Source organism: Candidatus Kuenenia sp. (assembly GCF_039794105.1).
Classification (GTDB): domain Bacteria; phylum Planctomycetota; class Brocadiia; order Brocadiales; family Brocadiaceae; genus Kuenenia.
On record NZ_JBDIWA010000017.1, the window covers coordinates 1 to 57,671 of the forward strand.

Consider the following 57,671-nt stretch of genomic DNA (forward strand, 5'->3'; position numbering starts at 1 on the left):
AAAGATCGCATATGCTCTATGATATTGCGTCAAATATAATAAAAGATGCCCACAAAAACATTGACATTAATGTCATTATTGAAAGAGCCCGGGATTGGACTACGACACTATTAGACTTTGTATTAGTAAATCAGGATAAGCATACACATTTAATAAAAGTGCTAAAATACAATGGAAAAGTATTTAACCATTCCGCAAATATGGCCATACTCGGCATACTATTTGGCCATTATTTAGGCTACTCAAAGAAAGAACTGGCAATATTGGGCACGGGCATATTGCTTCATGATATTGGCGCCACATGCCTAAACACTAACTCTCTCGAAGAAGAAACCCATGAAAAATTATCAAAACAAGAAAAGGAAACCTATAAGAAACATGCTGAATTCGGATTCTTTCTTTTGTCCAAAAATACTATTGTCCCTGAAGAAGCTTGTCTTATTGCAAAACAACATCATGAACAATTCAATGGTAAGGGTTATCCGGAAGGCTTAGTTGGAGAAAAAATCCACCCTTATAGCCGCATAACGCACCTCCTTGACGAATACGAATTACAAATGTCTACAGATTCACAATACGAACAACACCCGGCATATAAAGTATTGCAGCATATGGTAGGAAAGATGGACGGGGGTTTTGATAATGATATATTGAAAAAATTTATAAGTTTTCTTAATACAAGCTTAAATGGAATTTCTCTATAAACAATAAATAGTCAGTTTATTACATTTAACAAGGAGGTTGTAAAATGAGTAGGATTAATACAAATATCAGCGCTTTAAACGCATTGAAATCATTAAATGATGTTAACGCCCGCCTCTCTGTATCGCAATTAAGATTGGCTACCGGCAAGAGAATTAACTCTGCCGCAGATGACGCAGCAGGATTTTCGATTGCCAAAAAATTTAATGCCCGTTCACAGGGGCTTGGACAGGCCCTTTCAAACATAGGATCTGCCAAGAATCTGATGGCTGTTGCAGAAGGCCACCTAAATAACATCCTCGATATTTTAACCCAGATGAAGACAAAGGCAACACAGGCGGCAGATGATTCATTGGGGAGCGCAGAGCGTAATGCCATAAAATCGGAATTGAATCAGTTGGCAGTACAAATTGATCTTGAGGTTGCCCAGGCAACATGGAACTCAAATTCAATATTTGGCGGAGCGAATGCAACATCCGGGTCAGCAAGCAGCGTGCAGTTCAAATTCCAGATTGGCGCCGGTTCAAGCAGCACCAATGACGTGTTGTCGTTTGACTTGTTAGCGAAAACCAATGTAAGCTTTGACAGTGGGGCTACTAATAAAAACTATACCTCAAGTGGATTGAATGTAAGCATCGCTACAACATCGGTAGCATCAAACGCTTCTGCACGCGCGTTGATGAGCAATATAGACACCGCCATTGAAGATGTATCAGAGGCATTGAGCTACATTGGTTCGGTGGTAAACAGGCTGACTTACCAGGAAACCAGTTTGACGGTAGCGAGAACGAATACTGATGCAGCGAGAAGCAGGATTGAGGATGCGGATATGGCATATGAACAATTAGAAGCCACCAAGCTGCAGATATTGCAACAAACTGCCAGCGCTATGCTTGCGCAAGCAAATACCAGCCCTCAGATAATAATGCAGCTCTTTCAGGGTTAAAACATTTTATTCTGTCAGAAAAAAACAAAAAGGCCGTTTTATATTAATAAAACGGCTTTTTTTTATCTTGAAAATACACACATTCCGTTTTATTGTTTTACATGTTTCCGATGCCTGTTAGGAATTAATAACGTACAAACCATACCAAAATATATGGTTCAATCTGAAAGATTGATCCATCCGGGAGTTCGCCAAAAGCGATACGTTCACATTATGGTCAAACTTTCTGCCTGTCTGATAGTTAAAAACGAGTCCTGTATACTTCCCCGCTGCCTGGAAAGTATTCAATCTTTTACAGATGAAATAATCATTGTAGACACCGGTTCTACTGATAATACTGTAGAAATTGCCCTGCGCTATAAGGCAAAAGTGCATCATTTCCAGTGGAGAAACGATTTTTCCGCAGCCCGCAACGAATCATTGCAACATGCAAATGGCGACTGGATACTTTACATTGACGCAGATGAAATTATTGATGAAGCTAACGCGCTAAAAATCCGCTCACTAATTAACAGAGAGGATATTATGGCGCTTACGGTAAGGCAATGTATTCCTCAACAATGTAACAACATAGCAACCTCTTTCTACAGCGAATACTGCAGGGTTTTCCGGAGACATCCCAAAATCCGTTTTGAAGGGTCCATTCACGAACAAATATTGCCTTCAATTAAAAGATTAGATTGTAAGACACGCCAACGCTGTTCAAAAAAGAATGGATGTTTGAATCAAGGTAAGGAAAAACTGTGGGGGATGATGATGTGGACGGTAAATAGTACCAAAAAAGACTACAATCGTTTGTCTACTTTATTTAACGACTTCATCCACTTTATTGCCCAAATTTGCTTGAGCTATTTGATTGTAATACGATTTCAGCATTTTCATTCGTGAAATGGTCTCCTCGGGGGGTAATTGTCTGATGATTTTTTCGGTATCTAAATCTCTCACGGTGGTAACAACGAGATTCAACTCTTTCTCAATAGCAAACTCAACCCGCGTACCAATAGGAGAAACACCGGGGAAAACAGGAGATGAAGGAGAATCGTATAAGGCAGAAGAAGCTGATTGTTCCGAGGGTATTTCCTTTTTTGAAATAGCCGCATCATTAGAGTCGCTGTTACTGTTGCTTTGAGGAGATGTATTGCTGACACTCGCACTACTGCTCACATTTTGCGATACAATTTTCTTATCAATAATTGCTTGGTAAGAAACCTTCCCATCTTCTGTTATTTTATCAGAAGATACATCTTTCCCCTTTTCCTTGCTGACAATATCTTTTTTGTCAACTTCAGTAAACAACTTATTATTAGAACTATAACTATGAATCTTGCCCACATCCATAATTCTGCTCCAAAAATATTGTTTATACAGGTAAAATTAAAAATAATTATTTAATCCTTTGCGCAGGTGACATGGGTTGATTTACTGCCAGCGCAAGAATTTTAAAAACGTATGTGCATATTTACACATAAAATATAAATCAAGCGGCATCCTGTACCTGCAACCATGCGCCTCTTAACTCTTTAAAAATCTTCAGCGCAGCATCAAATCTTCCGTTTTTTATCTCCCGCATGCAAAATTCATATAGCCTGAAAAGTGAATTTGAAATCTCTGCCTGATCAAAGTTTAAAGAGTCAATTAATTCTGCCAGTACAATACTTGCCTTCTCTTCATCTTTACGATTACACGCGGTAATACCTGCATCATACGCTTTTATTAATAATTGGAGCGGATTTAACGTCATTATTCCCTGTTCAAGATATGCATGCCCAACTTTTTTTGTTCCTACCATAAATTTTCACCTCCATAAAAAAGTATTGTATTTATCCACACACATCAATAAATGAAGGATTATCATTAATGTTCTGGTCTAAACTACGTGCCAATTGCTTGCTTTCCTGTAGTTTTTCAAGGTTTAATGCAATTTCATTTATTCTGCTTTCTATGAGAGACTTGTTTTCTTTATCCAGAAGAGCAATCTCGTCTAAAAATTTTCTCATCTTCCCCATTCGCTCTTTTAATAAAGATTTTCTTTCCCCATCGTCAATGCATCCAACAAATTCTTTCATTGAATTACATTCTTCACTAAGGGCGGAAGCCCTCTTTATTATTATCCCTCTTTCCTGCATTTTTTTAATTAACGAGTCTTCTTCGTCACCGCCGTTCAACATTTCCTTCAATTCAATTGTATTACGAAGTATTTTATCACAATCATCCAGCCTGATTCCAAGAAGATTTATTATTTCATCGTATGAATTTATTTTATTATTAACCAAGTCCAAACTCCATTCATTATCTATTTATCAGAACATCGTCTATGTTCCCATCATGTTTAAAGCCGAGTTTGTAAGCATTGTTATCTGAGAACCCTGAAGTACCAGATTGTTTAATAATTCCTGCATTTTAGACAACTGCTGGCGATATTGGTTCTCTTTTAACGACAGACGTGTTTCCATACTTTTAATTCTATTGTTGATCCCTGTTATCTGGGTATTTATTGTGCTCTTTGTATTATCAATGAGGGAACCGGTCGTAGAAGACGTACTCTCAACAAACGGTTTTAGTAAAGATTCTATCTTTTTTGCAACGCCATTTGTAGCGTTAAATAAATTCTCAACCGCTTTGGAATTCGATTTAATAGCGCTCTCAAATGCGGAAGTATCGGATAAACTCACCTTTAAATTACTGTCTACGGTAATGCCTATCTTACGGAGGTAATCTGGTTCTCCCGCAGTAAGTCCTGTCACCTTCTCAACCACTATCTGTAATAATTGTCTCCTTATGTTGATAAATGTCGTATTGCCCGCAAGAGGCCCCCTGGTAAACTTTTCCGTATCAACACCAGACTTGTCTTTTATATGACTTGTCAGTGCGTTAAATTTTTCAAGAAAGTCATTAATTTTTGTTTTAATCGCACTGGTATCCTGATTCACGGTTATTGTTGTAAACGTATTATCCGTATAAGCAGAAACATTCGCTTGTTTTAAAGTATAGGTAATGCCATTTATAGTAAAATCGTTGGAGCTTTTTGAGATTTCATCACCGGAGCTTGTGCTATTAATAGTAAACTTGGCATCGGCGCCTCCGCTGGCGGTTTGTCCGCTGAATTTAAAAGTATTCATCAGGAATGTTCCCGATTCGTCTGCTAGGGTAATAGTATCAGAACTACCTGTGCTTTTGGAATTCATTACCACTCTATCCAGCGATGTATCATAATATGCCGTTACGTTGGCATCTGAATTATTAATCCTGTTTATAATGCCATTCAAGGTATCGGTACTTGCATCCCAGGAAATTTGTATTCCGTTAATCTTAAAACTCCCGGAACCCGATACTGCCGTATCAAAATTTGCCTCTGACAAAAGTACATCCGCCTGAATACCAGTTGCTGCGGTAGTGCTATTATAATCACCCGCTGCATTTCTCATTTTTACCTGAGTAAAAAACCCGCTCCCACCCGGAGCTTCCGATTCAGTAAAAGTCAAAGAACCGCTTGTCGTATCCTCTAAATAAAATGTATTTTCTGTACTATCATAATATATATTTGCCGCAGCATTCGTATTAACATCGTCCATAAACGCCTGCACCGAAGCATATGTTGCCAAATCAGATGAAGTCCACCCATTAATCGTTACCGTTCCTGTTGGAGCAGTTCCAAATCCCGCATCGCCAAAACTCTTTGTTACATCAATCGTTCCTGAGCCCGGCGCAACCTTTGAGCTGCTGACCACCGCTGCTTTAGTAATCAACCCACCGGAACTTTGTACGGACGATCCGGAGGCTAACTGTTTAACGCGTATTTGATACGTCCCTGTAGCGGCATTGCTACCTGTAGTAGCAGACACTTCTTTGCTTTCACTGGTGCTTACGCTTCTGGAATTATAGACAGAACTGTTATCAGCGCTGGCTAGATCTTTCGCTGGGTCGAGCAGACCTGAAATTTTTGAATTCAGGTCTGTATACAGGTCTATTTTACTATATAGTTTCGTCCTTTGGCTTTGCAAATCATACAGCGGTCTTTTCTCCAGCGACATATATTGCGCAATTAACGAATTGAGTCCAGAATTCGAGCTATACGCTGATGTAAGAGAGGATAGTGCCATTTTAAATTCCCCTGATTTAAGAAAAAAGAGACAGAACCCGGCAGGCTAATATATGATCCCTATATGCAAATAACAATACATTATGCCTAATCAAATTTAAAGACAATTTCACTATTAATAGAAAAGGGGACGGGCATTGCTGCCCATCCCCGATAATACACCATTTATTATCCGAAAAGCTGTAAGATTGACTGAGGCCCTGCATTCGCCTGCGCCAACATAGCACTTGCAGTCTGTTGTAATATCTGCAGCTTTGTCGACTGCAACTGTTCGTATGCCATGTCCGCATCCTCAATCCTGCTCCTAGCCGCCTCGGTATTCGTCCTCGCTACCGTTAAACTGGTTTCCTGATAGGTCAGCCTGTTCACTACGGCGCCAATGTAACTCAACCCTTCTGATACATCCGCAATGGCGGTATCGATATTACTCATCAATGCCTGCGCGGACGCCGAAGAAGTAACCGCCCTCCCCGCCGTCGCAACACTTACCTGCAATCCATCAGCCTTATAGTTAGTATTGCCGCCATCAAAGCTTACATTGTCTTTCGCTAACAAGTCAAACTTCAACACATCATTGGTGCTGCTTGCTCCTGCGCCAATCTGGAATTTAAACTGCACGCTACTTGCCGCTCCTGAACCTGTAGCAGAATTACCCGTACCAAATATGGAATTGCTATTCCATGTCGCCTGGGTAACTTCAAGATCGATTTGCGTTGCCAATGCTTTGAGTTCCGACTGAATAGCGCTACGTTCTGCACTTCCTAACGAATCGTCTGCCGCCTGTGTTGCCTTTGTCTTCATCTGTGTTAAAATATCTAGGATGTTATTCAGGTGACCTTCCGCAACCGACATAAGATTCTTGGCAGAACCTATGTTTGCAAGTGCCTGGCCAAGCCCTTGTGAACGGGCATTGAATTTCTTGGCAATCGTAAAACCCGCGGCGTCGTCGGCGGCATTATTAATTCTTTTGCCCGTTGCAAGCCTTAATTGCGAAACCGACAGTTGCGTGTTAATATCATTTAACGACCGCAACGCATTCAAAGCATTAATGTTTGTATTAATTCTTGACATATCCCAACCTCCTTGTTTTTAAATGTTTTCCCTATTTCTTTAACGGATATAACCCTATCACAATTACATTTGCTAAAACACCTTTTAGACTGACTAGTCGTGTCCTTGTACGCTTTTCTACTTTATTTCTGCTTTTTTTATCGACACAAATTCTAAACAGTTTAATATTTTTTCTAAATAATTTTCTTACTTTTTTCATATTTATCTTTTACTTTGCCATTCAACGGTGTTTGTTAAACCAACATTTTTACCAGTTTTGTAAACAATGGTTGTCGTAAGTCTTTGTAATTAATGGATCACAAATTTACGGATTTCCCAGAAAAAGTGTATATCAACGGAGTTATCTATAAGTATGAACAATTGTAATTATTCAACATAAACGTGGGGATTCCCTGTATTTTGCAGTTTATTTTTTGGCAGGCGATGCAACGCCTTACACATTGCTTTCGTTAGCAATTACCCTTCAGATTTTTTTAACTGGCCATGTATCATTAAAGCCTGATCAAAAATCTTCATATTGAATGCTTTATTTTGCTGATATGATTGCCTGTTTAAAATAAATGAGGAATAATCCTTTAAAAAACATTTCAGCCGTTGATGTTTATCCGTATGAAGAATGATATCGCGCGTATTCATATCTTGTCTGACAATACCGAACGGAGATATTTCCTCTATAAACACCTTTATCGTTCGCATCAAAATTGCTAAATCATCGTTCGAAGAAAGATGCTGGTCTATTGGCGTCCAGTTATCCGGCAGTTGATAAATGAAAAATTCGTCTTTTGACCATCCGGATGATATTCTCTTAAATATCCCCACCGGAACGGGTACGTTAATTCTTAGCGCAAACAAGGCATTCGCATACTTCCACAAATCTAGTGCGCTGCGAAATCGTTTTTGGCATGAAGGCATTTTTGTAAACCGTACTATCTGATATTGATTGGTCTGCGCTGTACCATTAACCATTTGGTCTGTCTTCGCTAATAGTATCCGTATCGTTTCCAGAGAATATGCTTTTCTATACCTGCCAAAAAATCCGGCATTTTTAAAAATGCCAAATTTTCGATTCTCATGAACACATTGCTGCACAAACTTTTTCGAATCCTTTTTTTGCAATGTGAATGTCAGTGATTCAATTCGTTTTGCCAGTTTTTTGCAGTATGCATAATCACCTCCGGCGTATGTCATGAGAAAACGAAGACGCTCCGTATTACAGAACATCCCTTTTGTTCTATTCAACTTTGCCAGATACAAAATACTTTGTTTTTCCAAAAGACTCCCGCGTTGTATTGATACCCTTTCAAAATCAATTAAAATAATCCTTGTGTCCTCATCACGCTTAAAAACTAAGAAATTATTTAACGAATAATCATCCTGTTTTACGCCGGAATCATGAATAATTCTTGATAGTTTGCCAAATTCTTTTAAAACTGCCCTTCGCTCTGCAAAACAATTATTGTCTCTGAAATAATCGTTTAAGGTATAAGAATTTTCGATCTTTTTTATGACAAGGTATGATTTTTTAATGAAAAAACATTTTTGTTCGCCAAACGCAACAGGTACTTCCACAGGAACACCCTTTGAAGCGGCAAGGTACGTCATATAAAACTCCCTAAATGCCTTGGTTCGTTTAAACAGTTGCTTCAATTGCTGAAATATTGAAGGATATTTATAAATCTTAAGAATAAAGTTATATGCTTCATCCGATTTAACAGCTTCAAACCCGGCAAGTATTTTAAACCTATCTTCTCTATTAATTTTGATCGGGGTATGATTGTTTAGCGTTTTAAGATGTTTGAGGTGTGATATAAGGAAAGTACACTGCTCATGTACCAGCCATCGGATGTTGCTTTCTGTATAGGATATATATTCTTTGAACATTGTCTTTCTTTCGTTATAATTATGATAATTTATTGTTTCCACCGCTGAAATTCAAGATTTTTTATCTTTATAAACACAAAGGATGAATATATTTTTATCGCATACCACCAACAACGCTCAAAAGATAATACAAAAAGCTTTGGAGCAAAACCGGCATGAACTGTTAGAGCCGGAAGCAAAACAACTCCTCGGAACATACGGAATCGTTACTACCAGATTTTTAGTTGCCTCATCTGCCCGTGAAGCAATCCAGGCTGCAAATTCCATAAAATACCCTGTCGTTCTTAAGATCATATCGCCAGACCTCAGCCACAAAACGGATGCAGGTGGAGTAATGTTAAACATACAAAATGATAAAGAAGTTGAGGTTGCATACGAAAAAATCTTTAAAAACGTTAGTAAAACTGTTCCGGATGCAAGGATACACGGAATTCTCGTGGAAGAAATGTCAACTCCCTCAACCGAAATTATTGTAGGCGGCCTGAGAGATCCGCAATTCGGACCGACAGTGATGTTCGGGATGGGAGGTATTTTTGTTGAACTTTTTAAGGACGTTTCCTTTCGTATCGCTCCCGTAGAAGATTACGAAGCGCTTGACATGATTCGCGAAGTAAAAGGCGCCAGACTTTTAAGCGGATTCAGAAATGCAGCTCCACTGGATATTTCAGAAATATGCCATATCATTATTCGGGTATCAGATATTTTGGTTTCTCTGGAGGAAATTAAAGAAATAGATATTAACCCCATTCTTATTTACCCGAAAGGGACAAAAACCGTTGACGCAAGAATTGTCTTATCTAAAAAGGAGTAAACTGATTACGTGAAATTAAAAGATACTAGTTTTTCTGTCAGGGCAGAACGTGCTATCCTGTTCAGAGCGCTTTCTTATCCCAATACTATTGACCTTGATGAAGAACCTTTGGAAGAGTTAAGCAGATTGGCAAAAACTGCAGGAGCAAACGTAATTTATACCGTAATCCAAAAAAGAGCGCACATAGATCCATTGTATTATATTGGAAAAGGAAAGGCGCAAGAGCTGCAAAAAATAGCGGTTGAAATGGATGCAGATGTCCTCATTTGTGACGATAACCTTACCCCCGCTCAGGTAAAAAATTTGGAAAAAATCATTGAAAAAAAGGTAATTGACCGCAGCGAATTGATATTAGACATATTCGCCACAAGGGCAAAGACCCACCAGGCAAAACTTCAGGTAGAATTAGCTCAGTTGGAATACACAAAACCAAGACTTAAACGGATGTGGACACATCTTTCACGAATTGAAGGAGGAATAGGCACAAGGGGACCAGGAGAAAAACAACTTGAAGTAGATAATCGTATTGTTTCAAGAAAAATCCATGACCTTAAAAAACGATTGGATGAAATAGAGAAACGGCAACAGAGAGTAGTTGCTTCAAGAAAAGAATTCTCTACCGTATCCATCGTCGGTTACACCAATGCCGGAAAATCTACCCTAATGAACGCCCTAACCGATGTCGACGCCCTGGTAGAAGACAAACTCTTTGCCACATTAGATACAAAAACAGGTATATGCAAACTTGAAAATTCCAAAAATATTCTTATCAGTGATACTGTTGGGTTTATACAAAAATTGCCGCACTATCTAGTTTCATCATTCAAGGCAACGCTCGAAGAAACCCGAAACGCAGATATTTTATTGCATGTAGCGGATATCAGCTCCCCACACATTCATAAACAAATAGAATCCGTAAATATTGTATTAAAAGAACTCGAATGTGAAAAAAAACCAACAATCATTGTATTGAATAAAATCGATGCACTGAAAGATGAATCTGTTATCCCTTTACTGAAAAATCGATATATGAATTGTATTGTCATTTCTGCTAGAAAAAACCAGGGAATACAGGAGTTAAAACAAAAGATTGCCGAAATACTGGAAAAGAAACTTCTCAATATAGAACTCTCATGCAGTCAGGAAAATGGCAAATTAATAGCAGCCCTTCATGAAAATGCCCACATTCTCAATCGCAAATCAGATGACCACCGATTCACATTCCATCTGCTGATCGAAGATAAGTTCCTCAGTAAATTACTGAAGATGCATGATGATATTCAAATAAAGGAATTAGTCCCTTAGCAAAATATCTTTACAAGGAAGAAATATGCGGAATGTTTTTACTTGTTTTTATTCTGAACAAAACAAAAATAGTCGTTGAGACAACAAATAGTATAATGCTTATAATCTGTGCAATGGTAAAACTGTTAAAATATAATTGATTATCCCCACGAAGTGCTTCCATACAAAATCTTATAATGGGATACACCATGCCAAAGAGGAGGAGAATCTCTCCGTTTCTTTTTCGAAATTTGAAAAAACTGTTGAGAATAAAAAACAATGCTATATTTGAAAAAAAAGCATACAATTGTGCGGGATGAACCGGTAATGAATGCAGATCGGAAAACAGAATCAACCCATGTTGATAGTGATAAATAAATACCGGGCTGCCATCAACCATACCTTGACTATCAACTGTTCTGGGAAAACAAACTGCCCACGGCAGACTGAGTGAAATCTTGCCAAAACAGCATCCATTCAAAAAACACCCAATACGTCCAAAGGCTAATCCCAGCGCGGTAGATGGCACAATAATGTCTATCACCTTTAATACTGGCAATTTTCGTTTTCTAACAAAAACTAATAGCATAATAATAGCGGCAAACAACCCGCCATAATACACCAAGCCTCCTTCATAAATTTTGAATATATTTAATAAATTATTTTTGTAATCTTCATAAAATTGTATTACAAAAAACAGCCTTGCCCCTGCTATTCCGGCAAAAATCAGATAAATCCCCAAATCTGTGATGGCATTGGGGTCGATATCCTCTTTCTTCGCCCTCCAGCGCGCAACGGCTATGGAAACAAGAAATGCCACCATTAACATGAACCCATAGGAGTATATAGGTATGCTTTGGGAGAAAAAAGGGATAGGGATTTCGAATAAAATCCGTCTCATGTTGGTAGGTTTTGGAGGAGTTTATTTTTTGCGTCAACCAAAATAATCTTTGGTTTCCATCCTATAGCGTCATTGTTATTGATAAGGCAATATGCAATAATAATAACACGATCTCCAGGTTGCGCCCATCTTGCAGCTGCCCCGTTTAAGCAAATTACCCCGGAGTCTTGTTCTCCCTCAATGACATATGTTTCTACTCTTGTTCCATTATTTATATTCAAAACCTGCACCCGCTCATAATGCAGAATATCTACCGCAGTGAGAAGAGACTTATCGATGGTAATGCTTCCGTTATATTCCAGATTGGTTTCAGTTACCGTAGCGCCATGTATTTTGGATTTACACATCTCTCGCAGCATAATTTGCCTCAAAAAATTAAAAAGCCGTCATCGACAGCAAAATAAAGAAATGAAATACTCTCAAATAAGCAAAAATGATATCATAAAATCGGTGAAAAATCACTATTGTTTCAACTAAAATTCATGCAGTATTATCTTTGCCCGACAGGTGGATAGAAACTCCGAACACATATTTTTACCAAGTCCACAATTTCTTCATCTTTTAGCTTGCCTTTATAGCCTGGCATCTTTCTTAATCCATTTCCTACATGAATAATCAATCTCGAATCTGAAGCATTATCCTGCCATTTAACATTGGTAAAATCAGGAATATTAAAGAATACTCTGCCAACAAGACTCCCTTTTCCATTCATCTTATGGCATTTTTGGCATTCTCTTTCGAATACTTCCCAAATAGCTTCTCTTTCCAGCAAGATTGTCTGTTTTTTATAACATCCCCAAAAACAGGAGGAAAAAAATGCGATGAATAAAAAACAATATTGATAATTTTTCATTTATTACTCCTGTAATTATTATCGTTTACATGCATAACCAAAAATCTGCTTAAGATGGAGTCCCGATTTTATCTCTGTATTGTCAAAACAACAATAAAAAAACAGAAGGCATAACCTTTTATTAAGCATTATACCTTCTGTTTATTACAATACTTTATCAAAAGTCTAAAACACTATTCAACTAAACAATCAGCGCCCTCGTGTTTACATGCGGCCTTGTCCACGTCTCCCGGCTTTCTCTTCCAACCCAAGAGCAAGTCGGTATATTCACCGTGCTTCCAGAAATCGTATGCCTTATGCTTTATCCCCACTTTCTCTTCCAAAGCCTTTATTCTTCTAAGTTTGCTTGCTTCCGCCTTTACCTGAATCAACCAGCGGTCCTGCAGAAAAGCGCCTTTACCATAAGTGGCGCCGTACATTGCTCCGTGTGCCATTGCCTTGTAAACAGCATTGGTAATATACACCAGCATCTCAAATGCCGTCCGCTCTATATCGGATACATTATACATCCTGCCTTCACCACCAAGGAGGCTAAAGGTATAATGACCTGCGTAGTCAGGCGCCAAATCTTGGGGCATCGGATCCAGCATCCCGTCATTATAAAGGTCAACCACTATTTTCATGGCTTCGCGCCATTTTGTAAAACTGACTTTTATCGCTTCGTCCATCGCCTCAAGTTGATCAGCCGCAAATCTTGGAGAATGGCACCCTTTGCATGTGTTTATCCAACTCTGTCTGGCCTCCTTATATTTTGGGGCGCCCCTGTCGACCAATGATGTGCCCATGTGACTATTTACTGTGGAGAATTTTTGTGCATTATGTTCGCCATCTCTCATATGACAATATGCACACGTGGGCGTTTTGTAATTTTCAGGTTTCATTGGTTTTGTCCAGTCCCACGTATGCTGCTCCGACTCATAAATCATACCATGATAGGATTCCCTGTACATTTCGTATTCATAATGATCCAAACCTGTGTGGCAAATACCGCAATTGTTTGGTTTTCTTGCTTCAGCTAAGGAAAAATCATGCCTGGTATGACATCCATCACACCTGTTCTCCGCTATCCCATGACATGTAGCACAGGCGGTCACCTCGGCTGCAGGTTTTGCAATCTGCCACGGGGCTTCGATTGTACTCACATGAAAGGCATAGGTGTGCGAAGCCATTGCCCCCCCACGATGCCCTTCTTTTTGCTCCGGATGGCACTCCCCGCAGTGTTGCCATGAAGGCATGTATAATTGTTGGTGATTGTTGCCATGGCATTTATCGCAGCCAACCACCTGTTCTACTGCAGCATGTTTACTCTTCTTCCATTGAGCTACAATACCAGGGGTCTGGATCGTATGGCACATAAGACATTCCCCGTGCGTGAATTCACCTCCAATTGCCTGGTTTGGTGTATAATAATGATCAGGATCGTACCATCTCATAAGAGGTAAAAAACTAAATAATTTCCCAAATTTACCTTCGCCCGGCAATAATTCCTTTGGCGGCGTATATGTCGCTGTTAAACCTAAATGATACACATCTCCGGAGTTGTCTGGCCCGATTTTCTCTCCGGTAAGTTCGGAAATAATTTGTTGTATGGTTCTGGCATCTTTAGGATGAGTGTCAGCCGCATCTTCTTTGACGACAGGGGCATGTTTTTCTTCCTGTTTTTCAGAAACAGGAGGTTCTGCTTTTTCTTCTGGTTTTTCCTGCTTCACAATTTCTTTTTTCTCTTCTTTTGGAGTCGCAGTTTTTTGTTCGGTTTTTGTATCTTTTATCTCTGCAGTAGCATCCCTTTTTTCTGATTTTTCAGATTTGGAAGAAATTTTTTCTTTTTTTTCTTTCTTTTCCTTTATGTTAATTTCCGCATCTGCATGTACCTGCCTGAAACCAAACTGTGCGCCAAGAAAAAGTATGAACAGGCACATAACCACTGCGACTTTTAAAAATTTATACATACTCTATGCCTCCTTTGTACATTAATTAACTTTCCTTGCTGAAAATCATTACTTTTTTACTATCTCAACCTTCCAGATATCCGGTCCTTGCTCGATATATTTCCATTCCATTTGACCGGGACGCTCCGCTTCTAATTGATATTTTAAAGGTTTTGGGTCATGATCATTTATCAATACCATCATCTCTCCCGTTCTTAATCCGTCAAACGTATTAAAAATTTTTGGATGTCGCTCTCTTGGTATAATATTTCTCACGTCCAGTATAATTCGGTCTTCAATATTCATCTATTCTCCTTCTTAAAAATATTTCTTACGGTGGCGGTATAACATACTGCAATATAGTCATTTGTTTACTTGCTTTTATTTCAAACTGTTCAACGCCTTCAAAAATTAATAACGAATCCACCTTAAGGCTACAGGTATCAGACCCCTGCGTTAAAGAACCATTGCCCGAAACCACTAAGAGAATTATCTGAGAATTTGTTATTTTCGATATAACTTCCTGGCCTTCTTCCATGCACAACAATTCCAGCAGGAGGTTGTTACTCTTAAATAATGTATCCGATAGATAACTCTGCTGTGAAAATTTTACTTTTTCTTCTAAAACTATTTTACCCATGTTAATACATCTACCCTCCTGCGCTTACTGCTAAAACGACCATTCTTTCAATACACTTCATTCCCCTCGAAGAACCCTCAGGTGCAACAATAACCATTCCTTTTTCCATTGTAATTTTCTCATCATCCAAGGTAAAAATCCCTTTGCCCTCCTTCACAAAAAATATACCTACAGAATTCCCGGAATGGGGCGGAATTACTTGCCCCTGCTCCATGCAAATGAGAGGCATTTTTACTTTCGGAGAGGCATAAAGAATATTGGGGATAAAATGATCTTTGTGGAATGTTATTTTTTCTTGCAGGTTAATATGTTTCAATGTTTATCTATCTTCCTCTTAAATCTTTTTAAAAATTAAATTATATGTTTATCAACTATTTTTTCCGTTTGCAGATGCACAGGCTATTTAATTATTATGTCTTATTTATTTTCCTTAGATGCGGCTTCATTTAGCTCCTGTACAAATTTATTAACATCCGTATTATGCATCATACATGCCAAATTTATATCCTCCGTACCAAAAGAGGGGCAATCAAAACAACCCTTTCCAAAATACTTTGTAAAAACTTCTTTAGTCGCAGGATATTTCTTTGTAACTTCCCCTGTACTCATTTTTTTTGTAATAAGAACTTCTTTCTCCATATTTCACCTCCCAAAAATAATCGGATGACAACTCTATCTGCTCTTTTTTGTTTTATTTAATTGGCCCTATTCTATGCCTGGCATGAGGGGGTTATAAAGGTTGTAGACATTCATGCCATTCACGCGGGCAATAACCTTAAGAGAATTCATCTTTTCGAAGAATTGACCAACATAAGGCTGCAGCATATGACCCAACATACCGTCTGCCCTACCAACAATCTTACCCTCAACTATTTCTGCATCGATATGTAGAAAATCAAAGGACTCCATATTTAATCCTCCATACATTTTGCGTGTGAGTGCGCAAGATTTCTTTCTATCTCCTGCAAAATATCATTTGCAACCTCTATTGCCTTTAAACCTTCTTCCCCGGAAACTTCCGGTTCCTTGTTTTCCAAAACACACGTAACAAAAGACTCTAGTTCTTTTTTTAGTGGCTCGTAATCATCCATTTTAATATGTTCTACCTTTAGCAAATCTCCAAACACATAGCTTTTTAGGTCTGCAATGGTCGAAACATCCATCTCTGAAATATTAAGCGCACTGAGGGTTAGTTTGGGGGATTTTTTATATATTAACCCTTCTTTCTTCTGATAATCAATGGAAATATATGAGTCTTCAGAAAATAATCTCACTTTCCTCATAGGCTGAATAGACACCCTGCTGGCAGTGATGTTTGCCACACAGCCATTCTGAAATTGAATTCGTGCATTTGCAATATCCTCTTTGTCGGCAATAACATTTACGCCAACAGCATCAATTTTTTTCACCTTTGAGCCTGTCATATTCAGTATTATATCTATGTCATGTATCATTAAATCCAGGACAACACCTATATCAGCAGATCGAAATGTGAAGGGACTTAAACGATGGCACTCTATAAATCTTGGATTGAAAGATAGTTTTTTTATTGCAACAATAACCGGATTAAACCTCTCAATATACCCCGCCTGAAGCACAAGTCCTTTCTTCTTGCTTAGACTTATTAACTCTTTCGCTTCAGACACAGTTCCTGTCATTGGTTTTTCAACGAGAACGTGAACACCATGAGTAAGGAAGTCTTTAGCAATTGCGTAATGCGATTTTGTGGGAACGGCAATACTTACGGCAGAAACCTTATCTATTACATCCTTATAATTTACATACCATTGCGTATCATAGCTCCGGGCTATTTTTTCTGCTTGCTTGTTCAGTACATCAACCACTGCAACCAATTCGACGCCTGGTAATTCGGCAAATACCCTGGCATGTTCTTTACCTAAATGGCCAACACCTATTACCGCCACCTTTAACTTATGCATACTTACCTTCTAAAATTGCCAAAAACATACCCTCTTCTTATTTTTAACCTGGTTGAGAAATACGCCAGACTACTGAACAATTATATATGGCGATATTTAGTTTTGTGAAAAAAAATTCAGCGTCCTGGTATAGTTTCAGGGCAGGGGCAAAACATTTGCGTGGGTACACGGGACACGAAAAAACATTACTTTTATTGGAGTTTTTCAGAAAACTAAATTGTTAACTGGGGTGGGACTCTCAGTATTTCTCTATAACGCCCATGCTTACCTTTTTCAATATTTCTTAGAAATGTAATCAGATATTCAACTTCAGGTGAAATGTATTCTTGTTTCTCTAATTGCCCCAAAATTTTATTTCTATTTAACTCATCAGAACGAAATAATACACGGAATGAATCTTTAATCTTATCAATTTGTTCTCCGGAAAACCCCTCTCTTTCCAGCCCAATTACATTAACCTGCCTTATTCTTGCCGGGTGCCCTTCAATTATTACGTATGGAGGCACATCCTGAACGATTCTTGTGTGTCCGCCTACATAAGCAAAACGACCTATCGTCACAAATGGTTGTATACCTACCAAACCCATAAGTTTAACCCCTTTTTCCAATACAACGTGTCCTCCCAATAATACACCATTCGCCAAAAGGACGTTATTTTCTATTAAGCAATCATGGGCTACATGCGAACAAGCCATAAAAAAGCAATTGTCGCCTATTATCGTTTTCCCACCACCGCCAGCGGTACCTCTGTTAATAGTAACCCCTTCTCTCACAGTGTTATTATCTCCCATAAGCAGCAAAGATTGTTCTCCGCAATACTTAAGATCTTGTGGTTCAGCGCCCAATACCGCATTTGGATAAATAACACTATTTTTCCCTATTGTAGTATGTCCAATTACCGTTGCATTATTCTTTATTACGGTCCCATCGCCGATAGTAACATTTTCACCGACAACAGAAAAAGGACCAATTTCGACATCGCGGCCTAATTTAGCACCGGGGTGAACAAGTGCCCATCGATGAATTTTCATTGCGTCTCCCCGTTTCTTTGTTTTCTTAAAATGCTCAGGCCATTTCATTCATACCTGAATCTTGCCTCATTGCTTACCACTAAATAGTGTACCTTATAAACGCAACCTTGAACGGTTGCTGCCATCGTTTTATACAAAAGGTGGATTTAATCCATTTGTTTAAAACCAGAAACATCGCATTCTCTCTAAGCCTTCATTTATTAGCGATTACAAAGGAAGATACTAAAAGTATTATGTAAGATTCAGACAATAATTCATGCCTTACATGCGATATTTGCTATTTTTCTTGCTAATTCTGCGTTTAGGAAATGTCCGGATCTTTTTGCCACGATGTGCCCCTTAAGAACAACATTGGCCAAATAAAGATCTCCTATAAGATCCAAAATTTTATGCCTTACATGTTCATTCGGAAACCGTAATTCTGCGGGACTCAGAGAAAGAGGTTTTGTTATCTTTCCATCTTTCTGTATTACGTAGCTATTATCATCCGTGACGCCTTTTCCCAGCCCAAGCTTTTTGAATTCTTCTACGTATGTACTCAGGCCAAACGTTCTGGCGGAAGCAACTTCTCTGGAAAAATTTTCTTCATTAAATTCAATTTCATATGTTTGCGGATCTATAAAAAAACCATCAAAGTCCAAAGTATAGGAAAGCAACAATCCCTCATTAATAGGCAACGCTATAATACTTGCATTTCCATTGCGCACCATAATCGGCTCTTGAATTATAAATATATGTTTTTCCCCTCCCAATGCAACAACGGTTGCCTCCTTCAGGATATCCATGAAATATTTGGCGCTTCCATCGCCTGCAGGCATTTCCCGTCCATGGATTTCAATTTCTATATTGTCAATGCCTAATCCGGCAAGTGCGGCCATTACATGCTCTATCCCTTCAATTTCGGCATCATCCTTCTTCAAAAAAATGCGTTTTGCAGTGTTTGATAAGAAGTGAACATTCGCGGGTATTATTGGACGAGATGGCAGGTCGACACGCACAAAATGTATTCCAGAATTCACCGGGGCTGGTTTAAACTTAATTCGGACACTTTCCCCCCGAAACATGCCCCAGCCAGAACACTCTACAGGTTGCCCTATTGTTTTTTGCAAGTTATCCAAAAACTATTTCCCTTTGTCTGCCTTGGAATATTTTTTGTTTAACAGATCTATTACATGATTTGTAATATCTACGCCATCAGAGTGATATAAAACAGTTTTTATCCCTACTTTAAATTGCATTTCAGAAATACCCCCACTTTGTAATTCAGCATCTTCCTTTTTAATAATCAAATCGTAACGATTTTGCTTTCCTATCGCCTCTATCTCCCTTAAAACTTCCGAATACAACCGTTCAAACGATTCTTTATACGTTCTCATCAGGCTCTTTTCTGCAACTTTCGCATAAGATTCCAATTCTATATTTTTCCTTTCAAATTCTTCTTCATACTTTTTTCTATCCTTGCTCCCAAGGTCCAACAGTTGTATTTTGTCTTTCAGACCCACCAGTTCCTTTTTTTTATCATTGATTTTGGTTTGATATGATTTTTCTTCTTCTCTTAAATCAGCATCATATTGTTTTCGTTTTTCATATTTTTCAAACACAATGTTTAAATCTACCACTCCGATTTTTAAACCACTTGCAGGAGCATTAACATTTTGAGCCTTCACCTGATTAGTCAAAACCACGCATAAACTCGCAATAATTACAACACAAACAGAAATACACTTTATACCATTCAAATAATTTTTATATTTCATACTTAAAAGCTGCTGCCCCCCCCAAAATTAAATGAAAATCCCTGGGTTTCATCCCCTTCTTCTTTCATTATTGGAACACCATAATCAATTGAAATGGTTGATTGGCCGAGGAAAGGAATACTCAACCTTAAACCAAGCCCTCCCGACATCCTGAAACGATCAAAATTGAAATCCGCCAAAGATTCATCTGCTTTTCCTGCATCAACAAATACTGCCATACGAACAATATCTTTATACAACGGCACCAAATATTCAGTATTAAGCAACATTAAAAGTTCCCCACCTACCTGTTCATCTGTTTTCTCATCAATGGGTGCAACACCTCTGTATTTAAAACCCCGAATAGACCCATAACCTCCCGCATAAAATCTTTCAAATATCGGAACATCTTCTCCCGATGTGGACTCGACCAACCCAATGGTTCCCCCATAAGCCACAACATGTTTTCCCCACTTAGGTATGTCAAAAAGTGTAGTATATTTTTTTGCCTTTACATCATATTTTACAATATCTACATCTAAGCCGGCAACCTCGAGCGATGTACTAATTGTATATCCTTTTGTTGGCATAAACATATTATCTGTTTTATTTGTCTCTGCAGAAAACGTAACACCCGTCTTCCAATTACCCCCCTCTACATCTAATACATCCTGCGGGGTGTCATCCTCGTCGTCCCTTCTTTCGATACCAATCAATTCAAATGACGGACTTACTCTTACATAAGTATCCCTCACCAGTTCTCTCCCCAACGAGATCTTCGATCCGGTGCTTTTTTGCTCATAAAGGCTATACCACCTGATATAGTTGAATAAGCTTGCTCCCGCACTGTAAGGGGAATCAAATATCGAGGGGTCAGTCAAAGACATAAGGATTTCAGTTCTCTCAAAGCCGGGACTGAAACGCAATGTTAATATTTGTCCTGCGCCGCGAAATGCATTCCCGCTCAGAAAATCATTCCACCCCTTTGGAAAATCAAGAATATCAAAATTTCTATCTGTATATGAAATATCGCCAAAAGCTCCAACATTTGCGCCATACCCTCCGCCAAACCTTAGCATGCCAGTCCTTCCTTCTCTTACTTCAACTATCAAATTTTTCTTGTTTGGCTCGGAGCCTTGTTCAAAACTAATTCCCGCAGGCATTCCAGACTCCATATCAAAATACCCCGTGTTTGCCAATCGTCTCTGGCTATCACGTATTTTTTCAACATTTAACCTTTCGCCCGGATTAAAAGTCAGCTGCCTGCGAATAACATTGTCCCTTGTCTTATCGTTTCCGATTATCTTTACTTTGTCTATATAGTACCTGTCACGTTCCTCAATATTAAAAAATACCTTTACTTTAGTTTCATCAGCAGCAAATATGTGTTTCTCATTAACACTCGTTGCAAGATATCCCTGCGCACCATATGCAAGCCGGATTTGATATGTATCCTTTTCCACCGCGTCTAAAGAAAAAGGGAAGCCTTCTCTCAATTTTAATGCGGCTTTCAATTCATCCTCGGTAAATATTGTCGTTCCGCTTATTTCTAATGTATCTACATAATACCTTTTCCCTTCTTTTACGTGTATGGTAATGTATATCTCACTGTCATCGTTTTCATATGTTATCTCCCATCCAACATCAACATCCAGCCATCCATTATTCATATAAAACTCTTTAATTTTTACCATATCAGATGCAAATACATCTTGTTCAAATCTTCCGGGAAACATTATTTTCGGGAATCTCTTCTTGCGGGTTTCCATTTGCTTAAGGAGTTTTCTGGGTTTATAACTGGTATTACCCTTAAAATCAATATCGGCAATGCGTATCCGGGGACCTTCTTCTATATTAAAGATAACCGTTGTTTCTCCATTTACCACCTTGGACTCCGCATGTACCTGCATTCTGGAAAAACATTTTTTCTTATATAAATCCCGTATTTTATCTTCATCCAACTTCAGCAGATGATGCTTTAATACGTCTCCCTCTCTTATCCCAATTTCTTTTGCCAATTTTTTGGATTTAATCTTTTTATTACCTGAAAACAGGATCTTGTCAATTACTGCACGTTCAGAGACAAGGAAAATCAGGTTTAATCCATCGGCTGTCTCTTCTATTTCAACCTCTATGTTTTCAAAGAACCCTAGTGACCAAATAGCATCCACATCCTGACTTACCAGGTTAGAATCATACACATCACCTTCCTTCGAGCGGATAACGCTTCTTATTGCAGCATTACTAATCCTTTTGTTTCCCCTGACCTCAATTTTTTTTAGAATATGCGTGTTTTTATCAAGATTTTCATCGCAAGAAACCTTAACATTTACAAAACACAAGACCAAGACAAGTGCCACAATTATCTTAGCGGTAGTTAATAAAACCTTGTCCGGTTTCATTCGATTCCTAAAGACGAGAAATTTTCAAAACGCATACAATGTGAAAGAAAAGTCAATTTTATCGTTCCTGTAGGCCCATTCCGCTGTTTTGCAATAATCAGTTCTGCGGTACCATCCTTTTTTTCGGGGTTAAAATAATCTTCTCTGTGTAACAAAGCAATAACATCAGCATCCTGTTCAATCGACCCTGATTCACGAAGATCTGACATCCTTGGTCTGTGCCCCTCCCTCGACTCCACAGACCTGTTCAACTGAGATACCGCAATAACCGGTATTGCCAGTTCTCTGGCAAGAGATTTTAAACCCCGGGAAATTATAGAAATCTCCTGCTGGCGATTTTCTCCGCGTGGCGCTTCCATCAATTGCAAATAATCTACCGCAATTAGTTGAATATCGTATTGAGCTTTTAATCTCCTTGCCTTTGCACGCACTTCCAATATTGTCAGTCCAGGTGTATCTTCAATAAAAATAGGTGCTTCGGAAAGAGACCCTAACCCATTTGAAAGTGCGCTCCATAATCTATCATCATCCTCCAGAAATCCTTTTCTTAGTTTATGCGCATCGATCTTTGAGTGAGAACAAAGCATATTTTGCGCCAATTGCTGGGCAGACATTTCCATTGAAAATATTGCCGCCGGTTTTTTTTCTACCACCCCGATATGTTCGATAATATTCATAACAAAACTTGTTTTCCCCATACTGGGTCTTGCGGCAATAATGATAAGTTCGGAAGGCTGCAATCCGCAGGTAAGGTCATCGAAATCGAAAAATCCGGTAGATAATCCCGTTAACCTGCTTTCCCTATCATGCAGATTCTCAATACGGCTAAAGGTTTCTTTCAGTATTTCATTTAATTTAATGGACGATGCGTTAAATTTTTTCTGCGTAATTTCAAAGATCGCCCTCTCAGAGGAATCAAGTAAAAAGCCGGTATCAACGGCGCCTTCAAATGCCTGTTTTTGAATATTTGCGGCAACCTCAATGAGATTTCTTTTTAGGGCATTTTCCCGTACTATATTAGCATAATACTCTACATTTCCGATAGTTGGAACCGCTTCCTCAAGTTCCACCAAATACTCTGCGCCGCCAACATTCTCAAGCAAGGAACGCTTCTTTAACTCTTCCCGCAACAAAACCAAATCAATGGCCTGCCCCTTATCATACAAGTCTATTATGGCCTGGTATATGCTCTGATGCGCCGTTTTATAAAAACTTTGCTTATTCAATATTGGCACAACTACATTTATAACCTCATTGTCAAGCAACATGGCGCCAATAACACTCATTTCGGCGTCCAGACTTTGAGGCAGCGTACGTTCAAGCACCGATTCTACTGCCATACATTTGTCCTTTTAAAAATCAGACAACATCCTCTTCTTCATTCACCACTTGCACTTTACATGTTGTCTTCATTTCAGCGCTTAACACAACCGCAACATCATATTCGCCGCATTCCTTTATAGGATTTTCCAGTTTAATCATATCCACATCAATTGGTATCCCCTGCTTCTTCAGCACATCGGCTATATGAACATACGTAACGGATCCAAACAACCTTCCTTCTTCATTCACCTTTGCAGGAATCCTGCAAACAGCGTTGGAAATAGTCTCCAAAATTTCCCGCAATCTTTCGCATTCTTCTTTCAGTTGTATTTCAATTTTCTTTTTTGCCTTCTCCAGTTGCTTCAAATTCCCTTCGGTAACGTAAGTGGCCATCCCCATGGGCAACAGATAATTCCTCGCATACCCTTTTTTTACTTTAACAACATCACCGATCCTGCCAAGCGTGTCAATATTTTTTGTCAATAATAATTCCATGGAAAAATACCCTCCTAAGTTACGTATGGAAGCAAAGCCATAAACCTTGCTCTTTTAATGGACATTTTAACAGAACGTTGATGCCGGGCACAATTCCCCGACCGTTTTCTTGAAAAAAGTTTCCCCCGGGTAGTTGCAAGTTTCTGTAAATTTTGGATGTCCTTATAATCAACCTCCTCAACCCCCATTCTGCAAAATCTGCATTTGCTTGTTTTATTAAATATTTTTCTTGTCATAGTATTTAACCTTCTTATAAAAAATGTCTACGTTTACTTCAAAACGGTATCTCTTCACCATTGATATCCGAAACCATATTTTCAGACGTCGTATCTAAATTTGCGCTATCCAGTGATTGCCCCAAATCGTCTTTTGGCCGTTTGCCTGCGCCGCCTCCAATAAACTGAAAATTATCCGCAACTACACGCAATGTACTACGCTTTTGTCCTTCTTTTGTTTCCCACTGATTAAATTGCAAGCGGCCTTCGATAAAGATAGGGCTTCCCTTGCTGAAGTATTCGCCAATAACTTCGGCTCTCCTGCCAAACATACTGACATCTACAAAACAAACTTCGTCCTTTTGTTCCCCAGTTTTGGACGTCCATTTGCTACTCACAGCTATCGCAAAACTTGCCACTGCCAACCCTCCTGCGGTATATCTCAGTTCAGGATCTCTCGTAAGGTTTCCCATAAGAAATACTTTATTAAGGCTTGCCATTCCTTACTCCTTTTATCTCTAACTAAAATTTTTCTTATTTAAACGACCGTCAGTATCTATAGTACGAGATGATTTCTTTTCTATAATAAGACTAGATTTAAAGTTAAACTTCCCCAACAGCTAAAACAGGTTCACGTTTTTCTGTTGATAATACTTCCTCCGTTTTATGCTCTTTTTCAGCTTCTTTCTCTGTAAAACCTTCCTCAATGCCGGCAGCGGATAATTCTTCTATGATAGTATCTCTTAGTATTAAAGACCGAATAAGAAAATCGGATAACTGAAAATCCCTTTTCATCTGCGTAATGGATGTGTTTTCAGCATTAAAATGTATCAATAAGTATGTGCCGCGTTTGTGGCTTTTAATCTTATACGCTAATTTTTTTTCTCCCCATTTTTCAGTCTTTAAAACTTCCGCACCATTCTTTGCCAAAATATCGTGAATACTTTTTACTACGCCGTCCCAGTCGGAATTGGCGGGGACATTGTCAATCAGAAACAAACCTTCATACAATCTCAAATTCTCTTCCTCCTAACATTATTCATAAAAACCTTACTTAAAACAAAAAATTTAGTTATATTCATTCATACAATCTTCTATCCCCTTGTAAACCCATGTTTTCAAGGCTTTACATGCTTCCTCAAGGAATTTCGCTATTTCAACATCTTCTTCTGAAGAAAACATTGAAAGGACAAAACGGCTCGTATCATTAAATTTGGGACGTCCTATACCTATTCTCAAACGGGGGAAATCGGCAGTCCCTAAAGATGACGCAACTGATTCCAAACCACGATGCCCGCCGCAGCCACCGGCGCGCCGAATACGTAATTTGCCGAATGGGAGATCTAAATCATCACATACGACCATAATATCCCTGGGTTGACATTTGTACATATTTGCCACTTCCTGAACTGCAATGCCGCTTAAATTCATAAAGGTTTGTGGTTTTAGCAATATAATTTCTTCATGTTCCACTTCTTTTTTACAAAACAGAGATTGAAATTTATGTTGAAACCCTCCCAATCCCAGTTGTTGGGAAAATTCATCAATTACCATAAAACCCAGGTTATGTCTCGTCCTTAAATACTTCTCGCCGGGATTTCCCAATCCAACTATCATCTTCATCAACAAATTCCATACTACGATTTTTCTTAAGCGCCGGATTCTTCTTTCGGCTTTTTAGTGATTACTTCAGGTCCGGCAAGCAATTCTTCTTCTGATACCGCCTTTTCCTCCGCAGCATGATGCACAGAAACAACAACCGCTTCTGCATCGGATAAATATTTAATACCTGCTATAGAAGGTAATTCTTTGACATGTATAGACTTACCCATTTCAAGTTCAGATACATTTATCTTAATATCCTCAGGAACAGCCGCAGGGAAACATTCTATCTCTATATTTTTCATAGTCTGGGTTAACACACCGCCTGCTTTCACTCCAACAGCACTCCCTGTCAGTATTATTGGCACTTTTAAAGTTACCCTTTCATCCATAGAAACACGCGCAAAATCTACGTGCAATACCTTGTCTGAAAGATTATCATATTGGACATCTTTTATAAGAACAGACTCCTTTGTCCTGTCATAAGCCAGATTGATCATACGAGCACCGGCATTTAAAACACGCCCGAATTCACCGCCATCAACGCTCAAAAGCACATTATCTTCTTTGTGGCCGTAAACTACTGCAGGTATATGTCCGGTCGCCCTCAGTTTTCTCACCGCCTTAGTTCTTTTTAATGTTCTTTTTTCCGCCTTCAATTCTAAAACTTCCATCGTTTTACAACTCCTAAAAATAACCTATTAAACAAATAAAGAGCTTACCGATTCATGATGATGTATTCTCATGATCGCATCTCCTAACAGACCTGAAATAGACAACACTTTAAACTTATCGCCAGTCGCTCTTGCTTTTTCAGAAAGCGGTATCGAATCAGTTATCACTATTTCTTTTATCGGGGCAGCTGACAATTTTCCTATCGCTGAACCGCAAAAAACCGGATGAGTCGCTCCGACATATATATCCCTCGCACCTTTTTCTTTCAGGACATGCGCCGCTTGTGCAATAGACCCGCCCGTTGCAATTAAATCGTCGATCATAATCACATTTTTATTTGCAACCTCTCCGATTATAAAACCTACCTCTGTCTCTTCAGGCCCTACCCGCCTTTTGTCAACGATTGCCATCTTCACACCCAAGCCCTTTGAATAATTCCTGGCGAGTTTTATACCTCCTACATCGGGAGTAACCACCACCAAATCTTCTGTCTTTAATTGTTCAAAGTATTTCATCATTACAGGAAATGCCAGAAGATGGTCTACAGGAATGTCAAAAAATCCCTGAATCTGAGCGGCATGTAAATCAAGGGTTAGAACCCTGTCCGCCCCCGCCGTCGTTATGAGATTTGCCACCAATTTTGCCGTTATTGGCACACGCCCTTCGTCTTTTCTATCCTTTCGCGCATAACCATAATACGGCAGCACCGCAGTAATACGCGCGGCAGATGCCCGCTTTAGACAGTCTATGAATATAAGAAGTTCCGTTAAGCTTTCATTGACAGGTGCGCATGTTGGTTGAACCAAAAATACGTCTGCACCCCGAACATCCTCATTGACCTTCAGGTCAATTTCGCCATCGGGAAAACGGCCAACGTAGGCATTCCCCAGATTGATCGAAAGGTGTTCGCAAATTTTTCTTGCCAAATCAGGATTTGCATTTCCGGAAAAAATTTTCAAATGATCTAACTCTTCTATCCTTCTCTTTTTGTCCATTTCTCTACCTTAAAAAACTTGTTTTCCATTCCTCTCACTGCTTTTTACCTCTGTACCATCGCTCACTTTCGTGCCAGATTCCAAATATGCAAATGGTCCTATACGACAATACCGGCCAATAACTACATTTTTGCTTATATAAGAAAAGGGGTAAATTTTCGTTCCCGCCCCAATTTCTACATTATTTTCAACAAATGTGCTTCCTGTGTCTACTATAGTTACCCCGCTCTCCATAAAACCCTGCAGAATATCATCACGCCTTATTTTGTTAACGATTGCCAATTCTTGCTGGGTATTTATTCCTAACACCTCAACAGCGTCATCCGCCACAATTCCCTCTATTTTTTTCCCCTTATTGTGCAATAGTGAAATGATGTCGGTTAGATAAAACTCCCCTTTTTTATTGTGTGGCTGAATCTCACTCAATCCTTCAAGGAGGGCTTTCGTTTTAAATGCATATATTCCCGCGTTGATTTCATTAATTGCTAATACATCACCGTCGGCTTCACTTTCTTCTATAATTTTCGCTATACTACCATTTTTATCCCTATATATCCGCCCATACCCTTTTGGTTTTTCCAGGCGTGCGGTTAATAATACAACATCAGCCGCAGTTTCATTATTTATGCTTATCAGCCTTTTCAGTGTCCGGGGTTTAATAAGAGGTGCATCGCCATTTAAAATTAAAACGATATCCGCAGAACTATTAATTCTCTCTTTTACCGCAACAACGGCATGTGCTGTTCCTAATTGTTCCCGTTGTTCTACTATTTCAACAGGTAATCCCTCTAAACTTTCTCCTACTTCTTCTTTTTTGTCACCCACTACTATGATTATCCGGGGAATTTCAGCCTTTTGCACAGAACAAATAACACATTCAAGAAGGGTGCTGCCGCATACTTCATGCAAAACCTTTGGCAATGGTGAACGCATTCGAGTACCCTTGCCCGCAGCCAAAATAACTGCCGCAATCTTTTTCATCTTTGTATTGCAATACACAAAATCATAAAACTACTGCAACTTACCCATTCCCTAAAAATAGAATGGCTACCCGGGGAGGACTCGAACCTCCAATGAGAGAACCAAAATCTCTAGTGTTACCATTACACCACCGGGTAGCATTCTGCTCTATTATTTTTTATACAATGATACTATGGGATCGCACATCGCGTTATACTGCACTATTCCGCCGTTAACACAGCGCCTTTATCCGCCGATGTAACACATTTTGCATACCGGGACAACACCCCATGTGTTATTTTTGGTTTTGGCGGTTTCCATGCTTCCTTTCTACGGGTAAGAATTTCTTTCGAAACATTCAAATTTAATGTGCGACCTGGAATATCTATCGTTATTTCATCGCCATCCTCCACCAAGGCAATGGGACCCCCAACCATCGCTTCAGGCGATACATGCCCAACACAAGGCCCCTGTGTCCCCCCGGAAAAACGCCCATCCGTAATTAAAGCGACGGACTCTCCTAACCCAAGTCCCACAATCGCCGCCGTAGGAGACAACATCTCTCTCATCCCAGGCCCTCCGCGCGGACCCTCATATCGTATCACCACCACCATGCCTTTGCTAATCATGGAATCCATAATTGCATTCATTGCAGCCTCTTCGCTATTGAAAACCTTTGCCTTCCCAGTAAACTGCATCATGTTTTCAGATACGGCACTCTGCTTTATCACAGCACCATCGGGAGATAAATTACCGTATAAAACCGCTATCCCACCTTCTTTATGATATGCGGTGTCCTTTGACCTTATCACCTCGCCATCGTTAATTATGGCGGATTTCGCTATCTCTTTTGTATTAAACCCGCTTACGGTAATACAATCGTGCAGGTCATCCTGTAATCGATTCATTACGGCAGGAATGCCGCCCGCATAATATAAATCTTCCAGCAAATATTCTCCGCCAGGCTGCAAACTTGTGATATGAGGCGTTCTTGCGCTGATTTCGTCAAATAACTTCAAATTAAGTTCCACGCCAGCCTCGTTTGCAATCGCGGGAATATGCAAACAGGAATTTGTTGACCCGCCAAGAGCCATATCTACCATGATCGCATTTTCAAACGATTTACGCGTCATAATCTTTCTAGAAGTAATATCTTTTCTTACAAGATCTACCACCCGTTGGCCACTTTTATAGGCAATACGTTCCTTCTCCGCCGAAATTGCAAGAGTAGCGGCGCATCTTGGCAGAGACATACCTAACGCCTCCGATACACATGCCATGGTGTTGGCCGTATATAGCCCCTGACATGACCCGGCTCCGGGACAAGCATCCATCTCTAAACACGACAATTCTTTATCGTCAATTTCACCTTTACGTCTTCTCCCTACCGCTTCAAAGGTATCTTTCACCAAGGACAACTTTTGCTTTCCATAACGTCCGGAAATCATAGGGCCAGCAGTAACAACAATCCCGGGGATATCCAATCTTGCGCAGGCCATTAACATTCCCGGCGTTATTTTGTCGCAATTTGTAAGCATCACCAACCCATCCAGACAGTGAGCGCTTACCACACACTCTATCATATCTGCAATCAGGTCCCTTGACGCAAGAGAATAATGCATGCCACTATGCCCCATTGCAATGCCGTCACAGATACCCGGTATACCAAAAACAAAGCTTACCCCTCCTCCCGCATGGACGCCTTTTTCAATAGCCCTCTCCAGCGGACGCATATGAACATGTCCGGGAATAAGGTCGGTAAAACTGCTCGCTATTCCAATGAACGGTTTATCTAAATCCTCTTTGCTTAAACCAGTTGCGTATAAAAGTGCCCGTGCAGGAACACGCTCAAGACCTTTCGTAATTTTATCGCTTCTCAATTCCATCGTCATTCCAATCTATGTAAACCTTAATCTGCCTATATTATTGTGAATTTTCATTATAGCGAAAAGCTTACTATTGTCAAATCAAAACTGCCTTATGCTTTGGCAGTATAATTAGCCACAAACCAAAAATAATATGGCGATTCCCCTTCTTTTAGATCAACTATTTTAATAATAATCACCCTAATATATTTCCACAACTGGATTTTCGCTTGACTTCCCTATAACACCACGTTTAAACTTTTGAGCGGCAATAATGTTTATTCCGTATATATTTTAAGATTAGGCGTTTAGCGCCGTATAGGTAGCCGAAGAAAATGTCTCACACAACTAGCCGGATAAACATTCATCTCATTACTAATTATTAATCCCTGGAAATTCGAGGAGCATTTTATGGACCATACTGAGCAATTGCAAATATCACAGATAAAAAGGGCAGGGTTGCATAGAAGACTGTATGACTGGACTCTACATTGGGCACATACCCCCTATGGTTCCATTGCCTTATTTACACTGGCGTTTTGTGAATCGTCTTTCTTTCCCATCCCCCCGGATGTACTCTTAATGGCACTTGCATTCTCAATCGCAAGAAAATCCTTTAAATATGCCGCCATTTGTTCCGCAGGGTCCATATTGGGCGGTGGTTTTGGATATTTTATCGGCTTCGGGTTGTTTGATTTTGTTGGAGTACCAATCCTCACCACCCTTGGGCTTATGGAAAAGTTTGATTATGTAAAAGAACAATACAACACCAACGCCTTTTCCGCCGTTGCCATTGCGGGGTTTACCCCAATCCCGTACAAAGTCTTTACAATTGCAGCCGGGGCTTGCAAAATTAATTTGTGGACATTTTTCATTGCGTCAGCAATCAGCCGGTCGGGAAGATTCTTCATAGTTGCCGCTCTCATTTGTATTTTTGGGCCAAAGATAAAACATTTTATAGAAAAATATTTTAATATTATCTCCATTGCCTTTGTCGTATTGATAGTAGCCGGTTTTTTTGTCATCAAATTACTTAAATAAGGAAAGTACCATGAAACACACAATGGTTATATTCACATTTTTCATATTTACCTTAATATCTTCCTTTTCCTTACTGCTTGCGGAAACGGAACCACCTCAGACATGGGAGTCACAAGTCGCAGGGAAGTTTTACCCCGGCAATGAAGCGGCATTAAAAGACCAAATAAATGAATTTCTAAAGGAGGTTTCCAGTCAAAAGTCAAATGGAAGACCCCTTGCAATCATATCCCCCCATGCTGGATATGTTTATTCCGGACAAGTCGCAGCCTATGGTTATAGCGCTATAAAGGGACATGGATTTAAGAGGGTGATTGTACTTTCCCCTTCCCACAGTGGGAGGAGATACCGGGGCGCCTCAATATTAAAAGCAGACAGCTATAAAACACCTTTAGGGAAAATTTCTATTGACCAGAAAGCATGTGATTATTTGCTTAACACCTCTTTCACCGCAGAATCAAAAAATAAACGCAACAGCAGCCCTCTGAAGCTATTCGGAGATTATGACGGCGCATACAAGGGAGAACATTCTTTAGAAACGCAACTACCCTTCCTGCAAATGACCTTGGGGGATTTTAATCTGGTACCCATCATGATTGGCATATTGGTCGATAATGATTTTGACAAAGTTGCAGAAGCCATTCGGCCATTGCTGGACGACAAAACACTGCTCGTCGTCAGTTCTGATTTTACCCATTACGGCGATGCGTACCGATATGTACCATTCAGAGAAAATGTGGAAGAAAACATAAAGATTCTTGACTATGGCGCTTTTGAAAAGATTCTTAATAAAGATTTTGGCGGACTCAGGGAATATAGAAAACAAACGGGAATAAATGCCTGTGGAATATTGCCTATTTCAATTCTTTTAAAACTACTGCCCGATAGTGCAAAAGGACACATTCTTCATTACGATACGTCAGGGCATCAGACAAATAATTTCGTCTATTCCGTTAGCTACGCATCCATTCTTTTCACAAAAGACGCAGAAATCAAATCAGGCGAATATCACCCGCAAGAAGAACCACAAACGGAAGGGCAATCCATTTGTCTTTCAGAAAAAGAAAAGAAAACACTCTTATCGCTTGCCAGAAACACTTTGGAAACGTATGCAAATACAGGCGCTTCTCCTGAAATTGATTTGCAGCTTTTCACACAAACGCCAAGGCTTTTCGAAAAATATGGCGTGTTTGTAACATTAAAAAAACAGGGGCAATTGCGCGGGTGCATTGGGTATATCCTTCCCAAAACCCCCCTTTACCAGGAGGTAGTTGAAAATACCATCAACTCCTCTGCAAAAGACAATAGATTTCTGCCGGTAACCCATGAAGAAATTAATGACATTGATATAGAAATTTCCGTTTTGAGTCAGCCAAGAAAAATAAACGGCCCCGAAGGGTTTACCGTTGGACAGGAAGGCATAGTAATTCGCAAAGGATATGCAAACGCAGTATTTCTTCCACACGTTGCCGCTGAACAGGGATGGGACAAAACGGAAACCCTTCAACATCTCTGCAAAAAAGCCGGATTACCCATAAATGCCTGGAGAGACAACAATATGGAGTTCTTTGTTTTCACTGCAGACATATTTCACGAGGCAATGGGAATTTAAAATAGTTTGCCTGCAGTTTCTGCCCAAAACGTATTGAGGCTTCCTTATTAAACAAATTTTTCTCTACCGGAGTGTATCATTGGAAGAAACTGCAAAAAAAATACTCTTGGAAATTGCCAGAAAAAGCGTCGCGTCCGCGGTAAAAAAAGAACCTGCCCCGGACTTTTCCTATGACCATCCTGATATCCAGGCAAAACAGGGGGTTTTTGCCACGATAAAAAACCGGGGGAAGCTTCGTGGCTGCATTGGCCGGTTTGTATCTGATATTCCACTCTACAAGCTTGTTTCTGAGGTGGCAATTTCCTCAGCGACGGAAGATTCACGTTTTTTCGACAATCCGGTCACCCCGTCTGAACTTGACCAACTTAGCATTGAACTCTCCATCCTATCTCCGCTAAAACGTATCACAGACCCGTTTGATTTTGAATTAGGGAAACATGGCATATACGTCAAAAAAGGCTTTCAATCAGGATGTTTTCTTCCCCAGGTGGCAACTGAAACCGGATGGAGCAAAGAAGAATTCCTTTCCCACTGTTGCTCCGGCAAGGCGGGTTTGCCCAAAGAAGCCTGGAAACACAGAGACATCGAAATGTATACCTTTACCGTTGAAATAATCAAAGATGACCGATAAAGCAGGGGCGAAGCATTTGCATGTTTGGGCATGAACGCATGTATGCCAGTTATTGCAAATGCTTCGCCCCTACGATTTCAAAAAACTAAACTGTTACATTTTAACTATTAATTGCTGATGACATGAGAGATGGAGATTGATAAATGAAAAAACGCATTGCGGTGCTTGCAGGAGACGGAATAGGCCCTGAAATAATGAAAGAGGGTTTAAAAGTTTTGGATGCAATAGCAAAACAATTCGACCATATCTTTGATTACAAAGAAGCACTGGTAGGCGGTTGTGCTTACGATAAATACGGACACCCCCTGCCCGATGAAACCAAAGAGGTTTGCAACAATTCAGATGCTATCTATTTTGGCGCGGTTGGAGGCCCCAAATGGGAAAATTTACCTCCGGAACTTACCCCGGAACGCGGGGCGCTGCTTCCCTTAAGGGGCACATATAATCTATTTGCAAACCTGCGTCCCGCAATAATTTTCGGTCCGTTGGCTGATGCGGCATCGTTAAAATCAGAACGCCTCGAAGGAGGTCTTGACATACTGATTGTCCGGGAACTTACGGGAGGAATATATTTTGGGAGAAACAAGGTAAAAACCCTCACCCTCCACGAAGGAGCAATGCAGGGAAATTACGCGGTAGATTACATGATTTATTCCGTTCCGGAAATCGAAAGGATTGCGGCTGTCGCCTGTGACGCCGCAATGAAACGCAACAAAAAACTCACCTCCGTTGATAAAGCAAACGTCCTTGAAAGTTCAAAATTATGGCGAAAGATAATCACTGAATACGTTCAGGCCCACTTTCCCCAGATACAACTTAATCACATGTATGTGGACAATGCTGCCATGCAACTGGCAACGAATCCAAAACAATTCGACGTGATCGTTACCGGGAATATGTTTGGGGACATATTGTCAGACCTCGCTTCCGCCATTACCGGTTCCATTGGCATGCTTCCAAGCGCAAGTCTTGCAAGAACAGGCTTCGGGCTTTTTGAACCCATTCATGGCTCCGCCCCTGACATTGCCGGACTGAATAAGGCCAATCCGTTAGCGCAAATACTCTCAGGGGCAATGATGTTAAAATATGCATTCGGCCTTAATAGGGAATCAAAGGCTATTGAAGAGGCTATAATGAAGGCGCTGGAAAATGGTTATCGGACGGCAGATCTCGCAAATAAAACTACGCAAAAGGGAAAAATCCTTTCAACATCCCAGATGGGAGACAAGGTCGTAGAATATTTAAGCAATGCAGGATTAGAAACAGAATGATATGCTGTGTTCATGTTTTTTGACAGGAATGAAACACTGTTTATTTGCTTTTTATTATAGAACCGGTACGAACAATTTTGCAAAAGAGCGAAAACTCACAAAATGCAATTATGGAAAAAAACGAAGCAGTCAATTACCAAAACAAACGCAGAAAGCCGGATTTTTGGGTTAGGTCTCTTCGGTGGTTTGTTGTGACGAGTTGGATACTTATGATTACTGCATTGCTGATTTTTGGTGCTGCAATACCAGAAATAGAGTCGTTCTTTGATAGGAAATTTAATATGCAGTTAATCAGCACATGGAACCGGAAATTGTCGTCGTATCTTTTTCATATAATGATCGTTTGGCTTTGTGTAAGCGTTACAGGGCTGGTGATAAACTCCAGGAGATGTCAGCGTAAGGATGATGAATTCCATATATCCCTTGTTTTTCTTGGTATAATATCGGTTTTTGGAATTATCGTTTATCTTTTCCTTTTTTAGGATGAAACAATCTCCGGAAAGAAGGTTTTATTGGCTGAATTTTTTGTTGCAGAAAGGGGTAATTGCGAAAGTATGATAAAGGTTTGCGAAACGGGAAATGTTTTATTCGAAGATATGATCCTGATTCCTGAAGGTACGTTTTTGATGGGGAGTACAAAGGAAGACATAGAGAAATTATTGGAACAGGATAAAAGCATCGAAACGTACCGGTTAAATAATGAAATACCGCAAAGAGAGATTTTTTTGAGTGCTTATTATATTGATAAATACCCTGTCACCAATGCACAATTTTCTCAATTTATTGCAGCAAACGGGTATAAAAAAAAGTTGTATTGGTCAGAAGCAGGATGGCAGTATATTATTGATTTCAATCCGCAGGGTAGTAATGACATAGACGCCATATTGCAAGGTGATAAAGATTGTCCGGCAGTAAATATTTCGTGGTATGAGGCGGAAGCATTTGCCAATTGGTCGGGGAAAAGGCTGCCTACTGAAGCGGAGTGGGAAAAAGCGGCCCGGGGCGCCGACGGAAGAATATACCCATGGGGAAATGATTTTGACAAAACACGTCTGAATTGCGCCGAAGCAAAAATTGAAAAATCAACCCCGGTGACACAATATCCACAAGGACAAAGCGTTTACGGATGTTTTGATATGGCGGGAAACGTTTGGGAATGGACTAAGGATTGGTATGATAGTCAATACTACCATAATGCTCCGGATAAAAACCCTCAAGGGCCTGATGTCCCTGAAGAAAAGCCTTATTCCGGAAGACCGGAAGAGGTAGGCGTTTCTATTTATGAATTGAAACCCTCCCTCAGTAAAACGCTCACCACCTGCAAGGTCATTCGCGGCGGTTCCTGGAATGGGTCAGGTATTGTGCATATTCGTTGCGCAAACAGGGATTATGATGAGCCTTCATTTAAAAGCGACATCATAGGGTTTCGCTGTGCTAAATCAATTGTAACAATTTAGTTTTTTGAAAAACACCGTGAAAAACTCCATTAGTATCTTTTTTAAAATTAATATTCAATTCTCAATGTTCAATTCTCAAATTGTTGCTCATTTGCCTCTATTCTTTTACATTGAACATTTGACCAAGGCTTCGGAACTTGGGGAAAATTAAAATATTACAATCAATTGAATAATCCCATTCCATAAAAATAGTTATCCAGCCTTCAATCGAACACCTAAACCATCTCTTTCCGGCAAGGATAACCGTCCTTTCTCAAAATGTACTCCTTCATACGGATCATTTGAAACAAGCAGGTTTCCATCTAGATCAATATAGTCTGCCAACGACATTAAATGGGCTGCCGCGGTAATAGACACAGAACTCTCTATATTGCAGCCTATCATAACTTTGAGTCCATGGGCCCTCGCGGTATGAATCATACGCAGCGCTTCCCGAATGCCGCCGCATTTCATCAGCTTTATATTAATTCCGTCCACCACACCCGCCAATCGCGGTATGTCTTTTGAATCTACCGCTTCTTCGTCGGCAAAAATGGGAATTTTTACTTTGTCTTTAATATGCGCCAGTGCCTCAAAATCGCCAACAGGAAAAGGCTGTTCCACCAATTCAACGCCAAGCTCTTCCATACGATGCAACCTTTTGATTGCCCCTTCTTTGTTCCATCCGGTATTAGCGTCCACACGAAAAACCGCCCGGGTTATTTTACGCAGCTCTTCAAGGATTTCTATATCATTATCACAACCAACTTTTATTTTCAAGACGGGAAGGTCCTTAACCTCTTCAATCTTTTCACACATCTTTTCCATCGTGTCCATGCCTATTGTAAAGGAGGTAGCCATTGTGTGATGAAGGTTTAACCCTAATAATGCGGAGAGAGGTATTTTAAGTATTTTACATACAAGATCATGGAGGGCTATGTCAATTGCAGCGCGTGCCGCCGCGTTCGCTGGAAAATGTTTTTTTAACTGATTGGTAATATCTTCAATATGAAAAATGTCGCTGTTTTTCAATAAGCCGGCGAATTGGCGAAACGCTTCCACAACACCTGTTGAATTCTCTTTGAAAAAAAGAGACGGAGCCGCTTCCCCAATGCCCGAAACGCCGCCTTCTTCTGTTAAAGAAACAATGACGTTGCTCTGGGAGTCTTTTGCTCCCCTTGAAATCTTGAATGTGTGTTTTAGTTCCAGGTCTAACGGCTGAAAAGAAATGTTCATGGTAAGAGGAGCTGAATGACCTCTAAAAATTTGTCAACGCCAAATCTAATGGGGTCGGTAGCCGGCAGTTTTATTTCCCGTTCTGTTTTTTCTATTTCCCGCAATGCTTCTTCATCAGACATGCCATAGCAATTAAGCGATATACCGAGTACCTTGCAGGATTGAAACGGTTGCACCAGTTTTTCGTAAAGTTCAATGATATGCTGAATAGGCAAAATAGGAAAGTTTTCAAAATGACGTAGTGTTTTGCGGGTTGGCTGATGACACATAATAATACCCTGCGGAAGCGCACCATGCAGCAAACCTACATTTACACCGGAATATGCAGGATGTATTACCGCGCCTTGTCCTTCAATGCACAAGAGATTGTATTGAGCGCGGTCAAGAATGAGTTTTTCTGTTGCACCGGAGATAAAATCAGACAGGACATGATCTATGGCGATTCCGCTTCCTTCAATAAGAATACCTGTTTGTCCGGTTGCAACAAAACAGGCGTCGATATCCCGTTTTTTTGCGGCATTTGCAATCTCTATAGCGGTAACCATCTTGCCAATGTTGCAATCCGTGCCAACAGTAAGCACCCGAAATGCCTTTACCTCTTTTGCCTTTCCCGTGCCAATGGGTAATTTTTCAGGGGGTTTTCGAACGTCATAAATGTTCAACTGATTCTCTTGTGCAAGTTTGCTAAACTCAAGGTCATCACTGATGTAGGTATGAAGCCCGCTGATAACATTGAGTTTATTTTGCAGGGCGTCTCTGATATGTACCTGCCATTCAATAGGCAATACTCCACCCAAAGGAGCAATTCCAATAAGGAGTGAATCAGGTTTGAGGTGCAATGTTTCCTTAACCGTACTGAAAATCGGGATATCTTTTCCTATCCCAATGATTGACTCAAGATCTTTTCCGGCATTATAGAGATCTATGATGGCAACGACGTCATCTTTGCAATATCGAACAATGCTGACGGCAGTCTTTGCACTATGGATATCAAGTTTTCCCTCTGTTAAAATAACAAGACGGCGTTTTGATGTAGAAATCATTGGGAAGGTTATTTTTTGCTCTTCTTTTCTTTAATTGTTCTCTGGAGTTTTTGTTTGGAAAATCCCTTATACTTACGAATGCTTTCGGCATATTCCCGTGCATTTAACAACTCATCAAAAATGTGAACATCTTCTGTCCTAAACTTTATCAACCAACCACGAACGTAAGGATCATTGCTCAATATTTCCAAATCTTCATACAAACGCTCGTTAACAGCAACTACCTCAGCATTTATGGGGAGTATAATATCTATCAAATTATCCAGGGATTCTATTTCCCCAAAAGATATCCCCGAGAGAATTTCATCTCCCGACCGCGGAAGGTCTAAAAATAAAAGCTTGCCCAAATCTTTAATAAAAAAATCTGTGAGACCAAAGGTAATTGATTTTTTGTTACCCAAAAACCATCCATGATCCACAGAATATTTATACTGTTCAGGAATTTCCATAAAACCATACCCCACAATAAATTATAACTCACCAAGGCACAGGCAAAATGTTAACACAAGGGGTAAAGGTTGTCAAGGACATTCATTTGTAGCACTAAGGGACATAGAAAAATTGTCGGGAAAAATGTTCAATATTCAATGTTCAATGTTCAATTCTCAAATTATTGCTCATTTGTCTCTATTCTTTTACATTGAACATTGAACATTGAACATTGAACATTAATTTTCAAAAAGGTTCTAAACAGTGCTTTTCGCGGTGTTTTTCCAAAAATCTAAATTGTTACGAAGAATTTAATATACCTGTAATTGTCATTTCTACCAAAGTGAGAATTCCTATGATTCTTCAATCCTCAATCCTCAATCGGCAATTTGCCGACTGCTTACTATCAAATGCTAAGGAACTCAACGTTTTAATAAATAATAAAGCCTTCCGTAGGTATTCAAACTACCCGCATCCGACATTGCCCGCTCCCCGATTCCAAAATAAATATCCGCCCGGGCAGCAGTCTGTATGGCGCTTCCTGTATCCTGGTCCGACACAAAAAAAAGCTTTTCCACCACATTTTTTTTAGTAAACCAGCCCGTTTTTTTTGCCTTCCTCGATTCTAAGACTACAAATGCCAAACCGCCGGCAGGAAACAGTTTCTTATCCGTAGCAATACTCCTCATTGGGGTAACAGGCACGCCAATACACCCATGAGGCACTGCATGATTTACCACTTCAAAGAAAATAAAACGGTCATTTTTATTAATATAAAAATCCAGCTCGCCGGGATGCCGGTCGAAATAACTTATGAGTTCAGATAGCGTTAGTTCTTCTTCGGGTATTTTTCCATCTAAAATCAACTGCTGACCGATACTGGTGTATTCATGTCCGGAATCAGCGGCATATCCTATATAAAGCTTATTGCCCGATATAAGATCAATTTGCGCTGATCCCTGAACATGGATAAGGTAGGCGTCCAATTTCGATTTAAGATAGACAATCTCATTTCCTTTTAAGAGATTATTTTCCTGAATCTCTTCTCTTTTAAAGTAGGGTTTTCTGAAATCAGCAGGTTTTTTGTAAAGAGGATATTTAAATTCACTATCCGCGGTAAGACTCCCCTGATAAATTGGCGTCCCATAGCCAGTATAGTGCACTTGCCCGTAAAATTTCTTGCCAACTGCCTGAAAGACTCTGAAATGTTCCGCTATAAACGCATTAAGTTCTGCGTCATTGTTACAATGTACAACACCATTGCGAAAATATTCCAGGGTTTCCTTCAGTTTTTCATGAGAAAAATCCTTCATACGAAATCCATATTTATTGGATTTTGACATGGCAAAATACCTGAGGCTATGGTCTATCGACAGTAAAAGAGAGTTTTTATCATAATCGTCCCTGAAATAAGGAAATTGCCTTGGGTCTTTGATTTCCACCAGGCCGCTGCCGGATTCTTCCGGAATAAGCAACGCTCTTTTCTGCGTCGCACAACCAAAATTAACCCCTGTTAATACAAGGACAATTACAATGCCGGTGTAAAAATGATTCAGGCGCCATTTCATAATGAATTTCCCTTTTCTTCAAAATAATAATATGTCAAATTAAATTTTTAGTAACAGTTCATTCCGATTGCAAGTTGATTCTCTCAATTATTCCATATTCCTTGTTCGATATTCGACTGCCAACTGTTCAGTCAGCAATCCACAGTCCACAGTCTGCAATTTGCCTACGGTAGATTGTAGACTGCCGACTTCGATTTGGACTCCACGTAAAAAAATATCAAAAACAACTTAGCACTTATGGGAATTGAGGGGGTTGTTCTACACACCATGGGATCTATTACAATTTTTTATCGATAAAAGCTCCTCCACCATTTTCCAACAGACAAGTATTCTATATGACTATAAAAGATAATCAAAGGAAATATTGGACAAAATGGTATCTTTTGAAGCGCTTCTATTTGTCGAAAAAATCCTGTTTGACATTAAAATTTATTTTGATAACAGGACGCAGATAAACAAACCAAAACATGATACCCACCAGAATAACCCCGCCCACAATATTCCCAAGGGTAACCGGTATAAGGTTATTCACAAAAAATCCCTTCCACGTTAAAAGTGAAAGGTCTATGGGCTTTCCCGCCATCTTTTCAGCAGCAGCAACAACTACCGGTTGCTTTGACAAGAAAATACCCATCGGGATAAAATACATATTTGCAACACAGTGTTCAAAACCGCTGGCAACAAAACCCCCTATGGGAAAGAGAATCGATAATATCTTATCAGCAGAACTCCTCCCGCTAAAACAGAGCCAGACAGCAAGGCATACCATAGCATTGCAAAGTACACCCCGCGCCAATGCAAATTTAAAAGACAAATTCACCTTTGTATTTGCAATAAGCAAGGCCTTTGCACCAACCATATGGTTAAAAAATTCCCATTGATGGGTATTGTACATCAGGAATACCATCAATAAACTCCCCACAAAATTGCCGGAAAAGGATACTGTCCAGTTATTGGCCACTTCTATCGTAGTTACCCTCTTGCTGACATATCCCATGATAATAAGACAGTTGCCGGTAAAGAGCTCTGCGCCTCCAATAACAACAAGCATAAGACCGAGAGAAAACACTACTCCTGCAATTATTGAAGTAATGCCAAAATGTAAAGTAGAATCGCTTATTACTAAAGTGGCAAATTGTGCACCAATCCCGATATAAAGCCCTGCCAAAACCCCCAGGGCAAAAGTCTGGGCGATACTCAATTTTGCTTTTACCAAAGCAATCTTGTCAATTTTGTCCGCAATTTGCGGCGGCGAATAGGCGTCAATATCTATTAGTTTAACATGTTTTGCAATTTTACTTTCTGTCACCTTTTGCCTCCTTCCTTAACTATCGGGTAATTAACTTATTTTTTGACTAAATGTCTGTAACCGCCATTTAGAGCAGGCATCGCCTACCGGAAATTAGACTGTTACGAAGTATGAAGTACGTTTTTTTTAATCTGTGTAATCTGTGGTTTCTCTATTTACTATTTAAAATCCGAAATCGTAACTCTAATATATTTAGGTTTTTAAAATATAATCCATAATACGTTTTAAACTAATTCTGTTCTCTTTTTTTGACGTCAGACGCAAATAAATATACCAGTACATTCCTGCAACCAGGACCATGCCTCCCACCAAATTTCCTAAAACCACCGGCATCAGATTGTCAACCATAAATCCCTTAAAAAACGTAAGGTTTGAAAGATCCACCCTGCCCTGAACCTCCATTATGGCTGCCAGGACGGAACTATTTCCTTTAAGAACGATACCCATCGGTACAAGCCACATATTCACTACACAATGTTCAAACCCGCAGGCAATAAGGCAGGATATGGGCCACAACAGTGACAATATCTTATCCATATTGCTTCTCCCGCTGTAACATAACCAGATAGCCAGGCAAACCAGCATATTACAGAGAAGGCCTCTGAAAAAAGCGACGCCAAATGGCAGGTTTACCTTTTCGTTTGCTGCAAGCACAATCTTTGCTCCCAGGAGATAATTGCTAAAAGCCCATTGCCCGGAATTATATATCCACAATACGAGCGTTAACGCCCCAATAAAATTGCCAATAAATGCAATAATCAAATTCCTGGTGAGGTCTCTGCCGGTAATCTTGCCAGCCATATATGACATCGCAATAAGGCAATTACCGGTAAAAAGCTCCGCTCCTGCAATGACAATAAGCACAAGCGCAAGGGTAAAGGCTACGCCTCCCAATAACTGATTCATGCCAAGGTTTGAGGTTGCAGAATGGGTCACCAGCATCGATAACTGCGCCCCCAATGCAATAAAAACACCTGCCAAAATGCTCAGGGCAAGCGTAGTGAGCGTGCTCATCTGTGTTTTTGCGATTCCAACCTGTCCCACCCTGTCAGCCATCTTGATTGGCGCATAAGCGTCAATCTCAATTACAGGAATTCCGTATACATTATTTACCCCTTTCTGCTGTTCCTCTTTTTCAAACACAGGTTTGTTTTCATCAGGATTTGTTTCGTGATGCTCATTTGCATTGTTGTTTTGACGTTCCGTGTCATTCGGGATGGATTCAGATTTGTTCATATTTTCACAATGCTCCTCATTCATATCATTTTTTGCATGGTCAGACACAAATTGCCTCCTCTCTGTTTAAGAAATGTTTAGACAATAAAAATACTTTTCCCACGACAAGTGCAAGTTTAACATGATTTTTACAGAATTCTACAAAAATTTATAAATATTAAATAATTTACCTATACTGTATTTGCGGCGTAAGAATAAAATGTCGCAGTAGTGCTAATGCCTGTTTTTTATAATTGATTGCATATGAACAATTATGATTTATACTATTGGCAACAGCATCGTATTGTTTTTAATACAACAGGGTCTGCAAAAGGGGAGGCGATATAAGCGTCTCCCCTTTTTTTGAATAACCATGGACAACAACGCCTTCAAAACTGAAATTGACAAATGCGCGAAATGCGGGAAATGCCGCTCCATATGCCCGGTTTTTTTAGAAACCGGAGAGGAATCAATGGTTGCGCGGGGGCGCATCAGTCTTGCTGAGGCAATCAGGAATGGTGAGATTTTTTATACGGAACGGTTAAGAGATTATTTGCTATCCTGCAAAAAATGCTTTCGGTGTTCCAGCATCTGCCCTTCAAATGTTGATTATGATTTAATCATACAAACGATGCTGAATGACATGGCAAATCACATTGGGATATGGTTTATTCCCCGAATTATTTTCAGAGTCGTTTTAACCCGCAGGTGGCTTTTTAATTTTTTCTTAAAAACCGCAAGTATTTTTCAGCGTATCATACCGTTAAAACAACGCGGCGCCATGAGGCACCTCCCCTTTGCACTTATGGGAGGAAGATGGATTCCCCCATTGGCAAAGAAACCCGCGCTGGACAAATGGCATTCCTATCGGGCAAAAACAAACACTGCAAAAATGCGGGTGGGGTTTTTTGTAGGATGCCTCACCAATTATGTTTATCCAGACATCGCCGATGCGGTTGTTGAAACACTTACCCACCTTGGCGTGGAAGTAATTGTGCCAAAAGAACAGTTGTGCTGCGGTATTCCAGCAAATTCATTGGGAGACTTCAGGACAGCGCGTAAACTTGCAGAGATAAATAGCCGTGTATTTGAAAGCGAAAATCTGGATTATATTGTCACCGCATGCGCCACCTGCGGCAGGGCATTACGGAAGGACTATTCACACACATTGAACGACCCTTGCCAGATTTTTGCAGAGAAACTGTACGACGTATCTGAGTTTATTGAAAAATATTTACCGTACACTACCAAGCCGCTAAAAACTAAAATTACCTACCACGACCCCTGTCATCTTTACTGGGGACAAAATATTTCAAAACAGCCCAGAAACATCCTGAAGTTGTCCGCCGATTTCCATGAAATGGATACTCCGGAACGGTGCTGCGGGGGTGGTGGCGTCTTTAATCTGTTGCACTACGATCTGTCAATGAAGATTGCCGAATACAAGGCAAAGGCTATTGAAAATAGCAAGGCAGAGGTCGTTGCGACAGGCTGCCCGGGCTGCCGTATGCAAATTGAGGATATACTTGCCGCAAAAGGGTCAAAGGTCTCCTGCACACACACAATACAGGTGTTGCGTGATGCATTGCTGAAAAATCCTTAACTATTCAGCCACAGACAAGAAATAAAAAATACGAAATTCGAAGTGCAAAATCCGAAACAAATCCGAAGAACAAAGCATAAAATTCAAAATAAACCCAAAACATCCATTTCTGCGTGCGATCACGTACAGGCAGGCAACAATATGAAGCACGAAATGCGCGATACGAAAAAGGCATTTGTTTAGAATTTCAAATCATTTTGTCATTAGAATTTGCTTCGGATTTCGTGTTTCGTATTTCGGATTTCACAATTAATTGTGTGTTGATACATTATAATTTGTCAGTCTCTTGACCATAGCAGCACACCTTGTTTCTGCCGGTTTGCTTCGCCATAAGGAGGGCTTCGTCTGCCTGCGCAAATAGTTCATCCGGGGTATTCACGGAGAAGGTTTCTTCCATTATCCCTACACCCAGACTAATGGTAACCGAGAGCTTGCCATAATCGGTGTCTGCTTTTGTGTTTTCTACCGCTACCCGAACCATTTCCGCCAGCTCGATGGAAGAATTTTTTTCTGTATTAGTTAATATGATAGAAAATTCTTCGCCGCCGTACCGCGCTACGATATCGCATTCCCTCTTTATAGTTCCTTTTAAAACGCCTGCGACTGTTTGTAAAACAACGTCGCCCGTCGGATGGCCGTATTTATCATTAAACAATTTAAAACGGTCTATATCCAGCAGGATTATTGAAAGCGGATGCCGGTACCTCTTTGCATTTGCAAATTCTTTACGTAAAATTTCATTGAAAAACCTGCGGTTATACAGCTTTGTCAGTTCATCGGTAAACGCAAGCGCCTCATAATACCTTGCGCTGTTTTCCAGCGTGTATTGCAATTTTATAATACGCTCGCCTGTCTTTACACGTGCCACCACTTCCTGAAGTTCAAATGGTTTTGGAATGTATTCATCCGCACCTAATTCCAACCCGACAACCTTGTCATTTGATTCGCCTTTTGCACTTAAAAGGATGAAATACACCTTTTTGGGTGTTTCTTCGTTTTTTATCATCTTGCAAAGTTCCAGTCCGTTTATCCCCGGCATCATGATATCGGATATGATAATGTCCACATCCTCTTCATGGAACTTCTTAAACGCATCCGCACCATCAAAGGCCTCTATCACACCAAAACCGCCTCCCCTCAATGCATAATTCAGGATTTTTCTTATATCAGGGTCGTCATCGACCACTAAGACCGAGGTCTTCTTGTTAGCAGATTGAGATTCCATTTTTTTATCCGTTTCCTTCCGCGGGTTCAAGTTTGTAACTTGAACCCCACGTTTTATATTGTCACTTTCGCCATTGATTCCCATAGAAACAGGTTTAAAACCTGTCTCTACAACTCCTTCGACATTCTACATTCCTTGTTCGATATTCGTTTTTTCTCTTGGCCTTTTGGCAGGATAAAATGAAAGATACTTCCTTTGCCCGGGGGGCTTTCTACCCATATTTTCCCCCTATGTTCCTCAATAATAGCCTTACATATGGAGAGCCCCAGCCCGGTGCCTTTTACGGTGGTATCAGATACTGTTTTCACCAGATTAAATCTTCCGAATATTTCATCAAATTTGTCTTGGGGTATGCCGGGTCCCGTGTCGGAGACCATAACATGCACCTCTTGTTCAGCATTCCCTACGGTGATGACAACTCTGCCGCCTTTAGAAAATTTGACGCCGTTTGAAATGAGATTATAAATCACCTGCGATATTCTGTCTTTATCCGCAAAGACAATTATCTTACTATCCGGCAATTCTTTGCAGAGGGCCACATTAAACTCCATGGCAAAAGGTTTAAGGGCAGCTGCACACTCTTCCGCCAATCTTCTGACGTCTATATACTCCCTGTTAAGTTCAAACCGCCCGGCCTCTATCTTTTGAATGTCCAGGAGGTTGTTGATCAACCGTATAAGCCTGTCCGTATTTTTATAACAGATGTTGAGCAGTTCTTTTGTATCATCATCAACGCTGCCAATGGTATTGTTTAATATTAAACCAATGGATCCTTTTATTGATGTGATGGGCGTTCTGAGTTCATGGGACACCGTTGAAATAAAATGACTCTTTAACCGGTCAAGTTCCTTGAGACTTTCGTTTGCCTCTGTCAGATGCAGGTTTGCCTCCTGGAGCCGTTTTAGTAAATCAGCTTTCTGCATCTCCAGCGATTGTTTGTCCCATGCCCGTTTTATTACATTGATCACCACATCAGGATCAATGGGTTTCGTTATGTAGTCATAGGCGCCAAGCCGCATTGATTCAATTGCAGAATCCACAGACGGATAGCCTGTAATCACAATGACAATAACGTCAGGCTTGACGGATTTAAGATTGTCCAGCAATGAGCGGCCATCCATCTCCGGCATATTGACGTCCGTTATTACCACATCAAAATCGCCATACAGGAATCTTTCCATCGCTTTTTTCCCATTATCAGCAATCTCCGTTAAATATCCCTCTTCCCGGAAACTTGCTTCAAACAGGTTCGTTATCATGGGTTCGTCATCAACCACCAGTATCTTTGGTTTGTGGACAGATTTCTCCAGATCCAGCGAAATAGTGCGCCTAGATAATGCCGCATTGATGCAGTTCAGCACAGTATTCGGATCAAATGGTTTTATAATATAATCAAACGCAAGAGACCTGTGCGCCTCCCTCACCGTTTCAATACTGGGAAATCCGGTTATTAAAATAGCGGCAATTTCTGGATTTAACACCCTGGCTGTCTTAAGCAGCTCAATGCCGTCCATAATGGGCATTTTTATATCCGTAAGGAGTACTTCGAAATATTCCGCCCTTAATTTTTCGATTGCATCCCTTCCGTTTAATGCTACCTGGACGTCAAACCCTTCGTCTTCCAGGGTAAGCCGCAGGAGGTTCCTTATCGCCTCCTCGTCGTCCACAATCAGGATTTTTCTTTTAATAACGTTGTTATCCATGTTTAAACCCTTTGTTCAAACCATCTGTAGAGACGCATGCAATGCGTCTCTACCATGCTACGCAATAAGAAAAATATTCAATATTCAATGCTCAATATTCAATTCTCAAGTTGGCACTCTTTTGCCTTTATTCTTTTACATTGAACATTGAACATTGAACATTGATTATTGATTATTGATTATTAAATTATTGGTGGGCAGTGCCCACCCTACATAAGACTACATATCCCTCAACCCGCCGGGAGTGTGATTAAAAATGTTGTGCCTTCTCCTAAAATGCTTTTTACATCAATCCGGCCGCCGTGGTCTTTTATAATGCTGTAGCTGATAGACAACCCCAGTCCCGTGCCCTTCCCAGGCTCCTTTGTCGTAAAAAACGGGTCAAATATCCTTGAAATATGCTCCTTATCTATGCCGCATCCTGTGTCGGTAAACTCTATTTCAATATATTTATCCGCCTGTACCCTTCCGGATTTTATCGGCGGCTGCGGGCTATCGATTTCTATGGCTGCTATAGTAAGGCTCCCTCCGTCCGGCATAGCATGCATTGCATTGCTTATCATATTGGTAAAGACCTGCTGCAACTGGTTATGATCGCCTTTTATGTATTTTGAACCATCTTCCAATCGTTTGACAAGCTGTATATTTTTTTGCTTTAAGTTGTATTCTATCAACACGAGTGTATCGGCAATAACATCATTTATGCTAATGCTGCTGACTTTTAATTCAGGCGACATTCTTGAAAATCTCAACAGGCCGTCGGTAATCCTTTTACACCTTGCCGATGCGTCGGCGATAATCTTCAGCTCTGTACGGAAGGGGTCCAATTCCTTCATGGTTTTTAACGCCTCATTGTTTTCTGCCTTTCTCAAAAGCCTTAAGGAATGTCCCATAACTGCAGTAAGGGGGTTGTTAATTTCATGAGCAACGCCGCTTGCCAGCTCTCCTATCCCCGCAAGTTTTCCGGACTGCACCAGTTGCGCCTGCGTCTCCTTCAGTTCTTTTAATGTGCCTTCAAGTTCCTTGTTTTTTTCTTCCAGCCTCTTTCCAAGCCTTCTTGCCTCCGTAACATCCCTGAAATGGGGCTGGATGCCGTAATCAGTCCTGTTTATATCGAGTTCACAAATCAGTTCCCTGTTGTCACGCGTAACTACGGCGACGTCAAATGTAGGATACTTCTGCCCGGGAGAAAGACTCCATGTAGCCGAAATTGCCTGTTTAACTATGGGAATATGCTGCGTGGTTAATATAGTAGTGAAGCTGTTTCCTATCAAAGATTCCTTCTTATACCCAAATATCTCTGTCACGCGTTTGTTTATATCCTCTATTTGTTCACCTTCTTTAATAAGAAACATGGGATCGTTGGCCGCATCGAAGAGGTTTCTTAATATCTCTTTGGAGTTTTTAAGGGCGGCGGTCATTTCATTGAATGAATCGGATAATCGGCTGCCTAATTCATCCGATTGAAAATCATATTCCACATGCAAATCGCCTTTGGAGATATTTTTAATGGCGTCTTCGATAAGAATGATATGCTTAACTGTTCTGAAGGTTGCCGTTAATATTACCAGACATCCCAGCCCGCTTCCGATTGCGATTAGCGCCACATACCGTACCTTTTTCACGGGGATAAGAGCTTCGCTCAGATCGGTTTCCACGAGAAGCGCCCAGCCCGGTTCTCCAATAAACCTGGAAAGCCCCATCACCGGTTTGTTGCGGTAGTCATTGTAGGCGCCGGAAAAAGCTTTTTTTTTGCTTAGGGAGTAATTGACTGCTTCGGTATCTACGGGTAGCTTCAAAAAGGTGTCCTTTAAAAACCTGGACGCAGTAATCATGCGTTTGTCCTTATTGACCAAATATGCCTCGCGCGTAGTGCCCTTTCTGATAATATTTTTCAGGTCTGTCTTTTGTTTATCATCTTTACTTGCGGATACAATGGCATCGCGGGATGCAATCGCCTCTCCGGTAGTCAATTTGTCCAGTTCAGATTTGTCAAATTTCATTATTACCACGCCAAGAAACCCGCCGCTGTCTTTCCCGTCTGTTACAGGGGCGGCAAAATCAATGAAGCCGTGCTGATACTCTTCGGAAAAATAGGCGTCGCTGACAAATTGTCCGTATTTTTCCGCTTTATACCGGTTATAATACGGCCGGTCAGACCAGTTTTCGTCCAGATGCATATTGTTGCTGGACGCCATTACAATCCCGTTTTTATCCAGTAGTACCGCAGACCACAGCCCATCAAACAACTTGCTTCTGTCGTAAAGATATCTGCATAATTCAATCTGTCTGGATTTTAAAGGCTGAATATTATTGTTGAATGCTTCAAGTTCTTTCCTGATATAACCATCAGATGCCAACAGGGTTACCGCCTGTTTTTTATTATTGAGAAACTGTTTTACGTGTGCCTCCAGCAGGATTGCCACGTCATAAAGTTCGCCCGATACCTGGTTCTTCATAATCTTCGTTCCCATATAAGTAATGGAAAAAAAGATTGCCGCGGCAGGTAAAAACGTGCACAGGACGAGATAGAAGATAAGTTTTTGTTTTAAGGTTTTGAAAATATGCATGGCATTTTACCTAGTTCCCAAGCCACAACTGGGGTTCAAAAAACTTTGAAAATTGATTATTGAATATTGAATATTGAGCATTAAGTAACAGTAAGGTGAACATTGCCATCCTACACGGCTAAACTGCTTTATCAACCAGGGCAAGAATTTCTTTTACGGCATGCAGTAGTTCCGCCATTTTAAAAGGTTTACTCAGGGAGCAGAATGCGCCCCTGTGCATCGCTGAATGTAATGGCATATTTGACGTAAAGAAATGGCCCCTTTCGCCGCCGGAAATTGCGATAACCTTAATGTCAGGTGAGAATTTCTGTAATTCTTCAATGAATTGTATGCCATCCATTCCCGGCATGTAAATATCCGCAATTATCAGGTCAAACCTGGCTAATTTACATAATTCTATTGCTTTAACGCCGTTTGGGGCGTCAAATACCCGAAATCCTTGTTTTTCCAAAAACAATTTTATACATTCACGGATTTGAGCGTCATCATCTACGATAAGTATTTGTTTCATGTACTCAATACCTCTCTGATCTTTTCCAGAAGCACATTTGGAGAAATGGGCTTGGAGATAAAATAAAATGTGTCATCCAGAGAAACGCTTTCCTTCTGAATAATGTCTTTGCTATACCCGCTCATAAAAATGGCCTTTATATCAGGACTCATGTCCTGTATCTTCCTGTATGCCTCCATCCCGTTTGTCTTTGGCATTATTACGTCAAATAAAAGCAGTTGAACCGTATCTTTATGCTCTGTAAATTTGTTTACTGCATCTTCTCCGTTTACGGCAGCTATCACCCGGTATCCGTTACTTTTAAGTACATTTTCCATGAGCATCCGGATATCTTCGTCATCCTCAGCAAGGAGTATTTCTTCTTCGCCGCCCGGAAAAGATTTTCTCTTTTTACATACGACGGTATCGGAAGTCTCCTGAGAATCTGCATTCGCCGTTAAAGGCTCTTTGATAAAGAGAGGTAAATAGATGTTAAACGTTGTGCCTCTTCCGGGTTCACTGTAAACATTTATAAATCCATTGTGCTGTTTTACAATTCCATAGGCGATTGCAAGGCCAAGACCTGTCCCCTTCCCTGTTTCCTTCGTAGTAAAAAAAGGTTCGAATATCCTCTCCCTTGTTATTTTGTCCATACCTGTGCCGGTATCTGAGACAAACAGGTGGGCGTATTTGCCGGGTTGTCCGTAATCATGTATTTTTACAAACGAATCATCCAGCTCCACCTCCCCTGTGCCTATCGTTAATATCCCGCCGTCAGGCATCGCGTCCCTGGCGTTTGTGGAGAGATTGACCAGGACTTGCACAATCTGATAACTGTCTGCCGTAGTAAAACATTCTTTTTTTGAAAAAAGAGTCCTTATTTCAATGTCCTTGCCGATCATTACCTCCAGCAATGACACTGCGTCCTTTATAATGGCATTCGTGCTGACCGGTTGTAAATGCAGCACCTGTTTTCTGCTGAAGGCGAGAAGGCCGCCGGTTAATTTTTCCGCCCTTTCCGTGGCAATGAGTATTTTTGAGAGGTATTGCTGCAGTTTGTCATTTTCCGCTATCTCCAATTGCATCACACTTGCGTATCCTACGATTGCCATAATGATGTTATTAAAATCATGGGCAACGCCACCGGCAAGCTGCCCAACCGATTCCAGCCTTTGCGCATGGTACAATTGTTCCTGTAATTTTTTCTGCTCTTCCGCCGCTTCCAAACATCTCTGATTTGTTTCTGATAAAAGATAATTGGCGCTTTGAAGCTGCCCCAACAGTTCTTCTCTCTGAAGTTCGAGCAAACGTTTATTCCACGCCTTGCCAATGACGCTGATAATGGCATCGGGATTGAGCGGTTTTGCGAGGTAGTCATGGGCACCAAGCCGTATAAATTCAGTGGCGGTATCTACGGACGGATAGCCGGTAATTACGATGACAACTGTCTCAGGTTTTATCTTTTTGATTTCTCCAACCAGGTTTACCCCGCTTATATCAGGCATCATTATATCGGTGACCACAACATCATAGTCGCATCGTTTGAACATCTCTAATGCATCCCTGCCGCAATTGGCAGTCTCTGCATGAAATCCTTCATCATTTAAACTTATTTCAAAGAGGTTCGTTATCATGGTTTCGTCATCGACTATGAGGATTCTGGGAGTTTTGTTCAGTATCTCCAGACCCCGGACAATCTGGCGCTGTTTTGCAGAGGCATGGAGGCAGCTCATAATTGCTTTTGGTTCGGGTGAATTTATTACGTAATCAAAACCAAGTCCCTTACGCGCCTCGGTTATGGAGTCGATATCTGAATGGTTTGTAGCAAGGATAACAACCACCTCCGGATTGAGTCTCCTTGCATCCATGATTATCTTTATGCTTTCAATGAGGAGTATTTTTGTATCCATAATAATTGCATCAAAAGGTTCATCCGGCAATGCCTCAACGCCTTCTTTTCCATATAATGCAAACATCGCCGTGTATCCCTCTCTTTCCAAAGCATGCGGCAACGAGTCTTCTGCAATTCCCTCTTCTTTACTACGAATAATTACTATTTTCTTCACGGCAATGACCATAATTAACTCCTGTTACGATTTGGGATTTACGAATTACGAATTACGAATTACGATTTAAATCCCAAATCCCAAATCGTACTTCGTAAATCGTACTTCGTACATTATAAATACTTAACAATTTATAGATAATAGAATAATAGGGCAATAATTGTACCGCTTAATTTATTAATAAACCATATATTAGAGAAAGGCGGTTTCGTATAAGCACCTAAAATCTTGTATTACAAGTGGTAAAAAATTGATGGAGAGTTTATTTTTTACCATTATGTCAGGACAAGTGGCAACCATTTTTTAGCAATAATCAACCACTTTTTGTTACAAACAGACGTATTTCATCCTGAAGCCTAATATGGACATGCACGAAATGCGAAAGGGGGGAACCACAGATTTCACCGACTTCGTCGTGAGCTCAGTCGAACGATTTCACGGATTAAAAAAGCGTAAGGACGGGGAGTATGGGGTGTGAAAGTATTGCAATTTGAAAGTGTCATTGCACAGATTAAGAAAAAATCGTATGGACCACGGGGCACTTGTGTTCTTACTTTTAAGGAACTATTTAAGTATTTCCACTGCCACCCCCATTTCTATCGTATCGGAGATAAAAGAAACGGTGCCGGTATGGTCGGGGCAATAACAGTATCCACCCGGAATTGGCCATTCGATACAAGTACATCTTGGGTCTATTCGTGGGTCAAAATTAATAAAACACCAGGCAGGTTTCGTTGTTGCTCCAATACCCACACCATGTAAAAGTCTTTGAAAGTCCATATGGTTATTACGAATAGGTATCTGGTGTGTACGTAAGGAGTCTATGGTTAGGTAGAAAACTATGGTTATTATAAGGAAGGCGATGGCACTTAAGACAAAAAAGGCGTTTTTATTCATTGTTCCCTTTGTGGTTAACCCTCGTGTGCTTTGTGGTTATGATTTTCGTGAAGGGGATATTTCGTTAGAGGCAAACTGAATTAAACTCGTCTTAAATTCAGCCATGGGGAAATTTTTACCGGGGCATGCAGTTCCTTTTTGATGAACCTGGCTATGTAATATGATGTTCGACAAAGGGATGTCATATTTCGAGGAAAGATAACGGGTCAACCTGACCAGCGAATCAAATTGGTTCTCGGAAGGTTTCCCGCCGTTTTCAAAATCACCCACGAGGCAAATGCCTATCGCCACCTGGTTGCAATCCATATTTGCCGTGTGAGCGCCATGAATTTGGTTCTTCCAGCGATTTCCTACCTCTACTTCTCCATCGCCAGAAAGAGTTCCATTGCCAATCACAAAGTGATATGCCAATCCATACTTCCACCCTTTCTTTTCTCTATGATAGGTATCAAACCGGGTTGCATTTCCTTTCTCTGAAGCGCTATGGTGTATAACAATATATTGCCACGGCCTTTCCTTTGTATCTATCTCGCAAATTTGGGATATTTTTTGTGCAAATGCTGTTCTCAGCATATCGTTTTCAGATATCACCGTTCTTACCTCAGCAGAACTGCTGCTAAGAAGAGGCAAGGCGCCAAGAATACCTCCTGCCGCAACAATCATTGTTAACGATACATATTGAATAATCTTTTCGTAGGTACGATTTCTCAGTATATTCATTTTAAATCACACTATAGTAATAAATAAAAAAGCCCTGCTACGGAATAAAATAAACGTTATACGGTTTTTTATTCGGTAGCAGGGCTTTCTTCACTGTTTAGCGGTATCGCGAAATTTTTCTCTTCATTCTTCTGCGAACTTTTTGTTTTACGCTTTGTGCGCCGCTGAATAAGTTAAAGACTCTTTGCTTTGCGTCCCAGCCTCACGACTGGTTTGCCTTTATCAATAGTTACTATAAAAAAGAGCTATTGTTTTAGTGAGTACATTATAAAATCATTCATTTTTTTGTCAATAATTAATTCGGCGTCAAATAAATAGCTCCAGGCGCAAGGCGCAATCCTCAGTCCTCAGTCCTCAGTCTGCAATTTACCGACTGCCGATTGCCGACTGCCGACTGTAGAATGTAGAATGTAGATTACCGACTGCTCAAGTCCCTTATTCAATTTTACCATTTTGCAGAACACGCCGAAGCAATTCTTCACCCTCTTCCTTTTTTGGGGAAAGAAATGTTGCTGCCAGGAGATGTTTTTCCTGCAACCATGAGGTAAAGTATCCGTTTTCGTTTTGAAAGGTATGGATGGCATTTGAGTGCGTCTCTTTTTCTCCCCATGACCTCCACAACTTAACCACCGCTTCAAATGCGATTGACGCAGCATCACGGTCGGGATATTTTATCAACAGTAGCAGTAAAGGGGCGGCTTCTTCCCCCGTTTTGTATTCTGCGATAAGGGCGTCCGTCTGTTTGCTTAAATGAAATACATTTTCTTCAATAAAATTGTCTGATATATAGATGTTATCCAGAATGATCTTTTCGTGAAAAAATTTCAGGCTTTCTTTTACAAGAGAATCCTCCGGCAAATAACGCACTATATCGGGGAGGATTTCTTTTTTGTAGGGCATTAAATCGATAATGGATTTGCCAAAAGAAGTAATTTCTCCGCCAGAAATACTGCCCTCCCATGGCGCTACCCTTATGCAATACACATCATTCCATACAAACAAGTAATTCTCAAACAAAGACGCCCTGTTGCCTAATGATATCCCGATACCCGCACGGTCTTTTGTGAAGACGCCGAATGCGTCTTCCGCAGTTTCAAATTCCCAAATATCTATGGAAATCCTCTTCCCTGTATCATCTCCATACTCCGCATTCGTCACCCGGATAAACGAATACGCTAAATACAGTTCCGCGCCTCCATTCATATATTCATATAATCTTTCGCCTCCTTCGTAAATCCTCGGTTCTGCAATCCTTTTCCACTTTCCAAGTGTTTTGGGAAGAAAGTTGCCGGACGATACTATTTTTACAGACCTTTCTTTTTTTACCGTAGTTTGCGGCTGGATGCCTTCCACGACAATAGCGGAAGTCCCTAAAACGGGGCAGACTTTTTCGCAGAAACCGCACCCTACGCAAACGTCTTCTCTTACAAAAGGCCTGCGAATTTCCCGGCCTTGTTCGTCCACATAGGTATTAAAATGGATCGCCTTTGTCGGAACGGGGCACACCTCTTCACATACACCGCAATTAAAATCCTGCCATTCCTTCTTCAGTTCAGGAAGGCGTGAATAGCCCACCCAGGGAATACATCTGTTATGGTCTATCCTGGCCTTTCCTAACGCGACCCACCGTTTCTCTTCAAGCGGCAAAGGTTTTATAGCCCCTGACGGACATACCCGTGTGCACAACACACATCCATAATCACAATATCCTATCCGGGGGATTAATTGCGGCGTCCATATACCTTCAATGCCATATTCCAATAACACAGGATGCAGTCCGTTCGTTTTGCAAACCTTCATACACTCCCCGCACCGTATGCAGCGGGCAATAAATTCTTTTTCATTCACCGCGCCCGGCGGACGAATTATGGAAACGGTTTCCTTGTTTATTTTTTTCCGGTAGTTTAATTTCAAAAAAGGCGCGATAGCCGCTCCGGCAATCCCGCTTACAACAAATGCCCTCCTCGAAAGGCTGATAGTGTGTTTTTGCAAAGAAGGCTGAAACCTTTTAAAAGTAACGCTCTGTTCCGGGCATACATTCCTGCAAGTCATACATAAAATACATTCTCCCTCTTTCGTGCTTTTCCCATCGCTTTCTATTGCACCCATACCGCATTTTCCAACACACAAACCGCAGCTTGTGCATGTTGACGAAACATTCCGTTTAAAGAATGACCAGTCGGAGAAAAGGGCAAACAGCGCACCCATCGGGCAAATATTCCTGCACCAGTAACGCCGCAACACCATTCCAAAGGCAATGATGATCACAAAGGCAAACAAAAGGATTCCGTGTGAACGGAAGAAAGGGGCATGCCAGGCAAAAAGGATTTTCTGGAAAAAGGCATGAAAAAAGGAAAATAAATAACCCAAAAGGGGAATATGTTCCAAATAAACAAAAAGGGAATCGCCCAGATGGATAATATAAGGATGGATGCTCATTGCGAATACGCTTGTCGCGATGGAAATGGGATCAAACCATCCGGCGCATTGCAGACCCAGGAGCAGGCTTAATAAAAGAAACGCAAGGAGATAGTATTTCAGACGTCTTCCGTCATAGAGCCTCCTTTGCGCATGTTTTCGAAAGCCGGCAAAAAAACGGTCTGTGATATCTATTGTTGTTCCCAGCGGGCAAATCCACGCACAGAAATAGCGCCCAAAGGGTATCGTTAGCAATAAGACAATGAATGCAGGCCAGTAGTTGAAAATAAACGCCCTTACCGCCATCATTGCCCCTATAGCAGAAAGGGGACTCATGCGAAGAAATATGTTCGCCGGTACATCTCTTTCGGTTAGAGGATCTAAAAAGAGCAGCAGATAAATGAATACCGAGAAGCTAATGTATTGTATGACCCTGCGGAAATGGAAAGGCCAATTGTTTTGTGTGTGTTTGTCCTGCATCGCCGTTGATTACACGTGAAATTCTTCAAAACCTATTGATGTATAATCGATTTCCCCTAATCCCTCTTCATGGGATTTCCTGATATAGCCCACATCCTTTGGCTTAATGCCGAACAATGTTGCGCCATATGCGTCAACTGCAACGGGGTCCGTGCTGACAATGATGCGCCTTGCGTGTTCCTGCGAATTATCAACATCATCCAGCCGCCCGCCAGTGGGACCGTTCTTTTTTAAAATCCTGAAGGCGTCAAGCACGGTAAGATCTACTTTCACAAATTTGTTGAGATCTGCAATTTTTGGGTGTATATCGGTATGCAGGCTTCCCCTGTCTCCTCCGATCATGCCAAAGACATTTT

57 protein-coding genes, 1 tRNA gene and 1 riboswitch (1 of these 59 running past the window's edge) are annotated in these 57,671 nt (G+C 40.5%); of the genes, 12 read left to right on the top strand and 46 right to left on the bottom strand.

Going from position 1 to position 57,671, the window contains the following annotated elements; genetic code table 11:
- From ABJL82_RS09665 to ABJL82_RS09675, 3 genes are all read left to right on the top strand, one after another.
- On the top strand, positions 1 to 704 hold a 704-nt coding region (locus ABJL82_RS09665), incomplete at its 5' end, for an HD domain-containing phosphohydrolase (RefSeq protein WP_347274524.1).
- Positions 705 to 748: 44 nt separating this feature from the next.
- Entirely contained in the window at positions 749 to 1,648 is a 900-nt protein-coding gene (locus ABJL82_RS09670) for a flagellin (RefSeq protein WP_347274525.1), read from the top strand.
- Between the two features lie 153 nt (positions 1,649 to 1,801).
- Positions 1,802 to 2,536 (top strand): glycosyltransferase family 2 protein, encoded by a 735-nt coding sequence (locus ABJL82_RS09675; RefSeq protein ID WP_347274526.1) that lies wholly within the window; start codon positions 1,802 to 1,804, stop codon positions 2,534 to 2,536.
- On the opposite strand, the gene ABJL82_RS09680 is transcribed toward ABJL82_RS09675, so the two are convergent.
- The 6 genes from ABJL82_RS09680 to ABJL82_RS09705 all read right to left on the bottom strand — a co-directional run bounded on the left by ABJL82_RS09680 (position 2,453) and on the right by ABJL82_RS09705 (position 8,699).
- Entirely contained in the window at positions 2,453 to 2,986 is a 534-nt protein-coding gene (locus ABJL82_RS09680) for a flagellar protein FlaG (RefSeq protein WP_347274527.1), read from the bottom strand. The two genes, ABJL82_RS09675 and ABJL82_RS09680, sit on opposite strands and share 84 nt — an antisense overlap.
- 139 nt (positions 2,987 to 3,125) lie before the next feature.
- Positions 3,126 to 3,437 (bottom strand): flagellar export chaperone FliS, encoded by a 312-nt coding sequence (locus ABJL82_RS09685; protein WP_099326102.1) that lies wholly within the window; start codon positions 3,435 to 3,437, stop codon positions 3,126 to 3,128.
- Between the two features lie 31 nt (positions 3,438 to 3,468).
- Complete coding sequence (locus ABJL82_RS09690; protein WP_347274528.1) at positions 3,469 to 3,921, bottom strand: hypothetical protein; 453 nt, start codon at positions 3,919 to 3,921, stop codon at positions 3,469 to 3,471.
- A gap of 39 nt (positions 3,922 to 3,960) precedes the next feature.
- The gene (gene fliD / locus ABJL82_RS09695; protein ID WP_347274529.1) at positions 3,961 to 5,748 is read right to left on the bottom strand and encodes a flagellar filament capping protein FliD; all 1,788 of its coding nucleotides are present in this window, start codon (positions 5,746 to 5,748) and stop codon (positions 3,961 to 3,963) included.
- Positions 5,749 to 5,915: 167 nt separating this feature from the next.
- Positions 5,916 to 6,818 carry a flagellin gene (locus tag ABJL82_RS09700; protein WP_347274530.1) on the bottom strand — a complete coding sequence of 301 codons (903 nt, stop codon included), beginning with the start codon at positions 6,816 to 6,818 and terminating at the stop codon, positions 5,916 to 5,918.
- Positions 6,819 to 7,274: 456 nt separating this feature from the next.
- Complete coding sequence (locus ABJL82_RS09705; RefSeq protein ID WP_347274531.1) at positions 7,275 to 8,699, bottom strand: lipopolysaccharide kinase InaA family protein; 1,425 nt, start codon at positions 8,697 to 8,699, stop codon at positions 7,275 to 7,277.
- An 82-nt stretch (positions 8,700 to 8,781) separates the two neighbouring features.
- On the opposite strand from ABJL82_RS09705, the gene ABJL82_RS09710 reads away from it, so the two are divergent.
- The gene (locus ABJL82_RS09710) at positions 8,782 to 9,510 is read left to right on the top strand and encodes an acetate--CoA ligase family protein (RefSeq protein ID WP_347274532.1); all 729 of its coding nucleotides are present in this window, start codon (positions 8,782 to 8,784) and stop codon (positions 9,508 to 9,510) included.
- A gap of 9 nt (positions 9,511 to 9,519) precedes the next feature.
- On the top strand, positions 9,520 to 10,815 hold the full coding sequence (hflX, locus tag ABJL82_RS09715; RefSeq protein WP_347274533.1) for a GTPase HflX: 1,296 nt from the start codon (positions 9,520 to 9,522) through the stop codon (positions 10,813 to 10,815).
- Between the two features lie 10 nt (positions 10,816 to 10,825).
- Here the strand turns inward: hflX and lgt are convergent, their stop codons facing one another.
- From lgt to ilvD, 25 genes are all read right to left on the bottom strand, one after another.
- A complete protein-coding gene (gene lgt / locus ABJL82_RS09720) occupies positions 10,826 to 11,695 on the bottom strand; it encodes a prolipoprotein diacylglyceryl transferase (protein ID WP_347274534.1) in 870 nt (289 codons plus the stop codon).
- Positions 11,692 to 12,054, bottom strand: a complete 363-nt coding sequence (gene panD / locus ABJL82_RS09725) for an aspartate 1-decarboxylase (protein WP_347274535.1) — start codon at positions 12,052 to 12,054, stop codon at positions 11,692 to 11,694. The genes lgt and panD overlap by 4 nt, the downstream gene beginning before the upstream one ends.
- Before the next feature lie 131 nt (positions 12,055 to 12,185).
- Positions 12,186 to 12,548 carry a cytochrome c gene (locus ABJL82_RS09730; RefSeq protein WP_347274536.1) on the bottom strand — a complete coding sequence of 121 codons (363 nt, stop codon included), beginning with the start codon at positions 12,546 to 12,548 and terminating at the stop codon, positions 12,186 to 12,188.
- A gap of 173 nt (positions 12,549 to 12,721) precedes the next feature.
- Positions 12,722 to 14,497: a multiheme c-type cytochrome gene (locus tag ABJL82_RS09735; RefSeq protein WP_347274537.1), complete on the bottom strand. Its 1,776-nt coding sequence runs from the start codon at positions 14,495 to 14,497 to the stop codon at positions 12,722 to 12,724.
- A gap of 48 nt (positions 14,498 to 14,545) precedes the next feature.
- Complete coding sequence (locus ABJL82_RS09740; RefSeq protein ID WP_347274538.1) at positions 14,546 to 14,782, bottom strand: DUF2249 domain-containing protein; 237 nt, start codon at positions 14,780 to 14,782, stop codon at positions 14,546 to 14,548.
- 25 nt (positions 14,783 to 14,807) lie between these two features.
- Positions 14,808 to 15,116 (bottom strand): hypothetical protein, encoded by a 309-nt coding sequence (locus tag ABJL82_RS09745; protein WP_347274539.1) that lies wholly within the window; start codon positions 15,114 to 15,116, stop codon positions 14,808 to 14,810.
- Between the two features lie 10 nt (positions 15,117 to 15,126).
- A complete protein-coding gene (locus ABJL82_RS09750; protein ID WP_347274540.1) occupies positions 15,127 to 15,432 on the bottom strand; it encodes a cupin domain-containing protein in 306 nt (101 codons plus the stop codon).
- Positions 15,433 to 15,533: 101 nt separating this feature from the next.
- Positions 15,534 to 15,755 (bottom strand): DUF1858 domain-containing protein, encoded by a 222-nt coding sequence (locus ABJL82_RS09755; protein WP_347274541.1) that lies wholly within the window; start codon positions 15,753 to 15,755, stop codon positions 15,534 to 15,536.
- Between the two features lie 66 nt (positions 15,756 to 15,821).
- Positions 15,822 to 16,025 carry a hypothetical protein gene (locus tag ABJL82_RS09760; protein WP_347274542.1) on the bottom strand — a complete coding sequence of 68 codons (204 nt, stop codon included), beginning with the start codon at positions 16,023 to 16,025 and terminating at the stop codon, positions 15,822 to 15,824.
- Positions 16,026 to 16,027: 2 nt separating this feature from the next.
- Positions 16,028 to 17,056 (bottom strand): Gfo/Idh/MocA family oxidoreductase, encoded by a 1,029-nt coding sequence (locus ABJL82_RS09765; protein WP_347274543.1) that lies wholly within the window; start codon positions 17,054 to 17,056, stop codon positions 16,028 to 16,030.
- 212 nt (positions 17,057 to 17,268) lie between these two features.
- Positions 17,269 to 18,135, bottom strand: coding sequence for an acyl-ACP--UDP-N-acetylglucosamine O-acyltransferase (gene lpxA / locus ABJL82_RS09770; RefSeq protein ID WP_347274544.1), 867 nt, complete (start codon positions 18,133 to 18,135; stop codon positions 17,269 to 17,271).
- A gap of 206 nt (positions 18,136 to 18,341) precedes the next feature.
- Complete coding sequence (gene lpxC / locus ABJL82_RS09775) at positions 18,342 to 19,205, bottom strand: UDP-3-O-acyl-N-acetylglucosamine deacetylase (RefSeq protein WP_347274545.1); 864 nt, start codon at positions 19,203 to 19,205, stop codon at positions 18,342 to 18,344.
- A gap of 3 nt (positions 19,206 to 19,208) precedes the next feature.
- A complete protein-coding gene (locus tag ABJL82_RS09780; protein ID WP_347274546.1) occupies positions 19,209 to 19,844 on the bottom strand; it encodes an OmpH family outer membrane protein in 636 nt (211 codons plus the stop codon).
- Between the two features lie 2 nt (positions 19,845 to 19,846).
- Positions 19,847 to 22,225, bottom strand: a complete 2,379-nt coding sequence (bamA, locus tag ABJL82_RS09785) for an outer membrane protein assembly factor BamA (protein WP_347274547.1) — start codon at positions 22,223 to 22,225, stop codon at positions 19,847 to 19,849.
- Positions 22,222 to 23,565 (bottom strand): replicative DNA helicase, encoded by a 1,344-nt coding sequence (gene dnaB / locus ABJL82_RS09790; protein WP_347274548.1) that lies wholly within the window; start codon positions 23,563 to 23,565, stop codon positions 22,222 to 22,224. The genes bamA and dnaB overlap by 4 nt, the downstream gene beginning before the upstream one ends.
- A 19-nt stretch (positions 23,566 to 23,584) precedes the next feature.
- Positions 23,585 to 24,043 carry a 50S ribosomal protein L9 gene (gene rplI / locus ABJL82_RS09795; RefSeq protein WP_347274549.1) on the bottom strand — a complete coding sequence of 153 codons (459 nt, stop codon included), beginning with the start codon at positions 24,041 to 24,043 and terminating at the stop codon, positions 23,585 to 23,587.
- 14 nt (positions 24,044 to 24,057) lie between these two features.
- Positions 24,058 to 24,279 carry a 30S ribosomal protein S18 gene (gene rpsR / locus ABJL82_RS09800; protein ID WP_099326081.1) on the bottom strand — a complete coding sequence of 74 codons (222 nt, stop codon included), beginning with the start codon at positions 24,277 to 24,279 and terminating at the stop codon, positions 24,058 to 24,060.
- 38 nt (positions 24,280 to 24,317) lie between these two features.
- A complete protein-coding gene (locus tag ABJL82_RS09805) occupies positions 24,318 to 24,758 on the bottom strand; it encodes a single-stranded DNA-binding protein (protein ID WP_347274550.1) in 441 nt (146 codons plus the stop codon).
- A 103-nt stretch (positions 24,759 to 24,861) separates the two neighbouring features.
- On the bottom strand, positions 24,862 to 25,275 hold the full coding sequence (gene rpsF, locus ABJL82_RS09810; RefSeq protein ID WP_347274551.1) for a 30S ribosomal protein S6: 414 nt from the start codon (positions 25,273 to 25,275) through the stop codon (positions 24,862 to 24,864).
- A 51-nt stretch (positions 25,276 to 25,326) separates the two neighbouring features.
- Positions 25,327 to 25,881 carry an aminoacyl-tRNA hydrolase gene (gene pth / locus ABJL82_RS09815; RefSeq protein ID WP_347274552.1) on the bottom strand — a complete coding sequence of 185 codons (555 nt, stop codon included), beginning with the start codon at positions 25,879 to 25,881 and terminating at the stop codon, positions 25,327 to 25,329.
- A 26-nt stretch (positions 25,882 to 25,907) separates the two neighbouring features.
- Positions 25,908 to 26,534 carry a 50S ribosomal protein L25 gene (locus ABJL82_RS09820; protein WP_347274553.1) on the bottom strand — a complete coding sequence of 209 codons (627 nt, stop codon included), beginning with the start codon at positions 26,532 to 26,534 and terminating at the stop codon, positions 25,908 to 25,910.
- A gap of 27 nt (positions 26,535 to 26,561) precedes the next feature.
- Positions 26,562 to 27,530, bottom strand: a complete 969-nt coding sequence (locus ABJL82_RS09825) for a ribose-phosphate pyrophosphokinase (protein ID WP_347274554.1) — start codon at positions 27,528 to 27,530, stop codon at positions 26,562 to 26,564.
- A gap of 9 nt (positions 27,531 to 27,539) precedes the next feature.
- Entirely contained in the window at positions 27,540 to 28,511 is a 972-nt protein-coding gene (locus ABJL82_RS09830) for an NTP transferase domain-containing protein (RefSeq protein ID WP_347274555.1), read from the bottom strand.
- A 63-nt stretch (positions 28,512 to 28,574) separates the two neighbouring features.
- Positions 28,575 to 28,648, bottom strand: a tRNA-Gln gene (locus ABJL82_RS09835).
- 63 nt (positions 28,649 to 28,711) lie between these two features.
- The gene (gene ilvD, locus ABJL82_RS09840) at positions 28,712 to 30,370 is read right to left on the bottom strand and encodes a dihydroxy-acid dehydratase (protein WP_347274590.1); all 1,659 of its coding nucleotides are present in this window, start codon (positions 30,368 to 30,370) and stop codon (positions 28,712 to 28,714) included.
- A 396-nt stretch (positions 30,371 to 30,766) separates the two neighbouring features.
- On the opposite strand from ilvD, the gene ABJL82_RS09845 reads away from it, so the two are divergent.
- The 6 genes from ABJL82_RS09845 (at position 30,767) to ABJL82_RS09870 (ending at position 36,364) form a co-directional block, all read left to right on the top strand.
- Positions 30,767 to 31,396, top strand: coding sequence for a VTT domain-containing protein (locus tag ABJL82_RS09845; RefSeq protein WP_347274556.1), 630 nt, complete (start codon positions 30,767 to 30,769; stop codon positions 31,394 to 31,396).
- A gap of 10 nt (positions 31,397 to 31,406) precedes the next feature.
- Positions 31,407 to 33,005: an AmmeMemoRadiSam system protein B gene (gene amrB, locus ABJL82_RS09850; protein ID WP_347274557.1), complete on the top strand. Its 1,599-nt coding sequence runs from the start codon at positions 31,407 to 31,409 to the stop codon at positions 33,003 to 33,005.
- A gap of 79 nt (positions 33,006 to 33,084) precedes the next feature.
- Positions 33,085 to 33,636 (top strand): AmmeMemoRadiSam system protein A, encoded by a 552-nt coding sequence (gene amrA / locus ABJL82_RS09855; RefSeq protein ID WP_347274558.1) that lies wholly within the window; start codon positions 33,085 to 33,087, stop codon positions 33,634 to 33,636.
- A gap of 143 nt (positions 33,637 to 33,779) precedes the next feature.
- Entirely contained in the window at positions 33,780 to 34,907 is a 1,128-nt protein-coding gene (gene leuB / locus ABJL82_RS09860) for a 3-isopropylmalate dehydrogenase (protein ID WP_347274559.1), read from the top strand.
- A 110-nt stretch (positions 34,908 to 35,017) separates the two neighbouring features.
- Positions 35,018 to 35,389: a hypothetical protein gene (locus tag ABJL82_RS09865; protein ID WP_347274560.1), complete on the top strand. Its 372-nt coding sequence runs from the start codon at positions 35,018 to 35,020 to the stop codon at positions 35,387 to 35,389.
- A 72-nt stretch (positions 35,390 to 35,461) separates the two neighbouring features.
- The gene (locus tag ABJL82_RS09870; RefSeq protein WP_347274561.1) at positions 35,462 to 36,364 is read left to right on the top strand and encodes a formylglycine-generating enzyme family protein; all 903 of its coding nucleotides are present in this window, start codon (positions 35,462 to 35,464) and stop codon (positions 36,362 to 36,364) included.
- A 192-nt stretch (positions 36,365 to 36,556) separates the two neighbouring features.
- Here ABJL82_RS09870 and ABJL82_RS09875 read toward each other — a convergent pair whose 3' ends face one another.
- From ABJL82_RS09875 to ABJL82_RS09900, 6 genes are all read right to left on the bottom strand, one after another.
- Positions 36,557 to 37,579, bottom strand: a complete 1,023-nt coding sequence (locus tag ABJL82_RS09875) for a dipeptide epimerase (RefSeq protein ID WP_347274562.1) — start codon at positions 37,577 to 37,579, stop codon at positions 36,557 to 36,559.
- Positions 37,576 to 38,622, bottom strand: coding sequence for a DUF1611 domain-containing protein (locus ABJL82_RS09880; RefSeq protein WP_347274563.1), 1,047 nt, complete (start codon positions 38,620 to 38,622; stop codon positions 37,576 to 37,578). Before ABJL82_RS09880 ends, ABJL82_RS09875 begins: the two co-directional genes overlap by 4 nt.
- Before the next feature lie 8 nt (positions 38,623 to 38,630).
- On the bottom strand, positions 38,631 to 39,071 hold the full coding sequence (locus tag ABJL82_RS09885) for a hypothetical protein (RefSeq protein ID WP_347274564.1): 441 nt from the start codon (positions 39,069 to 39,071) through the stop codon (positions 38,631 to 38,633).
- 402 nt (positions 39,072 to 39,473) lie between these two features.
- A complete protein-coding gene (locus tag ABJL82_RS09890) occupies positions 39,474 to 40,619 on the bottom strand; it encodes an MltA domain-containing protein (protein WP_347274565.1) in 1,146 nt (381 codons plus the stop codon).
- 394 nt (positions 40,620 to 41,013) lie between these two features.
- Positions 41,014 to 41,928: a formate/nitrite transporter family protein gene (locus ABJL82_RS09895; protein ID WP_347274566.1), complete on the bottom strand. Its 915-nt coding sequence runs from the start codon at positions 41,926 to 41,928 to the stop codon at positions 41,014 to 41,016.
- A gap of 192 nt (positions 41,929 to 42,120) precedes the next feature.
- Positions 42,121 to 43,212 carry a formate/nitrite transporter family protein gene (locus ABJL82_RS09900; RefSeq protein WP_347274567.1) on the bottom strand — a complete coding sequence of 364 codons (1,092 nt, stop codon included), beginning with the start codon at positions 43,210 to 43,212 and terminating at the stop codon, positions 42,121 to 42,123.
- A gap of 304 nt (positions 43,213 to 43,516) precedes the next feature.
- Between ABJL82_RS09900 and ABJL82_RS09905 the strand changes: the two genes are divergently transcribed.
- The gene (locus ABJL82_RS09905; RefSeq protein WP_347274568.1) at positions 43,517 to 44,746 is read left to right on the top strand and encodes a (Fe-S)-binding protein; all 1,230 of its coding nucleotides are present in this window, start codon (positions 43,517 to 43,519) and stop codon (positions 44,744 to 44,746) included.
- A 268-nt stretch (positions 44,747 to 45,014) separates the two neighbouring features.
- Here ABJL82_RS09905 and ABJL82_RS09910 read toward each other — a convergent pair whose 3' ends face one another.
- The 9 genes from ABJL82_RS09910 to ABJL82_RS09950 all read right to left on the bottom strand — a co-directional run.
- Positions 45,015 to 45,971 (bottom strand): diguanylate cyclase, encoded by a 957-nt coding sequence (locus ABJL82_RS09910; RefSeq protein WP_347274569.1) that lies wholly within the window; start codon positions 45,969 to 45,971, stop codon positions 45,015 to 45,017.
- 107 nt (positions 45,972 to 46,078) lie between these two features.
- Positions 46,079 to 47,674, bottom strand: coding sequence for a response regulator (locus ABJL82_RS09915; RefSeq protein WP_347274570.1), 1,596 nt, complete (start codon positions 47,672 to 47,674; stop codon positions 46,079 to 46,081).
- Positions 47,675 to 47,904: 230 nt separating this feature from the next.
- Positions 47,905 to 50,244 carry an ATP-binding protein gene (locus tag ABJL82_RS09920; protein WP_347274571.1) on the bottom strand — a complete coding sequence of 780 codons (2,340 nt, stop codon included), beginning with the start codon at positions 50,242 to 50,244 and terminating at the stop codon, positions 47,905 to 47,907.
- Between the two features lie 118 nt (positions 50,245 to 50,362).
- A complete protein-coding gene (locus tag ABJL82_RS09925; protein ID WP_347274572.1) occupies positions 50,363 to 50,755 on the bottom strand; it encodes a response regulator in 393 nt (130 codons plus the stop codon).
- A complete protein-coding gene (locus ABJL82_RS09930) occupies positions 50,752 to 52,812 on the bottom strand; it encodes a response regulator (RefSeq protein WP_347274573.1) in 2,061 nt (686 codons plus the stop codon). The genes ABJL82_RS09925 and ABJL82_RS09930 overlap by 4 nt, the downstream gene beginning before the upstream one ends.
- Positions 52,813 to 53,364: 552 nt before the next feature.
- Positions 53,365 to 53,697: a hypothetical protein gene (locus ABJL82_RS09935; RefSeq protein ID WP_347274574.1), complete on the bottom strand. Its 333-nt coding sequence runs from the start codon at positions 53,695 to 53,697 to the stop codon at positions 53,365 to 53,367.
- A 36-nt stretch (positions 53,698 to 53,733) separates the two neighbouring features.
- A complete protein-coding gene (locus tag ABJL82_RS09940) occupies positions 53,734 to 54,417 on the bottom strand; it encodes a peptidoglycan recognition family protein (protein ID WP_347274575.1) in 684 nt (227 codons plus the stop codon).
- A gap of 71 nt (positions 54,418 to 54,488) precedes the next feature.
- Positions 54,489 to 54,645, bottom strand: a riboswitch (cyclic di-GMP riboswitch).
- A 207-nt stretch (positions 54,646 to 54,852) separates the two neighbouring features.
- Positions 54,853 to 57,171, bottom strand: a complete 2,319-nt coding sequence (locus tag ABJL82_RS09945; RefSeq protein WP_347274576.1) for a DUF6599 family protein — start codon at positions 57,169 to 57,171, stop codon at positions 54,853 to 54,855.
- 153 nt (positions 57,172 to 57,324) lie between these two features.
- A protein-coding gene (locus ABJL82_RS09950; RefSeq protein WP_347274577.1) for a DUF362 domain-containing protein crosses the window boundary here: on the bottom strand, positions 57,325 to 57,671 show its 3' portion. Its footprint extends 733 nt past the window's final position; the window shows 347 of its 1,080 coding nt (coding positions 734-1,080); the start codon falls outside the window, past its right edge; it ends in the stop codon at positions 57,325 to 57,327.

Excerpts from the sequence above, each read along its gene's own strand:
- ABJL82_RS09920 (WP_347274571.1), bottom strand. The coding sequence starts at position 50,244 with ATGCATATTTTCAAAACCTTAAAACAAAAACTTATCTTCTATCTCGTC.
- ABJL82_RS09880 (WP_347274563.1), bottom strand. The coding sequence starts at position 38,622 with ATGATTTCTACATCAAAACGCCGTCTTGTTATTTTAACAGAGGGAAAA.
- panD (WP_347274535.1), bottom strand. The coding sequence starts at position 12,054 with ATGCTGCGAGAGATGTGTAAATCCAAAATACATGGCGCTACGGTAACT.
- ABJL82_RS09940 (WP_347274575.1), bottom strand. The coding sequence starts at position 54,417 with ATGAATATACTGAGAAATCGTACCTACGAAAAGATTATTCAATATGTA.
- lpxA (WP_347274544.1), bottom strand. The coding sequence starts at position 18,135 with ATGAAATGGCCTGAGCATTTTAAGAAAACAAAGAAACGGGGAGACGCA.
- ABJL82_RS09755 (WP_347274541.1), bottom strand. The coding sequence starts at position 15,755 with ATGGAGAAAGAAGTTCTTATTACAAAAAAAATGAGTACAGGGGAAGTT.
- ABJL82_RS09905 (WP_347274568.1), top strand. The coding sequence starts at position 43,517 with ATGGACAACAACGCCTTCAAAACTGAAATTGACAAATGCGCGAAATGC.
- amrB (WP_347274557.1), top strand. The coding sequence starts at position 31,407 with ATGAAACACACAATGGTTATATTCACATTTTTCATATTTACCTTAATA.
- ABJL82_RS09675 (WP_347274526.1), top strand. The coding sequence starts at position 1,802 with ATGGTTCAATCTGAAAGATTGATCCATCCGGGAGTTCGCCAAAAGCGA.
- dnaB (WP_347274548.1), bottom strand. The coding sequence starts at position 23,565 with ATGGCAGTAGAATCGGTGCTTGAACGTACGCTGCCTCAAAGTCTGGAC.
- ABJL82_RS09885 (WP_347274564.1), bottom strand. The coding sequence starts at position 39,071 with ATGGAAATTCCTGAACAGTATAAATATTCTGTGGATCATGGATGGTTT.
- ABJL82_RS09670 (WP_347274525.1), top strand. The coding sequence starts at position 749 with ATGAGTAGGATTAATACAAATATCAGCGCTTTAAACGCATTGAAATCA.
- ABJL82_RS09680 (WP_347274527.1), bottom strand. The coding sequence starts at position 2,986 with ATGGATGTGGGCAAGATTCATAGTTATAGTTCTAATAATAAGTTGTTT.
- ABJL82_RS09915 (WP_347274570.1), bottom strand. The coding sequence starts at position 47,674 with ATGGATAACAACGTTATTAAAAGAAAAATCCTGATTGTGGACGACGAG.
- ABJL82_RS09830 (WP_347274555.1), bottom strand. The coding sequence starts at position 28,511 with ATGAAAAAGATTGCGGCAGTTATTTTGGCTGCGGGCAAGGGTACTCGA.
- ABJL82_RS09925 (WP_347274572.1), bottom strand. The coding sequence starts at position 50,755 with ATGAAACAAATACTTATCGTAGATGATGACGCTCAAATCCGTGAATGT.
- ABJL82_RS09935 (WP_347274574.1), bottom strand. The coding sequence starts at position 53,697 with ATGAATAAAAACGCCTTTTTTGTCTTAAGTGCCATCGCCTTCCTTATA.
- ABJL82_RS09760 (WP_347274542.1), bottom strand. The coding sequence starts at position 16,025 with ATGGAGTCCTTTGATTTTCTACATATCGATGCAGAAATAGTTGAGGGT.
- ABJL82_RS09910 (WP_347274569.1), bottom strand. The coding sequence starts at position 45,971 with ATGGAATCTCAATCTGCTAACAAGAAGACCTCGGTCTTAGTGGTCGAT.
- pth (WP_347274552.1), bottom strand. The coding sequence starts at position 25,881 with ATGAAGATGATAGTTGGATTGGGAAATCCCGGCGAGAAGTATTTAAGG.
- ABJL82_RS09705 (WP_347274531.1), bottom strand. The coding sequence starts at position 8,699 with ATGTTCAAAGAATATATATCCTATACAGAAAGCAACATCCGATGGCTG.
- ABJL82_RS09945 (WP_347274576.1), bottom strand. The coding sequence starts at position 57,171 with ATGAGTCCCCTTTCTGCTATAGGGGCAATGATGGCGGTAAGGGCGTTT.
- ABJL82_RS09805 (WP_347274550.1), bottom strand. The coding sequence starts at position 24,758 with ATGGCAAGCCTTAATAAAGTATTTCTTATGGGAAACCTTACGAGAGAT.
- ABJL82_RS09870 (WP_347274561.1), top strand. The coding sequence starts at position 35,462 with ATGATAAAGGTTTGCGAAACGGGAAATGTTTTATTCGAAGATATGATC.
- ABJL82_RS09710 (WP_347274532.1), top strand. The coding sequence starts at position 8,782 with ATGAATATATTTTTATCGCATACCACCAACAACGCTCAAAAGATAATA.
- ABJL82_RS09845 (WP_347274556.1), top strand. The coding sequence starts at position 30,767 with ATGGACCATACTGAGCAATTGCAAATATCACAGATAAAAAGGGCAGGG.
- ABJL82_RS09825 (WP_347274554.1), bottom strand. The coding sequence starts at position 27,530 with ATGGACAAAAAGAGAAGGATAGAAGAGTTAGATCATTTGAAAATTTTT.
- ABJL82_RS09730 (WP_347274536.1), bottom strand. The coding sequence starts at position 12,548 with ATGAAAAATTATCAATATTGTTTTTTATTCATCGCATTTTTTTCCTCC.
- ABJL82_RS09735 (WP_347274537.1), bottom strand. The coding sequence starts at position 14,497 with ATGTATAAATTTTTAAAAGTCGCAGTGGTTATGTGCCTGTTCATACTT.
- ABJL82_RS09820 (WP_347274553.1), bottom strand. The coding sequence starts at position 26,534 with ATGGAAGTTTTAGAATTGAAGGCGGAAAAAAGAACATTAAAAAGAACT.
- ABJL82_RS09930 (WP_347274573.1), bottom strand. The coding sequence starts at position 52,812 with ATGGTCATTGCCGTGAAGAAAATAGTAATTATTCGTAGTAAAGAAGAG.
- ABJL82_RS09685 (WP_099326102.1), bottom strand. The coding sequence starts at position 3,437 with ATGGTAGGAACAAAAAAAGTTGGGCATGCATATCTTGAACAGGGAATA.
- leuB (WP_347274559.1), top strand. The coding sequence starts at position 33,780 with ATGAAAAAACGCATTGCGGTGCTTGCAGGAGACGGAATAGGCCCTGAA.
- bamA (WP_347274547.1), bottom strand. The coding sequence starts at position 22,225 with ATGAAACCGGACAAGGTTTTATTAACTACCGCTAAGATAATTGTGGCA.
- ABJL82_RS09740 (WP_347274538.1), bottom strand. The coding sequence starts at position 14,782 with ATGAATATTGAAGACCGAATTATACTGGACGTGAGAAATATTATACCA.
- ABJL82_RS09890 (WP_347274565.1), bottom strand. The coding sequence starts at position 40,619 with ATGAAATGGCGCCTGAATCATTTTTACACCGGCATTGTAATTGTCCTT.
- ABJL82_RS09765 (WP_347274543.1), bottom strand. The coding sequence starts at position 17,056 with ATGCATAAGTTAAAGGTGGCGGTAATAGGTGTTGGCCATTTAGGTAAA.
- fliD (WP_347274529.1), bottom strand. The coding sequence starts at position 5,748 with ATGGCACTATCCTCTCTTACATCAGCGTATAGCTCGAATTCTGGACTC.
- ABJL82_RS09875 (WP_347274562.1), bottom strand. The coding sequence starts at position 37,579 with ATGAACATTTCTTTTCAGCCGTTAGACCTGGAACTAAAACACACATTC.
- ABJL82_RS09700 (WP_347274530.1), bottom strand. The coding sequence starts at position 6,818 with ATGTCAAGAATTAATACAAACATTAATGCTTTGAATGCGTTGCGGTCG.
- rplI (WP_347274549.1), bottom strand. The coding sequence starts at position 24,043 with ATGGAATTATTATTGACAAAAAATATTGACACGCTTGGCAGGATCGGT.
- ABJL82_RS09780 (WP_347274546.1), bottom strand. The coding sequence starts at position 19,844 with ATGAAATATAAAAATTATTTGAATGGTATAAAGTGTATTTCTGTTTGT.
- lgt (WP_347274534.1), bottom strand. The coding sequence starts at position 11,695 with ATGAGACGGATTTTATTCGAAATCCCTATCCCTTTTTTCTCCCAAAGC.
- rpsR (WP_099326081.1), bottom strand. The coding sequence starts at position 24,279 with ATGACAAGAAAAATATTTAATAAAACAAGCAAATGCAGATTTTGCAGA.
- ABJL82_RS09865 (WP_347274560.1), top strand. The coding sequence starts at position 35,018 with ATGGAAAAAAACGAAGCAGTCAATTACCAAAACAAACGCAGAAAGCCG.
- ABJL82_RS09745 (WP_347274539.1), bottom strand. The coding sequence starts at position 15,116 with ATGGGTAAAATAGTTTTAGAAGAAAAAGTAAAATTTTCACAGCAGAGT.